Origin of the sequence: Ruegeria sp. HKCCE3926 (genome assembly GCF_017872515.1) — a bacterium.
Taxonomy (GTDB): domain Bacteria; phylum Pseudomonadota; class Alphaproteobacteria; order Rhodobacterales; family Rhodobacteraceae; genus Ruegeria.
Genome location: NZ_JAEDOU010000004.1, coordinates 171165 through 225813, shown reverse-complemented (window position 1 = coordinate 225813; position 54649 = coordinate 171165). Strand labels below are relative to the sequence as shown.

Sequence of the window (54649 nt, the reverse complement as noted above, 5' to 3'; positions counted from 1 at the left end):
GAGCGGCCGCAGATTGTTTTCTGCCCCTGTTCAAACGCACGATCCGCGAAGGCGAATATGGGCTTGCGCTGGTTGAGGCGGTTGCGCATGTGAATCATCTCTACCACATTGGTGCAGTAACTCGGACGCAACGCGCTGACGGGGCATGGCTGTATCAGCGCAAAGGGTAGAAGAATGCAGGACCAGATCGAAACCTCGGCCGAGGCCGCCGAAGCCGCCGCTTTGCCGCGGTGTCACGAGGTGCACGCGGATCCCAATGCCGAATCCGGGGCCAAGGACCTGCCCGAGGGGTTGAAGAAGCCTGTTGCCAACAAAAGCCCGGCGCAATGGGCTTACGAGCGTCTGATCATGTATATCCAGAACTTTGAAAAGACGCTGGACGGCGATCACGAAGTCGCCATGGGCTTTACCGGGGGCGATGCCGGCGTCATGCGGATCGAAGGGATGGGGTATTTCGACCCCGACATGATCACCTTTTACGGATCCGACGGAACCGGGGCCCGCACGCAATTGGTGCAGCATGTCAGCCAGTTGAACGTGATGCTGCGCGCCCTGCCCAAATCGGTCGAGGACAAACCCGCCAACCGCATCGGTTTCCGTCTGGCGGCGGATCTGGAAGACAGCTGACTTGCAATTCACGCTTGCGCGCCTTTGAATGACTGCATCAGTCCGGAGGCGCCCACGTGACAAGATTTTTTCAAGCAGTAACACATGCCTATGCAGGTGCCTGGGAACGGCGCCGGGTCTTTGTGCCAATTTATGTCGCTGTGCGCTTGCTGCTGGTGGCGCTGATCGCGCCGGGTGTGGCTGTGGCTGTCAATCTGGCGGTCTCTCTGTCAAATCAGACCGCTCTGACCGATCAGGACATTGCGATGTTCCTGCTGTCTCCGGCAGGGTTCATTGCGGGTGTTGCGGTGCTCAGTCTGTTTTTGCTGGCTGAGGTTATTGTGTTCGCGGTCATGGCCGGGTCCTTGCGTATGGGAGAAAATGACCCTTGGCGCGCAGGCAGTGCGGCACTGGCACTGAACCTGTCCCGCTTTCCGGCGCTGTTCGGATTTGCCGTTCGGTTCATCCTGCGCGTCCTGCTGCTTGCCCTGCCGTTTGTGGCCGTCGCGGGGTTGATCGCATGGTGGACGCTGACGGAATATGACATCAACTATTACCTGACATTCCACCCTCCGGCCTTTCAGGTGGCCGTGGTACTGATCGGGCTTGTCGTTCTTGCGTTGGCATGGGTGTTGATCCGCCGTCTGTCGGGATGGGCGCTGGCGTTGCATCTGGTCCTGTTCGAGGGGGCCTCACCACGCGGAGCATTTGCGAAAAGCGAACAAAAGATGGAAGGCAAGCGCGGGCGTTTGAAGATCGAGCTTGCCCTTTGGCTGGGACTGCGGCTTGTGATTGCAGCTTTGATTGCGGCGGTGGCCAGTCTGTTGTTTGCAGTTGTGCCCTTGCAGGAAGGCGGCAGCCTCAGACTGGCGTTGATCCTCAGCCTGATCATTGCGGGGCTTTGGTCCCTGGCGGGGTTGGTTCTGGCGGCGACGGCGCTGGGCGCATTGGCGGTCTTGCTGGACGGCTTCTTTGAAGCTGAGACCAAGGACGTTCCCCATCCCGAACCCCGAAGGATTCGCGTGCCGGTTCTTGTCACTGTCGCGACGGCCTTGGCCGCATTGGGCGTGGGCTTCTGGCTTGGGCAAAGCTTGCTGGAACGCGTGCAGGCGCCGGATCAAGCCGAGGTCATCGGCCATCGGGGCGCTGCGGCTTTGCGACCTGAAAACACAATGGCCTCGGTCCTGAAAGCGATTGAGGATGGTGCGGACTGGGTTGAGATTGACGTTCAGGAAACGGCGGATGATGTGGTTGTCGTGGCCCATGACAGCGATTTCATGAAGTTGGCCGGCGTCAACCTGAAGGTCTGGGATGCGACGATGCAGGATGTTGCTGATATCGACATTGGCAGCTGGTTCGGACCGGAATACGCCGCAGAGCGGACCCCGACCCTGCGAGAGGTTCTGGAAGCGGCCAAGGGCAAGTCGAAGGTTCTTATCGAGCTGAAATATTATGGTCACGACGTCGATCTGGAAAATCGGGTGATCGGCCTTGTCGAAGAGCTAGGGATGCAGAACGAAGTTGCCACCATGTCGCTGAAATACCCGGCCGTGCAAAAGATGGAAAAGTTGCGGCCCGACTGGCGCTCTGGTGTGCTGGCGGCCACGGCCATTGGGGATCTGTCGGGGCTGGAAGGTGAATTTGTCGCCGTCAATGCAGGCATGGTTACACCTGGGCTGATCCGCAAAGTGCAGGACGCTGGTAAGGATATCTATGTCTGGACGGTGAATGATCCGTTGCAGATGTCCAGGATGGCCTCGATGGGTGTGGATGGTTTGATTACCGACCGCCCGGCCATGGCCAATGAGGTTTTGCGCGTCCGCGCTGAAATGGGGCCGGGCGAGCGGCTGTTGCTGTGGCTGGCAACCACCTTTGGATTGCAGGTCGATACAGAGGCAATGCGCGATGAAAGTCCTTAACATGGCGCTGTTTCTGTCTCTGCTGCCACTGTCGGCATGGGCACAAGATCTGATGCGCGGATTTGAGATGCCGGGCCACCGCGCCCTGATCGAGCAAAGCAAGGACGCCGAACTGACGCCGTTTGAAACCGATGGCTGTTCAGGCGGGTTGTCAGCCAGTTGGCGCTGGGTGGCAAAGCAATTCCCACAGGTTGGCGCGCTATATCAAGAGCACCCGCCGTGGGAGTACTGCTGCGTCATCCACGACCGGGCATATCACAATGCTGGCGGTGCAGAGACAGCCAGCGAAAGCTATGAGGCACGTCTGGCAGCGGATGACGCCTTGCACGCCTGTGTGGTGCAGCACGGAGACAACCATGCCGAGGACTATGCCGACCAGTACGACATGTCGCCTGAACAGATTCGCAGCGTGCACGCGATCACTGCGGATGCAATGTACGGGGCGGTGCGATTCGGTGGCGGGCCGTGCAGCGGCCTGCCCTGGCGGTGGGGGTTCGGGTATCCCGGTTGTTCGGTTCTCAAGTAACAGCGTCCTGCGCGCGAATGACGTGGTGACAGGCGTTCTGTTTTCTATTATCCAACAGATCAAACACGCGAATTGGGAATCTGAGACTCATGGCTGAACACAAGCACGGCGAAATGGACATCACGGTCCAAACCAAGACATTCAACGGTTTCATCAAAGCCACCACGTGGTGTGTGGTCGCCATTGCCTTCCTGTGCCTGTTCCTGGCGGTTTTCGCCTCCTAATTGTTTCGGGGGCTGACTTGCTCAGGATATTGATTGCCTGCTTGCTGGCAGCGACAGTGGCGGGCTGCGCCAATTCGAACCGTCCACAGGCGGATCGGAACGAGATCGTGTCCCGGTCCTACCGTGATCCGGGGCCAGCGACCCTGACGCTGTACACAATGATCAACACACGCACCGGATCGGGCGCGCATACGTCGTTGATGATCTCGGGCAGCGAGCGGGTGATCTTTGACCCTGCCGGTTCGTTCCGGGCGGATGTGGTTCCGGTGAAGGATGATGTGCTTTACGGCATTACCCCGGCGGTCGAACGAGCTTATCGCAGCTCGCACGCGCGCGAGACACATTATGCCCGCATACAGACCATTCAGGTGAGCCCGCAACAGGCTGAAATCGCCTTGCAACTGGCAAAGCAATCCGGTCCGGTCGCTGGCGCTTTCTGCACCAACTCGACTTCCCAACTGTTGAAGCAGGTACCGGGGTTCGAGCAGATTGATGTGACGTTCTATCCGGTGAACCTGTCGGAACAGTTCGCGCAGATTCCGGGCGTCGTGACCGAAGAATATCGGGAAAATGACGATGCGGATCTGCAAAAAGGTTTGGCGGCAAACAATGCGCGTCTCAACCAGCTCGACGCTGTCTCAACTCAGTAGATAAAGCAGACCATAGAGCGTGGCGGCCCCGGAAAAGATGGCCGCTATCACGTTTTTGCTGATCACTCCCACCGCCAGGGCAACGGCTGCCGCCGACATTCGTGGCAGATCAGGTTGCCCTTCGGTGGCAGAGGGCCAAACGACCAGCGGTGCGATCAATGCAGGAAGGATGGCCACTGCTGTATATCGCAGGTGACGCAGCAGCCAAGGCGGCATCGGGCGATCACCCACAAAACCGATAAAGACAAAGCGCAGCGCATAGCTGCCTATGGCAAGCCCGATGATAATGGCCCAGATGGTGACGGAATCGGGCTGAGTCATAACTGCGCCTTTCTACGTTCGAGGATCAGTTCCGCCTGTGCTCCGGCAATCATTCCAGCGCATCCGGCGATCAGCAGGCCCAGATTGAACGGGATTACGACGGTCAGCAAAGATACCGCAATGGCCACAAGGGCCGCGACCACATGTGCAAAGGTCCGCATCATCGGCCCTATCATGGCCAGAAAGGTGATCGGCAGGGCAAAATCCAGTGCCCAGCTTTCCGGTATTTGCGCACCCAGCACTGCGCCCAGATAAGTGCCCAGAATCCAGAGCGGTGTGATCGGCGTGACAGAGCCCACGAAATAAGCCATCCGTTGCGGCACTGACAGGTCGGGCTCTTTCTCGAACCGCACGATCGAGCAGGCATAAGATTGATCCACGGTCAGGTATGCCGCAAAGGCACGCTGCCACATGGGCGCGGAACCCAGGTAAGGTGTCAGTGATGCGGAATACATCGCCATACGCAGATTCACAGCCAGCGCCGAGACTATGATGATCACGGTCGGGGTGTTGTCCTGCAACAATTGCAACGCCGCGAATTGCGCGGCACCTGCAAAAACGGTCGATGTAAAAGCCATCGTCTGGACAAGGGTCAACCCGGCTTCGGTCGCAAAAACACCGAACAGAAGGCCAAAGGGCACGGCGACGAAGACAAACGGCGTCCCATCCCGAAAACCTTTCCAGAAGTATGACTTGGATGTGGCAGAGGCCATGGCTAAATCCTATGGTGATTCATGCAGCAGTAACTGTCTTGGGAAGGGGTTGCAATTGGCCACGGAATTCGATCTGTCGGACTATCTTATCGCCCCTGATCCGGCTGCGATGCGCCTGACCCGAGCGGTCGAGGGTGTGGATCAGAACGGTGAAATCAGCCAGATATCTGTGGTCGAGGAACGCCCGCTTACGATCTTTCTCAATTCGCAGGAAATCGTGACGGCGATGACGATTGGCGATTATCCCGAATATCTTGCGCTGGGCTTTCTGCGCAATCAGGGGATGCTGCTTTCGGATGATGAAATCACGCGCGTGGAATATGACGACGACCTTGAAACCGTGATCGTCCGAACCGCGCGCGAAACATCTTATGAAGACAAACTGAAGAAAAAGACCCGCACCAGTGGGTGTGCCGTGGGTACTGTGTTTGGCGACATGATGGAGGGCCTGGAAGACGTACAACTGCCACAGGTTCAGGTGCGAACTTCCTGGCTGTATGATCTGGCCTCGAAGATCAACCGCACTCCGTCGCTGTACCTCGAAGCCGGAGCGATTCACGGCACGGTCCTGTGCCGTGAAAACCGCCCGCTGGTCTATATGGAGGACGTGGGCCGCCACAACGCCGTCGACAAGATCGCAGGCTGGATGCTGTCAGAAGGAGAAAGTGCCGAGGACAAGATCCTCTATACCACTGGTCGCCTGACATCCGAAATGGTGATCAAATCGGCGATGATGGGGATTCCGGTACTGGCGTCCCGCTCGGGCTTCACCGCCTGGGGCGTCGAGATCGCGCGCGAGGTCGGGCTGACGCTGATCGGGCGGATGCGCGGCCAGCGCTTTGTGTGCCTGTCGGGTGAGGATCGCCTGCTGCGCGACGTGGACCCGTCAACCGTTGCTGTCGAAGACAGGAAACACCGCCGGAAAAGTGCAGGATGATTTTGGAAACCCTTAGACTTTTTTTCTTGTTTGTTGTTGCAGTCAGTATCTTGCCGCTGAGCATTCTTGCTGCACGAAACTACGCACGCAGCAAACGGGCAATCGTAGAGGGCATGGCACGGTTGGACGAAGAAACTTTGGATCGATTGGGGTGGGAGGCAAGAGAATACATCGGCACATTCGACCTGTTTGCCCCATTCCGGATGGGATGGGCAGCTTGGGGATTGGCGGTGCAAAAACAACGCGCCGTATTGCAACGTATCCTTCTTCAAAGTTTGCCAGACTCAGTCGTTTTGCCAGGCGAAATCAGTCGATCACTTCGCAGGTATCGGTGCTTGTTCTGGGCGTTTTTCGCGCCTGTGACGGTTTTGGTGCTCTTTTCCGCTTTCATTCGCTTGAGCCATGTTTTGGCCGGCTTTTCCGGACTTCCTGTGAGCCTGTGTTTCATTTTGCTGGGTGCGGGCAACGGGGTTTGGATTTTCACACCGCTGGAGAAATTCCGAAAATGGCCGGAAATCGAGGATTTATCATGACGAAACCGCTCGGAATCATTCTTGCAGGCGGGCAGGCCACACGTATGGGCGGCGGCGACAAAGGTTTGCTGCAGATCGGGGGGCAGAGCCTGCTATCCCATGTGATTGACCGTCTGTCCCCACAGGTAAGTGGGTTGGCGTTGAACGCGAATGGCGACCCTGAGCGCTTCGCTGATCTGGGCCTGCCCGTCCTGCCTGACACGATCGAAGGGTTCGCCGGGCCTTTGGCCGGTGTGCTGGCCGGGCTCGACTGGGCAGCAGAGCAGGGGGCGGACAGCATCGTGACAGCTGCTGCGGATACGCCGTTTTTCCCGCGCGATCTGGTGGCGCGACTGACGCAGGCTGCGGAAGGGCAGGTACACCCGTTGGTCTTGGCCACCACGCCGCGTTCGGGCGACGAGGCGCTCAAATCCGGCGGTGGCAAGCGGGTTAACCGGCATCCGACCTTTGGCCTCTGGCCGGTAGCGCTGCGCGACGATCTGCGGGTGGCGCTGACGGACGGGCTGCGCAAGGTGGTGCTGTGGACCGATAAACATGATGGGCGCGAGGCTTTGTTCGACGCCGACCCGTTTGACCCGTTCTTCAACGTCAACACGCCGGAAGATCTGGTTCACGCCCGAACATTGTTGGAGCAGGCATGAGGGTCTTTGGCGTCACCGGCTGGAAGAATGCTGGCAAAACCGGACTGATGGAACGGCTGGTGGCCGAGATCACAGGCCGGGGCTTTACGGTGTCGACTGTCAAACATGCGCATCACAGTGTCGATGTGGATCAACCCGGCACCGACAGTCACCGCCACCGCATGGCAGGGGCTAGTGAAGTTCTGCTTGCCTCAGGTCAGCGCATTGCCGTGATGCAAGAGCTGCGCGGCACGCCAGAGCCCCCTTTGGCCGATCTGTTGGCCCGGCTTTCACCGGTTGATCTGGTGCTGATTGAAGGGTTCAAGCGCGAAGACCATCCCAAGATCGAAGCTTTCCGCGCTGAGGCGGGCCATGCGCTGATGGCCCCAAAGAACACGACCATTCGGGCCGTGGCCAGCGACACTCCGCTGGATTTGGACCGCCCGGTCTATGATCTGGACGATACTGCCGGGATTGCTGACTTCATCCTGAAAGAGGTTGGTTTGTGAGCCTGTTCCAGACCTTTGCAATGGTGGATTGGTCTGGCGGAAACGACACCGGGCCGACCCCGCGCAAGGATGCGATCTGGGCCTGCATTGCACGAAACGGAAAAGCGTTTGACCCCGAATACCTGCGCAACAGGCGGATAGCCGAGCAGAGGTTGGATGCTCTGATCCGGGCCGAGCTTAAGGCCGGTCGCCGTCTGCTTCTTGGGTTCGATTTTCCTTTTGGATATCCTTGCGGCTTCGCACGGGCGATGACCGGAACGGACGATCCGCTGGTGTTGTGGGATTGGTTCGACCAACAAGTCGAGGATTCTCCGAAGGCCAACAACCGCTTTGATCTGGCGGGTCGGATCAACCTTCAGTTTGGCGGCCGTGGTCCGTACTGGATGAATGGATTGCGCCGAGATATTAACGGCCTGCCGCGTACCAAATCGGACTATTCCAACCCGTTCCCGAACCGTCGTGTCGTTGAGACTTTGGCAAAAGGAAGCTTCACCTGCTGGCAGATGGCAGGGGCAGGCGCGGTTGGTGGCCAAGTCATGATGGGGCTGCCGATTCTGAACCGGCTTCGCCACCGGTTTGCCGGGCAAATCTCGGTCTGGCCATTCGAGCCGCTGGATAAACCTGTTGCCTTCGTGGAAATCTGGCCGTCTTTGACCCTTGGCGCTGCACCGGATGGGCGGATCAAGGATGCCTGGCAGGTTGAACAGGTCGCCTTGACTCTGTCGCGTTTGACAGAGCAGGAGTTGGATGCGCAATTGAACGTCTCAGCGGCAGAGGAAGGTTGGATATTGGGTGTACCTCAGGACAAGCCGAACATAGCCCCGCCCCCGTTGCGGAACGATTGCTTCGCGTTGCCCGCCGGGGTCAACTGGACACCGGTGGATGAGGCGCTGGCCTGTTTGCGTGACAGGCTGCACCCGATTACCGCGTCTGAGACGATGGCGCTGACCCTGGCATGCGGGCGCGTTCTGACCGGGGATGTGGTCGCCCGACGCTCGAATCCGCCGCAACCGAATTCGGCCGTGGATGGGTACGGGTTTGCCGGTCCCGCCCCTGATGGCCCACAGATCATGCCATTGGTTGACGGGCGCGCGGCGGCAGGGATCCCGTTCGACGGTGACGTGCCTGAAGGCCGGGCCTTGCGCGTGCTGACGGGGGCGGCGCTGCCCGCCGGTGTCGACACGGTCATTCTGGAAGAGGATGTCACGGTCAAGGACGGCCACATAGCCTTCCACGGCCCGCTGAAAAAAGGCGCCAACACACGGCGCGCGGGAGAAGATGTGGCCGCAGGCGATATCGCCCTTCCTGCCGGGCGCAGGCTGACCCCTGCCGATCTTGCGCTGCTGTCTGCCGTGGGGATTGCCGAAGTCAACGTGCGCAAACCGCTTCGCGTGGCCGTGGTCTCTACGGGCGATGAATTGGTCGAAGCCGGAGAGAACGCTGGTCCGGGTCAGATTTTCGACGCCAATCGCCCGATGCTGCTGTCCTTGATCGATCGTATGGGGTTCGTACCCGTGGATATGGGGCGTGTTTCGGATGATCGGGACGCCTTGCGGGATCGATTGGATCAGGCCGCAGAGCAGGCGGATGTGATTTTGACCAGTGGCGGCGCGTCAGCGGGTGACGAAGACCATGTTTCGGCCCTTTTGCGTCAGGCCGGAGCGATGCAGCACTGGCGCATTGCGTTGAAACCCGGGCGGCCGCTGGCTTTGGGTTTGTGGTCTGGCGTGCCGGTGTTTGGCCTGCCCGGAAATCCGGTTGCCGCCATGGTCTGTACGTTGATCTTCGCGCGTCCGGCCTTGGGGCTGATGTCCGGCGAAGGCTGGGCTGAACCGCAAGGTTTCGAAGTGCCTGCCGCCTTTGAAAAGCGCAAGAAGCCCGGTCGCCGGGAATATCTGCGCGCCCGAATGCGGGACGGGCGGGCCGAGGTCTTCCACTCGGAAGGATCAGGCCGGATCAGTGGCCTCAGCTGGGCTGAAGGGTTGGTTGAAATCGAGGACGGTGCGCGCCATGTCCAACCGGGCGATATGGTCCGGTTCCTTCCGTATGGAAGTTTCGGGTTGTGACGGTCACGATTTCCAGAGGGTTCGCCGATCAGGAACGCGCGCAAGCGGCGGCACTGTTCTGGCAGGCATTTGCGGCAAAGCTGGGCAAAGTCATGGGGCCGGACGAAAAAGGACTGGCTTTCTTTGAAATCGCATTGAACCCGGATTTCGCGCTGGTTGCACGGGATGAAGCGGGCCAATTGCTGGGGCTGGCAGGTTTCAAGACACGCGACGGCTCTTTTGCGGGGGGCAATATGTCTGATCTGGCGCGGGTCTATGGCTGGTTCGGGGCGACCTGGCGCGCCTTGGTTCTGAGCGTGCTGGAGCGCGAACTGAAACCGGGCGTGTTCCAGATGGATGGTATTTTTGTCGCTGCCGAGGCGCGCGGCAAAGGAGTGGGCACGGCATTGCTGAATGCCATCAAGTCCGAGGCCCGCAACCGAGACATCTCAGAGGTTCAGCTTGATGTCATCGACACGAACCCCCGCGCCCGCAGCCTTTACGAGCGCGAGGGATTCCAGCCCCGGGGTCAAGAAAAAACCGGACCGCTGAAGTATCTGTTCAATTTCAGCAGCGCGACCAAAATGTCGTGGATTGTCGGGGCGGATTAATCAAACGTGCCCGCCACGCGACCCAGCAACATGAATGCGCGGGCCGTTCGGGTTTCACCCAGTTCACTCAGTTCCGCGTCGCTTGCCGTGGGTTCGAACTCGGCCATCATCTTGTCAAACCGGCGCAGGAAATGGTGCGCGGCGTCGCGGAAAATCGGATCCTGTTTCATCCGGGCTGCCGTCAGCGCAAGTGAGGATCTGTCGCGTACCCCCCCCAGCGCCGCCACGGCGCGCCCGCGTGTGCCCTGGGCGAACTGGCGCCAGATTTCTGGCCGGGCCTTGTCGGGCCGCAGGTCATCCATGTAGATGCCTTCCTGGCTGAGCAGCGTCAGAACATCCTGCGAAGCTTGCACAAGCTGTGCCGTCTTGCGGTCCTTCAATGCAACACGCAGCGCATTGAACCCCTCGGTGTCATCCTGCGTTTCGGGGAAGTTCAGGGCGCGGATGAAAACCTCGGTACTCAGCGGCGGTGTGATCTCTTCCGCAGGTGTGCCCAGCTCCAACGAGGTCTGGTCGCCCTGAGCGGAACTCTGCGCGGCCGTTGCAGAGCGCGCTGTGCGTTTGGTCGAGAACGTTGCCAAGGCGTCTTCGGTTTTCCGTGTGGCCGCAGCAATTTCATCCAGCTTTTTTGTCACCGCAGGTTCATAGGTGCTGGAGGCGCGCTGCTGCTGCGCCACATAGGCCTGCCGGATCGCGTCGATTGCCGTTTGCAACCGCGCACTTTCCTCTCGCATCACACGGCTGGCGCGCATCGCGGTGACCGCAACCCAGATCATCGCCACGGGCATGAACACGGCCAGAAAGGCGACGACAAAGCCGCCGTTCTGCCCCTGACCGGGCAGCACGAGAAAGACGACCGACACCACCAGCCAGATCAGGCTGAGTACCAGTGCGGCAATCTCGATTTCGGTGACAGCCGGAGTCTTCGGGCGATCATAGATGCCCAGCGACGTCGGCTTTTCGGTTTCCGGGTCAGGTTTTGGCCCCGACATTACATGCGCTCCGGTCAGACGTACTCGATACTCAGGATTTCGTAAGAGCGCACGCCTCCGGGGGTGCGCACTTCGACACTGTCCCCTTCATCTTTGCCGATCAGGGCGCGGGCGATGGGGGATTTGACGTTCAGCAGGCCGTTTTCGATATTGGCCTCGTATTCACCAACGATCTGCCAGGTCTTTTCTTCATCGGTATCTTCGTCGACCAATGTGACTTTTGCGCCAAACTTGACCGCACCCGACAATTTTGCCGGATCGATGACATCGGCCAGCGACAGAATACCTTCCAGTTCCTTGATGCGACCTTCGATGAAACCCTGTTTTTCGCGGGCTGAATGATATTCGGCGTTTTCCTTCAGGTCGCCCAGCTCGCGCGCCGAGGCGATGGCTTCGATGATCGCCGGGCGTTCAACGGATTTGAGGTTCTTCAGCTCAGCCTCGAGCGCGGCATTGCCCGCAGGCGTCATCGGGATCTTTTCCATACTCTCTACGTCCACGCATAAATTGAGTCGCCCCGCCGCACAGGAGCGTCGGGGCGAATGTTAGATTGGCAGTTACCTGACCCAAATGCCACGTGAATTGCAAGAGGTGACAGCGTCAGCAGTGGTCAATTCGCGACTTCGCGCCGTTTTGATTTGGGGTGGGGCCTGTGCCGATGATCCGGATGCCGCGACCTGCGCCAACGCTGCGATGGGGTGCAAAGCCAAATCATCTCAATCATATTGCACCACTTCGAACTCGATCCCGTTGTCATCGCGAAAATAGAACCGGCGCCCTGGTTCGTAATCGGCATGGTTGTGGGGCTCGAATCCTGCCTTGCGAACCTTGTCTTCGGTGGCATCGATGTCTTCGACCAGAACACCCACGTGGTTCAGCCCGCCGATCACATCATAGCTGCTTTCATCCGACTGTTTCGGGTCATCAGGTTTGTAAAGCGCCAGATACGTATGGGCCGAGCCGACATGCACGGTGTATCCGCCGGCAATTGCGGGGCCTTCCCAACGGGTCTTCCAGCCAAAGACCTTTTGCATCCAATCGGCCGAGGCTTTCGGGTCGCGGACAGTAAAGTTGGTGTGTTCAAGCGTCGCCATCATGGGATCTCCTGTGTTTTTTGGCTTGTCCCGACTCAGCGTAATTTCTAAACCTAACTTTAGGTCAAGGAATTTTTCATGAGGGTTTGATGGCGGTATCAGAGGGGCTGGCGATTGGCGCATTAGCCCGGCGCACAGGTCTGGCCGTGTCGGCCATCCGGTATTACGAAGCGCAGGGTCTGATTTCGCCCTGGCGCAACGCGGGCGGACAGCGGCGCTATCAGCGGGCCGATATTCGGCGACTGAGCTTTGTCATGATTGCGCAGCAGTTCGGTCTGACCCTGCCTGAAATCCGTCAGGTGCTGTCGGGCCTGCCAGGAAACCGCACGCCGACGCCCCAGGACTGGAAGGCAATCAGTGTACAGCTGAGGGCCCATCTGGATCAGCGAATCGACACCCTGATGCGGTTGCGCGACAATCTGGATGGCTGCATCGGATGCGGGTGTCTGAGCCTGCCGAAATGCGCGCTCTACAACCCCGATGACCGGGCAAAATCGCATGGTAGCGGTCCCAGGTACCTGATGGGGGATGCACCAGAGGGGTGATGTGTCGAATAGCGCCCTTGTTACGCCGTGTTTCGATTGACCAATGTCTTTCCGACCATGTAATCAGCCGTGAAACAAAATTGCGCAGATCATGCGGTGACAGCGCCAATTCGGAAAGTTAGCTAGGGAGCCCGCGATGGCCGAGATTGAACGCGAAGCGATGGAATACGATGTGGTGATCGTGGGTGCAGGACCTGCGGGCCTGTCGGCGGCCATCCGTCTGAAACAGCTGGATGCCGACCTGAACGTTGTCGTTCTGGAAAAGGGTTCCGAGGTTGGCGCGCATATCCTGTCGGGCGCGGTTCTTGATCCCTGTGGTCTGGACGCGCTGATCCCGGATTGGAAGGAAAAAGGCGCGCCGCTGAATGTGCCCGTGAAGGACGACAAGTTCTACATGCTGGGTGAAGCAGGCCAGGTCCGCATCCCGAACTTCCCGATGCCGCCGCTGATGCACAACCACGGCAACTACATCGTTTCGATGGGCAATGTGTGCCGCTGGATGGCGGAACAGGCTGAAGAACTGGGTGTCGAGATCTTTCCGGGCATGGCGTGCTCGGAAATGGTCTATGGCGACAATGGCGAAGTCAAAGGCGTGGTAGCAGGCGTTTTTGGTCTGGAGGCAGATGGTTCCTACGGCCCCAACACCGAACCGGGGATGGAGCTGCACGGCAAATATGTCTTCCTGTCAGAAGGTGTGCGCGGGTCGCTGTCCAAGGAAGTGATCGCCAAATACGACCTGTCTGCGGGCAAAGAGCCGCAGAAATACGGTGTCGGCATGAAAGAGATCTGGGAGATCGACCCTGCCAAGCACAAGGAAGGCAGCGTGACGCACACGATGGGCTGGCCTTTGGGCAGCAACGCAGGCGGCGGATCCTTCATCTATCATCTTGAAAATAATCAGGTCTATGTCGGCTTCGTGGTGCACCTGAATTACAAGAACCCGCATCTGTACCCCTATATGGAGTTCCAGCGTTTCAAGCACCATCCGATGGTGGCCGATCTGCTGAAAGGCGGCAAGCGGGTCGCTTACGGCGCCCGTGCGATTACGGAAGGCGGCTATCAGTCGATGCCGAAACTGGTCGCGCCGGGCGTGGCGCTGTTGGGCTGTTCGGCGGGCATGGTCAACGTGCCGCGCATCAAAGGCAACCACAACGCGATGCTGTCGGGCAAAGCTGCGGCCGAGGCTGCTTTCGAAGCGATCAAGGCCGAGCGTTCAGGCGATGAGCTGACGGCTTACGAGACCGAAGTTCGCAATGGCGCGATTGGTTCCGACCTGAAAAAGGTACGCAATGTCAAGCCGATGTGGTCGAAATGGGGTCTGACCGCCAGCCTGATGCTGGGTGGTCTGGACATGTGGACCAACACGTTTGGCTTTTCGCTGTTCGGCACGTTGGGCCATGGCAAGAACGACGCGGAATCGACCGAGGATGCCAGCAAGCACCAGCCAATCGATTACCCAAAGCCCGACGGAACGCTGTCCTTCGATCGTCTGACGAATGTCTCGTTCGCAGCGACAAACCACGAGGAAAGCCAGCCCTGCCATCTGCGCCTGGCCGATCCCGAGATCCCCGTGAAGGTCAACCTGCCCAAGTACGACGAGCCGGCGCAGCGGTATTGCCCGGCGGGTGTGTATGAAGTGGTCGAGGATGAGAGCGGCCCACGATTCGTCATCAACTTCCAGAACTGCGTTCACTGCAAAACCTGCGACATCAAGGACCCCAGCCAGAACATCACCTGGACCACACCGCAGGGCGGCGACGGTCCAAACTATCCGAACATGTAAGCAAAAAACGGGCAATGGCGGCGCTGTGAAGGCTCTGCCATTGCCTCTTGCCTGCCGAAGCCCTAGCTTACCCCTCAGTCAACGATAGCAAGGCAGGATTTCGGTGTTTTCCCTGGTTCGTCGCGCGGCTTTGTCCGTGCTGTTCATGTCGTCGGTCGCAGTTCCGGCCTATTCGGAGACGGGTGCCGGATCGTATCTGGCCGGGCGGCAGGCGATTTACGAAAACGACTATTCTGCCGCAGAAAGATATTATGCTCAGGCCCTCAGGTTTGATCCCCAAAATGCGCTGTTGCAGGAAAGCGTTGTCGTTGCACGCATCGCTTTGGGGGAAGTGGTGCGCGCGCTGCCGATCGCCCAGCAGATCGAGGAAGCAAACCTGCCCAGCCAGGCTGCGCGTATGGTGATTTCGGCCCATCTGATCACCGATGGGAAATTTGACGACCTGCTGGCCCGTGACCCTGAAACACAGGGTGTTGGCCCCCTTGTTGACGGCCTGATGATCGCCTGGGCCCATCTGGGGCAGGGTGAGATGACCAAGGCGATGGAACAGTTCGATTCTGTCGCGACACAGGATGGTCTCAGGGAGTTCGCGCTTTACCACAAGGCGATGGCATTGGCGTCTATCGGTGATTTCGAAGGCGCCGAGGCGATACTTGCCGACAATGATGGAACGGTTGCCCGGTTCTCTCGTCGTGCTGCTTTGGCCCGCACCGAGATTCTTTCGCAGCTGGATCGCAACGAAGACGCCGTTCAGTTTCTGGACGATGTGTTTGTGGCGGGCAGTGACCCGACCATCGAGTCGTATTTGAGCCAGTTGGCGGCGGGTGAAACATTGCCGTTCACCCATGTCCGATCCGCTCAGGACGGCATGGCCGAGATTTTTTTCACCGTCGGTGCCGCATTGAACAGCGAAGCATCAGCCGATTACGTTCTGCTGTACGCACGCTTGGCCAGTTTCCTGCGCCCCGATCATGTGGATGCCATTTTGCTGAGCGCGGATCTGCTGGACAACTTGCAGCAATATGATCTGGCGGTTGAGGCATACCGCCAAGTCCCGGCGGACAGCAACGATCACCATGCGGCCGAATTGGGCCGCGCCGAAGTTCTGGACCGTTCGGGAAAAACCGATGCGGCCGTCGAGGTGTTGCAGAACCTGGCTGCGCAGGACCCTGATTTTCCGGGTGTGCATGTCGCTTTGGCAGATTTGCAGCGCCGACAGGAAAACTATGCCGCTGCCGTGGCCTCTTATGACACTGCGATCGCGCTGACGGATAGCGCGGCGGGTGGGAATTGGTTCCTGCATTACGCACGTGGCATCAGTCATGAAAGGCTGAAGCACTGGGATCAGGCCGAAGCTGATTTCCGCCGGGCGCTGGAACTAAACCCGGATCAACCTCAGGTTCTGAATTACCTTGGGTATTCTCTGGTTGAGCGCAAAGAAAAGCTGGATGAAGCATTGGATATGATCGAGCGCGCAGTAGCTGCGCGTCCGGACAGTGGCTATATCGTGGACAGTCTGGGCTGGGTACTGTTCCGTCTGGGGCGTTACGACGAGGCCGTCGAACACATGGAACGTGCGGTTGAGCTGATGCCGGTGGATCCGGTGGTCAACGATCATCTGGGTGACGTCTATTGGGCTGTCGGGCGCGCGCGCGAGGCCGAGTTCCAGTGGAGCCGCGCCTTGTCCTTCATCGACCCGGAAGACACCGACGGCGAAGCCGATCCGGATCGAATCCGGCGCAAGATCGAAGTCGGGCTGGATGCCGTTCTGGCCGAAGAAGGTTCGGAGCCATTGAAAGTCGCCAATGGAAATTAAGGCGTTTGCGCCCGCCAAAATCAACCTGACCCTTCATGTGACTGGCCGTCGAGACGACGGCTATCACCTGTTGGATTCGCTGGTTGTATTCGCCGATCTGGGTGATCGGCTGACATTCACCCCCGGCCCCGAATTGTCCATGGACGTGCGCGGCGAGTTTGCCGGCGGAGTCCCCACGGACAGCCGAAATCTGGTCTGGAAGGCGGCAGAAGCTGTCGGTTGGACCGGTCATATTCAACTGACCAAGTCCTTGCCCCATGGGGCGGGCATTGGCGGAGGGTCGTCTGATGCCGCGGCCACGCTTGGGGCCCTGGCAGATCAGGGCCACGACCTTCCGCGGGGCCTGCCGTTGTCATTGGGGGCGGATGTCCCCGTCTGCCTAGAAGGTCGGGCGATCAGAATGCAGGGCATTGGCGATCGTTTGACGGCGGTGAACCTTCCGCACCTGCCCGCCCTTTTGGTCAACCCAAATGTCCAGGTGCCCACCGGTGCCGTTTTCAACGCGCTGGCGTCCAGAGACAACCCGCTAATGCCTGAAAGCATGCCTGAGTTTGACAATGCTGATGAGTGCGCCCAGTGGCTGCGCAATCAACGCAACGATCTGCAGGTGCCCGCCATGAACATCGCACCTGAGATCGAGCAGGTGTTGGACGAGTTGCAGATGACCAATCGCGCGCTCATGGTGCGCATGTCAGGGTCAGGATCAACCTGTTTTGCGTTGTATCCGACGATGAAAGACGCGCATTTTGCGGCCTATGAGATCGGCGCAGCCCATCCTGATTGGTGGTGCCGCGCCACGCAGCTCAGTTGAGACGTGAAACCACGTAATCGGCCAATTCGCGCAGCAGACTGCGAATATCGTGGTCAGGCAATACATCCAAAGCGGCTTTGGCCTTGTTTGCCCAACCCAAAGCGTCTTGCCGGGTTTCTTCCAGCGTGGCGTATTTGTTCATCAGACCCAGCGCCTGATCCAGATCCCCGTCCTGTTGGCGGCCCTTTTCGATCGTACGTTCCCAGAAGGCGTGTTCTTCCGGCGTGGATTGCGCCACGGCTTTGATGACGGGCAGGGTCAGTTTCCGTTCACGGAAGTCATCGCCAACATTCTTCCCGGTCGCCTTGCTGTCGCCCTGATAATCCAGCAGGTCATCGGCAATCTGGAACGCGATGCCCAGTGAATCACCATAGTCGAAAAGCGCTTTGACCTGCTCTTCCGAGGCACCTGCGATCACGCCGCCCACTTCGGTCGCGGCTGAAAACAATGCCGCCGTCTTGCCGCGCACGACCTGAAGGTAAACGCTTTCATCCGTACGCAGATCGGTTGCAGCCGTCATTTGCAGCACTTCGCCTTCGGCAATGGTTGCAGAGGCATTGGCCAGAATATCCAGAACGCGCAGCGAGCCCGTTTCCACCATCAGCTGGAAACTGCGTGAAAACAGGTAATCGCCAACCAGAACACTGGATTTGTTGTCCCAAAGCAGATTGGCGGTCGGGCGGCCCCGTCGCTGTGCGCTTTCATCCACGACGTCGTCATGCAGCAGGGTGGCGGTGTGAATGAACTCGACCGTCGCGGCAAGGCGCACGTGATGGTCGCCGGAATAGCCAAACAGGCGTGCTGCGGCCAGTGTCAGCATCGGGCGCAGGCGTTTTCCACCTGCTTCGACCAGATGCCGCGTCACTTCCGGGATGCGTGGCGCATGGTCCGATGCCATCCGCGTGCGGATCAGTCCGTTCACGGCCTCCATCTCGCCCGCCAGAATTTCAGCGAGACGCTCATGCGGTTTTGAGATCATGTCGACGGTCATCACACTCCTGATACAAGGCTCGACTTTCGCCTCGCCTTGCCCTTACATCCATCCCCATGAAAGAACTGTTGCGCAGTACCGATCCGACAATCCTGGCCTTTGCATCCGCTCTCCTTGAGGGCGAGGATATAGACTGCTTTCAGATGGACGTAAATATGAGCATCCTCGAAGGTGGTATCGGGATTTTCCCTCGTCGGCTGATGGTTCGGTCCGAAGACCTGACCCGGGCCGAGCGTGTGATGCGCGACAACGAGATCCCGCTGGGCCGATGATGCGCTTCGACGACAATGAATTGACGTGCAACGATTTCCTTGGTGGCCGGGTGCGATTGCTGCAACCTGCGTCAGGTTACCGCGCCGGGGTAGACCCTGTTCTGCTTGCCGCATCGGTCCCTGCAAAGGCCGGGCAATCCGTGCTTGAACTGGGATGTGGCGCGGGGGCTGCCATTTTATGCCTGTCCGCGCGGGTGGCGGGGCTGCAAATGGTTGGGATCGAATTGCAACCGGCCTATGCGGATTTGGCCCGCCGCAATTCGGAAATCAACGGCTGTGATCTGGACGTGATCGAGGCTGACCTGAACGCTTTGCCTGATGACCTCCGACAGCGGCACTTTGATCACGTAATCGCGAACCCGCCCTATTACCGTTCTGGGGCGCATAGCCCCGCCAGCGACACAGGGCGAAGCATTGCACTGGGCGAAAATACGCCTCTGATCGACTGGATCACCGTTGCGGCCAAACGCCTTGCCCCTCGGGGGTTCCTGCACGTGATCCAGAAAGCCGACCGTCTTCCCGATATGCTGACGGCTTGTGAGGGGAAACTGGGTTCAATCGAGGTGCTGCCGCTCAGCGCGCGGGTGGGCCGCGAGACCGAACTGGTCATCCTGAGCGCCCGCAAAGGGGGACGCGCGGCATTTCGCCTCCATGCGCCGTTGATTCTGCACGCCGGTGAGCGCCACGAAAAAGACGGTGAAAGCTATACCGAGGCGGTCTCAGCCGTGCTTCGACAGGCCGCTCCGTTGCCTCGGAACTTGTGCCATCGGCAATGACCAGCCGAATTTGTCGGATTTGTTACAGATTCTGTGCGTCTGCAGCGTGACAGGGTGGAAACGATGTGGTCAAATTCTTACGTGACGTACAGACACATAAACAAGGAGGATCGCAATGAGCGTGAGCGCACATCTGACGGAACTGAAGAAAAAGCACGAATCTCTCGGTCTAGAAGTGGAACAAGCCCAACGCTCGCCAGGTATCGATGATCTCCATATTGCTCAGTTGAAAAAGCAGAAGCTCAAGCTGAAAGAAGAGATCGAACGCCTGTCCGCTTAAGTTTTCAGGCTGGCGCGGGCCGCTATCAAGGCCCCGCCGGTGATCAGAAAGGCCGCGATCGCAAGCCCCCAGGACGGGGTCGCGATCCCGGCCACTACCAAAGCAAGGGTCGACAGTAACGGGGCCGCATAGGATGAGGTTCCGAGGATTTGGATGTCGCCTTGCTTGACGCCTATGTCCCAGACGTAGAACGCCAGCCCGACGGGCCCAAGGCCGAGTGCCAGCACCGACGCCCAGCCCAGTGCCGTATCGGGCAGTACAGTGTCTTCCACCGCCAGATGAAGCAGTCCCGAAGCCGATGCAGCCGCAAGGCAGAAAATTGCGACGGAACTGGTCGGCGTGCCCTCCAGTTTGCGTGATAGAACGGAATAGCCCGACCATGTCAGTGCGCACAGCAAGGCCAATGCGTATCCGGGCAGGTATTGGGCCTGAAAGCCCGCGCCGCCACCCCCGGCAATGATTACAGCGGCCCCTGCGAATCCAAGGCATGCCCCGATCAGGTGGCCGATACGCAGATGCTCACCCGGAAGCAGGCCCGACAGAAGCACAATGAGCAGAGGCCAGAGATAAGCGATCAGCCCGGCCTCGGCAGCTGGCGCCATGCGCAGGGCCGAAAAATACAGCGCGTGATAGCCAAATAGGCCCAATGCGCCAAACAGGTAGGTCGTCCAGGGAACTTGCTTTAGATCGCTCAAACCACCTGTCGCCGTTGCCCAGACAAGCCCAAGCGCACCACCAATCGAAAAGCAGATCGTGTTCAGCAGCAGGGGCGGCGTGGGCACCGACCCGACAGTGAACAACGCCAGCAAGGCCCATAGCAAGACGGCCACGAAGCCGATGGCCGTTGCGCGCATTTTGGTCATGGGCGGGAAACCTCTTCAATCGGTACAATTTTGAACTCATCCGATATATGCGCGGTTTTTTCAATCTCGGTCAGGAACCAATCGCGAAACGCCGCGATCTGAGGTTTCTTTTCAGCCCCCGGCAGGCACAAAAACCGGAACCGGCCTTGTGTTTCCAGGGCCACCTTGAACGGTGCAACCAGGCGGCCTTCGGTCAGGTCCTTGAGAATCATGGCGCGTCGCCCCAGTGCCACGCCGACACCGGCAACAGCGGCATCAATCGCGTGATCGGCATTGGAAAAATGCGCGCCATGGGTCGGAGTAAAATCCACCCCCACGGCACGGAACCAAGCGGGCCAATCGCAAGGCGGGGTCAGAAAGCTGATCGAATCGTCATGGATCAGCGGGGCGTCGCGCAGGCTGTCTGGCGTGGTGAATTGTTCTGCAAGTTCCGGTGTCATGACCGGGGTCAGCCATTCCTTTCTGACGGGAACGGAATACAGCCCGTCATCGGCCGAATTCCCGAACCGGATGGCGACGTCCACGTCGTCCCGCTCCAGATCCATGTTGCGCAGCGTGGCCGAGAATTTCAGATCGATCTCGGGATGCGCCCGAGCAAATTCGTAAAGCCGCGGCGCTAACCACTTGGCGGTCAAAGCTGGGCCCGCGGTGACGGTCAGGCTTGTGTCATCTTCCTGTCTGCGCACCGCACGCCATGCGGCTTGCAAGGTGGCAAACCCTTCTGCCGCACCAGGCGCAAGGGCACGGCCCGCCTCGGTCAGTTCTACGGCGCGGTTCAGACGACGAAACAGCGGCCGCCCAAGGTGTTCTTCAAGCGACTTGATCTGAAAGGACAGGGCGGCTGGCGTCACATGCAGCTCTTCCGCCGCCTTCGAAAAAGACATGTGCCGGGCTGCGGCGTCAAAAGCACGCAACGCGGTCAGCGGAGGCAGATAGTCACTCATAGTGAAGGAAAACTTAACTGAAGTCTCAAGAAAGCTCGTTTGTCGTGTTTGTTTTTAGCCTCTATATTCACATCAGGTCAAATAAAACTGATTTGAAAAGGAGGCTGTCATGATCGAGATGACAACAAATCCCGCCGCCCAGATGGCGATCCTGCGTGCCCACCAAGAGCGCAGCAGGGTGATCTGGCAGTTTTGGGGATGGATATTCGGTTCCCGCTGATCGCAGCGCGCGCGTTCTTACGGGATCAGAAAGGGCCGGCCCAAAGGGACCGGCCCGTTTTTAGTTCACAACTCTGGATCAGACGAAGAACTGCGCACCGTTGGCCGAGATCGTCGAACCGTTGATGAACTGCGAATCGTCCGATGCCAGGAAGACCACGCAGCGCGCGATTTCCTCTGGCTCACCCAGGCGGCCGGCCGGGATTTGGCCAATGATGGACTCGCGCACCTTCTCGGGCACAGCCATGACCATTTCGGTTGCGATATAGCCGGGGCAGATCGCGTTGGCAGTGATCCCCGCCCGCGCGCCTTCCTGCGCCAGGGATTTTACGATGCCCAGGTCACCTGCTTTGGTCGCTGCATAGTTCACCTGAGCGAACTGGCCTTTCTGACCGTTGATCGAGCTGATGACGATGACACGACCGAACTTGCGCTCTCGCATGCCGGGCCAGACAGGGTGCACCGTGTTGAACACGCCGGTCAGGTTGGTGTCGATCACGTCTTTCCACTGATCAGGTGTCATTTTGTGGAATGGTGCATCGCGGGTGATGCCGGCGTTGGCGACGACCACATCGATGGGGCCAACCTCGGCCTCAACCTTTTCAATACCTGCTTTGGATTCGTCATAATCGGCGACGTTCCACTTGTAGGTCTTGATCCCGGTTTCTTCAGTGAAATTTGCGGCGGCTTCGTCATTTCCCGCATAGGTGGCCGCAACGTTGTATCCTTCGGCTTTGAGCGCCTTGGAAATTGCTGCGCCAATGCCGCGGGAACCGCCGGTAACGAGTGCTGTTCGTGCCATTTATGACTCCTTCAATTTTAGTCGTCTTAGTAATGCTGTTACTCTGAGAGATGGTTGTGCGCAATATTGTTTCGTCTTGAATCTTGGTTTCCGGGCGGCAATATCGTCGCATCCAACGGTTGGAACCTCAATGTAACAAAAAAAGGCGCCCACCGGGCGCCTAATTCTATTTGATTGCCAACGCGCTTAGTCGCGCTCCACACAAAGGGCAACGCCCATGCCGCCGCCGATGCACAAGGTCGCCAAACCCTTTTTTGCATCGCGACGCTTCATTTCGAATAGCAGGGTGTTCAAAACACGGCACCCCGAAGCACCGATCGGATGGCCGATGGCAATGGCGCCGCCGTTTACGTTCACGATCGACGGATCCCAGCCCATATCCTTGTTAACGGCGCAGGCCTGTGCGGCAAAGGCTTCGTTGGCTTCGACCAGGTCCAGATCGTCTACCGACCAGCCTGCTTTTTCCAGTGCTTTGCGCGATGCATAGATCGGGCCGACGCCCATGATTGACGGGTCCAGACCGGCGGTCGCATAGGACGCGATGCGCGCCAGAGGTTCGATTCCCCGCTTTTCGGCGTTTTCGGCTGACATCAACAGTGTCGCGGCCGCGCCGTCGTTCAATCCCGAAGCGTTGGCAGCGGTGACCGAACCGTCCTTGGTGAAGGCCGGACGCAGTTTGGCCATGGCTTCCATGGTTGCGCCATGACGGATGTATTCGTCCTTGTCCATCACGATGTCGCCCTTGCGGGTCTTGATGGTGAAGGGCACGATTTCGTCTGCGAACTTGCCGGCCTTTTGTGCTGCTTCGGCCTTGTTCTGCGAAGCAACGGCGAATTCATCCTGCATCTCGCGGCTGATCTGCCATTTCTCTGCAACATTCTCGGCAGTCTGACCCATGTGATAGCCGTTGAAAGCATCCCACAAGCCATCGCGGATCATTGTGTCGATATACTTCATGTCGCCCATCTTGTGACCGGCGCGCAGCGCGGCGGCGTGGGGCGACAGCGTCATGTTTTCCTGACCACCAGCAGCGACGATTTCCGCGTCTCCCAGCTGAATATGCTGGGCGCCCAAAGCAACGGCGCGCAGGCCCGAGCCACAAACCTGGTTGATTCCCCAGGCCGCGCTTTCCTGCGGCAGACCGGCGTTGATGTGGGCCTGACGTGCGGGGTTCTGCCCCTGGGCGGCTGTCAGAACCTGCCCCATGATGGTTTCGCTGACTTCGCCTTTTTCCACTCCGGCGCGCTCGACAACTGCTTCCAGAACGGCAGCGCCCAGATCATGGGCAGGTGTGTTCGCAAACGAACCACTGAAGCTGCCAACACCTGTTCGTGCGGCGGATGCGATTACTACGTTGGTCATATGATCAGTCCTTTACCGTCATGGGACAGCGGAATTTCTGACGGCGCAGGTCGAAAGATGTCCTCTCGAAACAAGAGCGCCCCGTGATCCCCCGCTCAAGTACTCTTGCAATAGCGTAACGCTGCACATGCAGCAACGGGCAGCTTGTCTCAGTGTCGGAAATGGTAGGAAAATGTCGATGAACAGGCAATCAACTGCCTGTTTTTGATCTGTTTTCCTGCTTCCAGGGTTCCGCAACACTGGGTGCGCCATACAAGAATCCTTGCAGGCAATCCACGCCAGTTGCCACCAAGAAAGCGGCATCCTCCTGCGTTTCAACCGATTCGGCCGTGACCAGAATTTCGAATTCACGGGCCACCGCGATCAGGGCCCGCACCAAAGTCTGGTTGTCGGGATCGTTGCTGATGCCCCGCACGAACTGGCCATCGATTTTGGCTGCGTCGAACAGAAACTCGCGAAAATGGCGAAAGCTGAAATTGCTGGCGCCAAAGTCATCCAGCGCAAAAGCGATGCCGCGATCCTGCAAGCGGTCCATGAAGTCGACAACCAGCTCAGGCACCTGCATGGCCGAGCTTTCGGAGATTTCGAGGATCAAGCGTTCGCCCAATTCGGCATCTCGTTTCAGGAATCTGTCCAGTATTCTGGACCAGTTGGAATAACCGATCGAGCGCGCAGACATGTTGATCGACAGGCGTATTTCCGGGTTCCTCGCCAATGTGCGCAACCCAAGCTCCAACGCGACGCAGTCCAGATCGCGGCCGATAGGAGTGTTTTCGACCTGAGGCATGAATTCTCGCGCCGGGATGACGCGGCCGGTTTCGTCCAGAACCCGAATGAACCCTTCGTAAAACGCGACTCGGTACGGGGCGTGCGCCTGTATCACCGGCTGAAAAGCCAGTTTGCACTGCTTATGCTTCACTGCATCGGTTGCCATCTGCACAACCGAACGATCCCGCGTCGAAACGGCCGCATTCAACGGACTTTCCGACCCCTCAGGCAGATGTGCCAGTTTTTTATTTCCCATAAGCGCGGATTCCCATGTGTCCGGGACAGGTGTCCGGTCACAGTCTCGGGGCAAAGAGATGAATCTGCGGTTAAGGGTTCGGAAAAATTTCCGTCTCGCGGGCTCAGCGGGTGGATTGCCACGCGCGTGTCAAAGAAGCTGCCGCGCCAAGTATCGCGCCCATCGCACCTAGGGCCATCATTGCAAAACCCAATGCGATCAGGGCTGCAACGGCGCCCCCAAGGGCTGCGAGCATGGCCATCAACAGGCCGAACAGGCCGAAAAAGGTTGAAATGGTTGCCAAACGATTCATACCGACCCTCGCTCACTCACACACGGCGCCTGTCGTCTGATATGGCGCTCAATGGCCGAGATTCAAGGCACAATCAGGGTGCAGCCGGCCGTTTCAGGCCTGTTCTGCTTGTCCGCTGGGCAGCTTTTTGTCCAGATGCTCAAAACCGGGCGTTCCGCGGTCTTCCGGGTGGCGCGCCAGATGCTTGGCCTTGATCTGTTCCGAACTGTCCCGGCTGCCGTCATGGCTGTACCCAGGTGGGGCAAAGCAGTAGGCCAGCCGCTGTTTCAGGGTCAAACCCGGCTGGGTCGCGTCGCGCCAGATGGCCACCCATTCGTGAAAGGCCACCCGCAGGGGATTGAAAGTGCCGATATTGTGCACCAGGCCATAGTCCACCCGGTCGTCCTCCTGCTCGGGGACGAAGGTGCCGAACAGCTTGTCCCAGATGATGAACACCCCGGCATAATTGCAATCCAGATAGCGTGCGTTGCGGCCGTGATGGGCGCGGTGGTGACTGGGGGTGTTCATTACCGCCTCGAACCAGCGGGGCATCTTGCCGATGGCCTCGGTGTGAATCCAGAACTGATAGATAAGATTGAGGCCACCGACGAACAAAACCATCGCAGGATGGAACCCAAGCAGGATCAGTGGGGCGCGTACGACCATCATGAAAGTAAACGTATAAGTCCAGGTCTGCCGCAGCGCGGTCGTCAGGTTGTAGTGCTGCGAGCTGTGATGGTTTACGTGGCTGGCCCAGACCCAGCGGATGCGATGGCCAAAGCGGTGGACCCAGTAGTAACGCAGATCGTCCAGGACAAAGCACAGGATGATAACCGAAATTGACGTACCCAGGTTCATCGGCGTGATCTGCCAAAGCCACATGAAAAACGCATAGGCGATAAAGCCAAGCAAAAAGCCCGATGCGATGTTGCCGGCCCCCATGATCAAAGAGGTCACCGCGTCGCGTGTTTCATAACGCCCGCCTTTGCCTTTGACTGCGATCCACAGAAACTCGGCCAGAATTGCTGCGATGAAAAAGGGAACGGCCCATTGCACCGCATCAGGAAAATTAATTTGGTCTGTCATGCGGGCTCCATCAGGTCACGCCAGTGATGGCATTCGAATTCGTCCAGTCGGATAAGTGTTTTGGGCACCGAGAATTCGTGAAACAGAATCTCAAAGCCTTCCGGATGATCCAGAAGATCATAGTCCAGCAGATGCCGGGCCACGGTGTCGGCCCCGAAGGACCAAAGCAACCCATTGCCTGAACTGGTGCGCACCATCGCGGCGTGGCCATCATGGGAAACCGTGACGTCGACCACATCATCGTCCGGAAAGTGACGTGCCCATTGTGATCGTGCAATGTCGGGCGTCAGCATCACTTGCTGCGATTTGCCGGTGAGATGCAATAACAGGGTGACACCAGCTATGCCGCCGACGACCAGCGTCAGTAGAATTTCAAGTGGCATTCCATCCTCCTGAGCGCAGAGTGCAAAGGAGTTGAAACTCTGTCAAAGGTGGCGTTGCGTCAGCTGTTTTCCAGCCGTTCCAGTATCTCGTGTTGCACCACACGTTCGACGAAGGGCACCAGCCCCTCGGGGCCGGATGTACGATCCTTCAGATGGATGCAGATATCCGGGCGCCGGGCGGCAATTATGCCCACCATTTCACCACGGATCGTGTCGTCAAGCCCCGCGCCCAAGATGGCGCAGGCAATTCGGGGCTCGGCATCCAGCTGTTTCCGGACCTCGTCCGTGTCATGTGCGCCCAGCCACTGAATCGGCAGATGATCCAGTTGCCGTGCCACATCACCGATCACATTTGGCAACCGTCCGATCAAAAGAACCACCGGCTTCATCGTCGCCTCCTTCCTATAAGGTCACAAACGAAAACCGGCCCAATTGGGCCGGTTCGAGTGTATCACAAACAGGCGGACGCTGCGCCATTCGTCAGCTATTGGATTCCACAAGCGTCGAGATAATCGCCTTCGCACTGTCCGAGTTCCACTCGGCGTCGCCGATCAGCCGGGCGATTTCCTGCCCTTCGGGGTTCAGGATGACCGTGATCGGCAAGGCGATGACGCCGAACTCACGGGCAGCGGCTGAACTGGGGTCCTGGTGACGGGGCAGGTTGGCGATGCCGTTCTCTGCAAAGAACTTTTTGATGCCGGCAGGCGAGTTGCGGCCCGTGGCCAGTGTCAGAACCTGAAACTTGTCGCCGCCGAACTCTTCCTGAAGTTCAGCGATCTGAGGCATCTCTTTGCGGCAGGGCGCACACCAGGTGGCCCAGAAATTCAGCAGCACATACTTGCCCTCATAATCGGCAAGCGTGCCGACACCGCCGTCATCTTCCAGCTGGAATTCGATTGATTTGGCGGGTTTCGGTTCCTTGTGCAGGATCAGACGTTTCAGGCTCTCTTCCCGCAGAGGGGCCAGCGTCTCGGCATCGGTCGCCAAGGCGGCATTTGCACCCAGCGCAAGGGCCATATAAAGGGGGATCAGACGAAATAGGCGCATATCAACTCCGGGTTTTCTTACATGACCGATCAATCCTCGAACCAGATGTGGGGCGGCCGCTTTGCCGCCGGTCCAGACGCGATCATGGAGGCAATCAACGCCTCGATCGGGTTCGATCAGCGGATGGCAGCCCAGGACATCGCAGGCTCGCGCGCCCATGCGGCCATGCTGGCAGCCACAGGCGTCATAAGTGATAGTGACGCCGAAGCCATTCGGGAAGGGCTGCTCACCGTTTTGTCAGAAATCCAGAACGGAGAGTTCCAGTTCTCGACCGCGCTGGAAGACATTCACATGAATGTCGAGGCACGTCTGAAAGAGATCATCGGAGAGCCCGCAGGCCGTTTGCACACAGGCCGGTCACGCAATGACCAGGTCGCAACCGATTTCAAGCTCTGGGTTCGTGATCAGCTGGACGCTGCTGAGAGCGGCTTGCTGGCCCTGATCCGCGCGCTTTTGGCGCAGGCCGAGGCCGGGGCTGATTGGGTCATGCCGGGCTTTACCCACCTGCAAACGGCGCAGCCGGTGACATGGGGCCATCACATGATGGCCTATGTCGAGATGTTTGGCCGTGATCTGTCCCGCGTTCGTGACGCCCGCGCCCGGATGAACGAATCGCCACTGGGTGCTGCGGCGCTGGCCGGGACATCGTTCCCCATCGACCGCCATATGACGGCCGAGGCGCTGGGCTTTGACCGGCCTGCCGCCAACTCGCTGGACGCCGTCAGCGATCGTGACTTCGCGCTGGAGTTCCTGTCCGTGGCCTCGATCTGCGCCGTGCATCTGTCGCGGTTTGCCGAGGAACTGGTGATCTGGTCTTCGGCGCAGTTCCGTTTCGTTACCCTGTCGGATCGGTTCTCAACCGGATCGTCGATCATGCCGCAGAAGAAAAACCCCGATGCGGCAGAGCTGATCCGCGCCAAGGTGGGTCGGATCTTTGGCGCCAACACGGCGCTGATGATGGTGATGAAGGGCCTGCCGCTGGCCTATTCCAAGGACATGCAGGAAGACAAGGAACAGGTCTTTGACGCCGCCGACAACTGGATGCTGGCGCTGGCCGCGATGGAAGGCATGGTCAAGGACATGACCGCCAACCGCGACAGCCTGGCCGCCGCCGCCGGCTCGGGCTTTTCCACCGCGACCGATCTGGCCGACTGGCTGGTTCGGGTGCTGGGCCTGCCCTTCCGCGACGCGCATCATGTTACCGGATCGCTGGTGGCCATGGCCGAGAAGAAGGGCTGCGACCTGCCCGATCTGACGCTGGACGACATGCAATCGGTCCATGCCGAGATCACAAATGACGTCTACTCTGTCCTTGGAGTCGAAAATTCTGTAAACTCACGCCAGTCCTATGGTGGCACAGCTCCTGATCAGGTGCGTGCTCAGGTTGAACGATGGAAGGCAATGGTGTGATGACCGTGCTGCGCGCGATTCTGATTGCAGGGTCCGGCCTGATGCTGGCCGGATGCGGAGCCGATGGTGAGCCCGTTCAGCCAGCGCCCGCTCAGCCAACTGTCAGTGCAACCGTCGGTGTCGGCTCTGGCGGAGCGTATGTAGGCGGTGGCGTAGGTCTGAGCCGTGGCCCGCTGGGGATCTACCTGGGATTCTAAGCCACTTTCATATTGCGCATCGGTTTTATATCCACCAACGTGAGGTGGCATGTCGGTGCGCATGTCATCCAAAGAAAAGATACTGAAATGAGAACACTAGGACTGTTTCTGGTATTTGCGGCTTTGACGGCTTGCGAACCTACATCGGCAAGACGCCCGGAACCTGCGGCAGAGCCCAAACAATCGGGCACCGGAGTTTCGATCTCGGGCTATGGCCGGGTTGGAGTTTCGACCCGAAATTAAACTTGGTCGATGGGTTCGGAATCCATTGATCCGAAGCTATCTTCTGGTCTAAGCGCGCAGACATGGATCATTTTCTCTACCGCGACGGCGCGCTATTCGCCGAGGATGTCCCTGTCTCCGAAATCGCTGCCGCGGTCGGAACGCCGTTCTACGTCTACTCCACAGCAACCTTGCTGCGGCATTTTCAGCTGTTTGACGATGCGCTTGACGGCACGGACCACCTTGTCTGCTATGCGATGAAAGCGGCCAGCAATCAGGCGATCCTGAAAACTCTGGCAAAGGCGGGCGCAGGGATGGACGTGGTTTCGGGCGGGGAATACCTGCGCGCCAAGGCGGCGGGCGTTCCGGGCGACAAAATCGTGTTCTCTGGAGTGGGTAAAACGGCGGATGAGATTCGTACCGCACTGACCGGCGGCATCCGTCAGTTCAACGTCGAATCCGAGCCCGAGATGGAAGTGATCAACGCCGTTGCACTGGAATTGGGTGTGGTTGCGCCGATTACTGTAAGGGTGAACCCGGATGTCGATGCCAAGACCCATGCCAAGATTGCCACGGGCAAGTCCGAGAACAAGTTTGGCATTCCGATTGCCCGTGCCTCGGAAGTTTACGCCCACGCTGCCAGCTTGCCGGGGTTGGAGGTGATCGGCATCGACGTCCATATCGGCTCGCAACTGACCGAACTTGAACCGTATGAGCTGGCCTACACAAAAGTAGCCGAGCTGACCGAACGCCTCCGTTCTGAAGGTCACAACATTCGGCGTCTCGATCTGGGTGGCGGTCTGGGCATTCCTTACACCCGGTCGAACAACGCACCCCCCTTGCCGATTGAATATGGTGCGCTGGTCAAGAAAACATTGGGGCATCTTGGCTGTGAGATCGAGATCGAGCCGGGCCGCCTGATCGCGGGCAACGCCGGGATCATGGTTAGCAAGGTCATCTACGTGAAATCAGGCGAAGGTCGCGATTTTTTGATCCTTGATGGGGCGATGAATGACCTGATCCGCCCGGCAATGTACGAAGCTTACCACGATATCGTCGCGGTGCAGGAACCTGTCGCCGGTGTGGAACAGCGCCCTTATGACATCGTGGGCCCGGTCTGCGAATCCGGTGACACTTTTGCCAAACAACGCAACATGCCGCCGCTCAAATCGGGTGACCTGATCGCCTTCCGCAGCGCGGGTGCCTATGGCGCGGTGATGGCCAGCGAGTACAATACCCGCCCGCTGATCCCCGAGGTTCTGGTCAATGGTGATCAATTTGCAGTCATTCGTGAACGACCAAGCTTTGACGAAATCATAAACCGCGATACCATACCTTCATGGCTTTGACGCGATGATCGCGCGGGCCTAACCCCGGAGGCCCGTCTTGTCCGACCGTTCAAACCTGCCCATTCCGCGCCTGTCCGTGTGGCTGACTCATGTCGGCATGGTGGCAGAACAGGTGTTGCGCGCGTTCTGGCCGGCGTTCTCGATTGTACTTGTTCTGCTTGCGGCTTTGATGCTGGGGCTTCAAGATGTTGTTTCCGTGGAAATTGTCTGGGCGGTCGGCGCGCTGTCCTTGGGGTCGTTTTTGACGGCTGCGGTGCTTGGCCTGAGGGGTCTCAAGTTGCCTTCGCGCGCCGAGGTTTTGATGCGGCTGGATGAGACCTTGCCGGGACGCCCAATTCAGGCCTTGATGGATGATCAGGCAATCGGTGCGGCCGATCGGGATTCCGTGGCGCTGTGGCAAGCCCACAAAGCCCGGATGGCGCAACGGGTCGCGACGGCCGAGGCCGTGAAACCAGACCTTCGGCTGGCATCGCGAGATCCTTATGCACTGCGCTACGCGGCGTTGCTGGCTTTTGTCGTAGCGCTGGTTTTCGGCTCTTTGTGGCGCGTGGGGTCTGTGGCGGACATGGCCCCGGGCACTGCCGCCGCCGGGCAGGGGCCGACTTGGGAAGGATGGGTCGAACCCCCGCGCTATACGGGCCTTCCAACGCTGTATCTTGCGGACCAAACGGATGCAGAGCTTTCCGTTCCCAAGGGCAGCCGCGTTACCTTGCGGCTTTATGGGGAGGTTGGCGCACATAGCCTGACGGAAAACAGCTCGGCCCTGGGGGCCGAGGCGGCGACCGACCCCGAGCAGGAGTTCGTGGCAGAACGCTCTGGCCAGTTGCGCATCGACGGGCCCACGGGGCGCGAATGGGCCGTTGAGATCATTGACGACACGGCACCTCAGATAGCCGTGGCCGGATCGGCTGAGGCCGAGGCGGGCGGGCAGATGAAGCTGCCATTCGTCGCAGGAGATGACTATGGTGTGGTTGCAGGCTCTGCCCTGATCGAACTGGATCTGGCTGCCGTTGATCGCCGCTATGGTCTGGCGGCAGAGCCCGAACCACGCGAAGCGATCGCAGTTGAACTGCCTATGCCGATCACCGGCGACCGGGTGGATTTTGCAGAAGATCTGATCGAGGATTTCTCGCAACACCCATGGGCGCATTTGCCGGTTCGGATCACCTTGATGGCCACGGACGCGGCGGATCAGCAATCGTCTTCCGAACCTTATGTGACCGATCTTCCGGCCCGTCGGTTCTTTGATCCGCTGGCCGCTGCGGTGATCGAACAACGGCGCGATCTGCTGTGGTCGCGGTCCAATGCGCCTCGGATCGCGCAACTGCTGCGGGCTGTATCTCATCTGCCAGAGGACCTGTTTCGCTCGGAAACTGCCTATTTGCGTCTGAGGGTCGTGCTGCGGCGGCTTGAGACCTTTGATCAATACGGGCTGAAACCCGAACAGCAGGCAGAGATCGCCCAGGCGCTCTGGGATCTTGCCGTGTTGATTGAGGACGGCACGCTTGCGGATGCGCTGGAACGGATGCGGCGCGCGCAGGAACGTCTGACCGAAGCAATGAAGAACGGCGCCAGCGACGAGGAAATCGCGGAACTGATGCAGGAATTGCGCGAAGCGACGCAGGATTACCTCCAACAACTGCAACGGTTGGCCCAGCCGAACGGCGAAGATGGTGAGCGTCAGCAGGGCCAGAACGGCGAGTCCCTGCAAATGACGCAGGATGATCTGCAACGCATGATGGACCGCATTCAGGAGCTCATGGAACAGGGCCGGATGGCCGAAGCCCAGCAGGCACTGGAAGAGTTCCAGCAGATGATGGAAAACATGCGTGTGACTCAGGGCCAGGGCGGAGGGCAGCAGTCCGAAGGTCAGCAGGCCATGGAAGGTCTTGCGGAAACCCTGCGCGAGCAACAAGGTCTGAGCGATCAGGCCTTCCGTGATTTGCAGGAACAGTTTAATCCAGGTGCTCAATCCGGTGAAAGCCAGGGCAATGAGGGACGCAATGGCGGGCAAGGCCGGGGGCAAAGCCACGAAGGTCAGGGCGGTCAGGGGGAAGGCTCGGATCAGGCTGGCGAAGGCCAGCAGGGTCAAGGCTCACTTGCGGATCGGCAGCAAGCGCTAAGAGATGAGCTGAGCCGCCAGCAACAGGGTTTGCCCGGCGCCGGTACGCCCGAAGGTGACGCCGCGCGCGAGGCGCTGGACCGGGCCGGGCGCGCCATGGACGAGGCGGAACAGGCCCTGCGTGGGGATGATCTGGCCGAAGCCATCGACCGGCAATCCGAGGCGATGGAAGCCCTGCGCGAAGGGATGCGTTCGTTGGGTGAGGCGATGGCGCAGAACCAGCAGAACCAACCGGGGCAAGGAACGCAGGATGGCGACATGCAAGCCAACAATCGCGATCCGCTGGGTCGAAATCCGGGTGCCGCCGGTTCGATTTCAACAGATGAGAATTTGCTGCAAGGCGAAGACGTGTATCGCCGGGCGCGGGAACTGCTGGATGAAATCCGGCGCAGAACCGGGGAATCGGACCGCCCCCAGATCGAATTGGAATACCTGAAACGTTTGTTGGAGAGGTTCTAGACCTCAGTTCTGGGCACCGGATCCAGCCTGTGCTTCCAGCCAGATACGCGCCTGATCCACAAGCGACACGTATGAGCTGAGCAACGGGTCGGCCTGAGGGACCGCTTCGCTGATCTGTTGGGCATTTCCATAGATCAGATACAGAACCACGCCGATGATCAGCATCAACGCAAAACCGCGCAGGAAACCGCCCGATTTGCGGGGTGGCTGCGGGACTTCTTCCGACTCGTCAGATCGCATTGTCGAATTGATGGCTTCAACATCCGGCAGCGCGTCTTTCTGTCCGGCATCGACAGCGGTTTCCGAAGCCGAAGGCCGCTTGGGGCGCACCTTGGGTTCTGGTGGCGTATCCAGCCCGAGATCGGGCTGGCTCTCAAGGCTGCTGCCTTCCTGCGCCCGCAAATCCGCTTCGCGGGCAGCTTCCTCTTTCAGAATGCTGGCGACGGACGGATCGACATTCCCTGTAGGCGCAGCGGGTTTTTCAACTTCTGGCTTGCCTTCGGATACCGCTTCTTCAACAGGACCCGGTTCGGCGTCCTGCGGAGCGTCGACCACGTCGGGCGATGTGTCATCCTGTTCGGGGGTTTCCGCTTTTTTGTCCGGTGCGCCTGCGGCTTCGGCAGGGTGCTTCGCTTGAAACCAGGTCTGATCACAGTTGGAACACTGTACGTCGCGGCCTTCCTCGGGGATGACCTCGTCAGGAACCTCGTACTGCGCGCTGCAATTCGGACATGTAAGACGCATGCTGCCTCCTCGGCCGGGCGAAGGGCCGATAATAGTTTTTTCAGGAATGATATTCGGTTAAGACCCAACAGCAAAGAGCGTTTTCGGTTTCGCGGGTCAAGTGTCACCAATTGGACCCGGTAGAGCCATTGAAACCATCACCATGCTCGGGCAAGAAGAGCGGCAAAATAACGGGGGCACGTGTGATCGAGCTGGAAAATGTCAGCTACACCTACGGTGGCGGCGAGTTGCTGAGTGATGTCTCGGTACAATTGCAGCCGGGTTCGTTTCACTTTCTGACCGGGCCTTCCGGGGCGGGCAAGACCACGTTGCTCAAGCTGTGCTATGGTGCCCTGCTGCCGAGCTCGGGGCGGTTGAGCGTGTTTGACCAGGATATTTCAACCCTTGATCGCGACCAGCTGGCAGTATTGCGTCGCCGCGTTGGTGTCGTGCATCAGGATTGTCAGTTCCTTGACCACATGACGCTTGCCGAAAACGTCGCGTTGCCGCTGATGGTGTCCGGGCGTTCGGAAACATCCGAGCAGGAAAACCTGACCGAGCTGCTCAGCTGGGTGGGTCTTGGCGCCAGGCTCGAAGCGCTCCCGCCTGAACTGTCCGGCGGCGAGCGGCAAAGGGCCGCTCTGGCGCGTGCCGTCATATTGTCGCCTGACGTGGTTTTGGCGGATGAGCCGACGGGCAATGTTGACTGGGAAATGTCGCAACGGCTGCTGCGTCTTCTGATCGAACTGAACCGGATGGGCAAAACCGTCCTGATCGCCACCCATGATCTGAGCCTGATCCGCGCGGCCAAAAGCCAGGTACAGGCCCGTGTCCTGCGTATTTCGCAGCGCAAACTGCAACTGGCGGGGGCGGATCTATGATCAGTCCTGATCTCAAAAATCTGTTGCGCGGTGACAAACGGGCAGACCGGGTTGTTCCCCCAACGGGATATACGGCACACCTGACTCTGTTTGTCGCGGGTGCGATGGCGTTTCTTGCAGTATTCGCACTGGCCCTGTCTCTGGCTTCGGGGCGCATTGCGGATCGCTGGGCCTCGGAACTGGCCGGAGCTGCAACCCTGCGCATCAACGCGCCAGCGGAACAGCGTGCGGCCCAGACCGAGGCCGCGCTGACCGTTCTGAGCCAGACGCCTGGCGTGGCCTCGGCCCGTGCTTTGACGCAGGAAGAGCAGGCGGCGTTGCTTGCCCCTTGGTTCGGGCCGGATCTACCGCTGGATACGCTGCCCGTGCCGCAGCTTATCGAGATCATTGAAACCGAACCGGGCATCGATGTGGCCGGGTTGCGTTTGCGATTGGGGGCCGAGGTGCCGGGCGCCGTGCTGGATGATCATACGCGGTGGCGGGAACCTCTGGTCGATGCGGCGATGTCCCTGCGTCGACTGGGGTGGATTTCAATCCTGCTGATCGGTGGTGCGACCGCGGCCATGATTACTCTTGCCGCCAATGCGTCGCTTGCCGCAAATGCCCAGATTATCGAAGTGCTGCGCCTGGTCGGTGCACGCGATGGGTTCATAGCGGGCGCATTCGTAAGGCGGTTTACATATCGCGCATTCTTTGGGGCATCAGTCGGTACATTGCTGGGCATGACCGGTGTTCTGATGCTGCCCGAAGCCTCGGAATCGGGTGGTTTTCTGGCTGGCGTCGGCTTTCAGGGCAAAGACTGGGCGTTGCCGGTTCTTATCCCGATCCTTGGTGCCATGGTCGCGTTTTTTGCCACCTGGGCTGCGGCCCGACGCAAATTGAAGGAGCTTTCCTGATGTTGATGGCTGTTCAATGGGTTCGGTCATTGATCTTCATGATCATGATCTACGCCTGGATGCTGATCCTTGGCATTGTCTTTCTGCCCTATGCACTGTTTTCCAAGGCTGGCGCCCTGAGGGCGTGCAAGACCTACGCGCGCAGCACCATGTGGCTGGCTCGTTGGATGGTTGGCATTCGGTGTGAAGTGCGGGGTACGGTTCCAACGAATGAAGTGGTCATAGCCGCAAAACACCAGTCGTTTCTTGATATCATCATAATTTTTGATGCCATTCCGCACGGCAAGTTCATCATGAAGCGCGAGCTTTTGTTTACACCCGTCATTGGAATGTATGCGCGGCGACTTGGCTGTATTCCGGTCAATCGCGGCAAGCGCGGTGCTGCCGTGACCAAGATGGTCAAGGATGTATCGAAAGAGTTTTCGGAACCCGGGCAGCTAGTGATTTACCCGCAAGGGACACGTGTGGCGCCCGGTGCGAAGAAACCTTACAAGGTTGGAACAGCCGTTCTTTACGAAGGGCTCGGCTTTCCCTGCGTTCCGGTCGCGACGAATGCCGGCGTCTTCTGGCCCCGAACGGGTGTCATGCGCAAACCGGGCCTTGCGATCGTCGATTTCCTCGACCCAATCGAGCCGGGTGTTGGTCGGGACGAATTCCTTGCCCGGCTGGAAGATGTGATAGAAACGCGTTCCAACGAGTTGATGCGGGAAGTGGGGTTTGATCCGGATGGAGCACATTCGTGACATCGAAACGCTTGAATCTTTGTATGGTCGGCCCGGTGCTCCGTCCTTGCGAAAGGTCGTTCATCAACTGACGCCCCTCTATCGCAAGTGGATCCTTGCATCGCGCCTGTGTGTGCTCAGCACAGTTGGCCCTGAAGGTGTGGATGGTAGCCCTCGGGGCGATGATGGCCCGGTGGTGAAAGAGCTGGATGCGAATACGCTGGCTCTGCCGGACTGGCGCGGCAACAACCGTCTGGACAGTTTGCGCAATATCGTGCGCGATCCACGTGTTTCGCTGATGTTTCTTGTTCGGGGGGCCAACAACGTCGTTCGGGTGAACGGGTTGGCGCGGGTAACGGCGGATGAGACCCTGCGGCATCAATTCGAGAAGGTCGGCAAACGCCCGGCGACCGTTATCGTCGTTGAAATCGCCGAGATATACAGCCAATGTGCCCGTGCTTTGATCCGGGCGCGCATCTGGTCAAGCGGTGATGACAGCGGCGATCTTCCCACGATAGGTCAGCTTCTGTCCGAGGCATCAGACGGCGCGGAAGGCGGCGCGCAATATGACGAGGAATGGCCTGCACGCGCCGCAAAAACGATGTGGTAGATGTGGGTGTCGGCTGTGGTTCAAACCGCAGCGGCCCCGATCCTTGATACTTTTTCCACCCAGCGATCTACGCTGCCGGGCTTGGGATAGCTTGCGCCGGAAAAATAGGTGAAACGGGTTGGTTTGAAGCCGACGAACCCAAGAATCTGGTCCCGTACCTGACGGATTAGCGCCTGCCGGTATATCAGGCGCATGAACCATCCCGGGGTGTCTGACGTCAGGATGACGCGTGCAGTACGCCCAGTCAGCATGGGCGCCGGAAATCCGATCTTGGTGGTGTTCCGTGTGTCAAAGGTTCGTCCCGGAATGAACATTCGGTCGATCAGTCCTTTGAGTTTGGCTGGAAGGCCGCCCCACCACATCGGGGTGGTCAGGACCAGGTGGTCGCTCCACTCAAAGTCCTGAAGCACTTGTTCCAGAACCGGCTCAAGTGGTTTGAAGTCGTGATAATTGCCCTGACCGAAATCAAAATCGAATTGCAGATCGCTCAGATGAACCAACCGTACATCGTGCCCGTTTTTGCGGGCCGCGTCTCTGTATGTTTCGGCAAATGTGCGTGACAGGCTGCTTTCTGCGGGGTGTCCGTCAAGGATGAGAATCTTTTTCGGTTGCATCGGGTATCTCCTGAAAAAATGACCGTGGTCAATTTGTAGAATCAAAAAATGACTGCGGTCAATAAAAATTTGACCACGGTCAGAAATTATGCGATTGAGCCGTATGCAAAAGACAATTCAGAAACGTACGATCAAGACCCGCGCCAAGCTTCTCTCGGCCGCTGAAGAGGTCATCCGCAATGGCGGATATGAAGCGTTACGGGTGGAAGAGGTCGTGAAGGCCGCTGGGGTCGCGAAGGGCACCTTTTTCGCGCATTTTTACGACAAGGATGCGCTGATGGAAATTCTGATCGCAGACAAGCTGAACGCCTGTCTGGATCAGGCCGAGGCCGGAACGCCGCCCAAAACTGTTGCAGAAATCGTCACTGCGCTGGAACCGGTTCACAGTTTCATGACGTCCGAGCGATATGTATTCGATTTGTTGATCAGGTATTCCGGTGCTACGGCTGTCGCCGAAATAGGACCGGTGGCCTATTGTTTTGAGCGATATTTCCGCATCGTGATGCTGTGGCTCGAAGATGCAGAGGTGCGCAAGGATGTGCCACCCGAGTTGTTGGCCGAAGGTGTGCAGGCCTTTGCCATTCAGGCCATGTCACTAAGATTCTGCGCATTGCATTCCGCGACGACATTCACCGACAGGTTGGAGACCTATCTGGATGCCTGGTTGACCCCGACAGGCTGATCGCTGCCGGGGTCAAGGTTGTCAGCTGTGGATCGGACCGTCGCCGCAGGCCAGTGCGGCCTCGCGCACGGCCTCGGAATAGGTCGGGTGCGCGTGGCAGGTCAGGGCCAGATCTTCGGCGGATGCGCCGAATTCCATCGCCACGCAGACCTCATGGATCAGGTCGCCTGCGCCGGGGCCGATGATGTGGCAGCCCAGGATACGGTCGGTTTCCTTGTCGGCCAGGATCTTGACGAACCCGTCAGAGGCAAAGTTGGCTTTGGCGCGGCCGTTGCCCATGAACATGAACTTGCCGACCTTGTAGGCACGGCCTTGTTCTTTGAGCGTCGCCTCGGTTTCACCAACATTGGCGACCTCGGGCCACGTATAGATCACACCCGGAATGACACCATAGTTCACATGCCCATGCTTGCCCGCAACCTGTTCCGCCGCGGCCATACCTTCATCTTCGGCCTTGTGCGCCAGCATCGGGCCTTCGATCACGTCGCCGATGGCGTAGATGCCCGGTACGTTGGTCTGCCAGTCCGCACCCACCTTGATCTGGCTGCGCGGGGTCATCTCGACGCCCAGAGCGTCCAGCCCCAGACCATCGGAATAAGGCTTGCGCCCGGTGGCCACCAGCACGGTATCGGCGTCGATCACATGCTCGCTGTCGTCCTTGAGCAGCTTGTATGTCACTTTGGCCTTGGTCTTGGTTGCTTCGGTTTTCTGCACCGCTGCACCCATGATGAAGTTCAACCCCTGTTTCTTGAGGATACGCTGGAATGTCTTCTGCACCTCAGGGTCCATGCCCGGCGTAATGTCCTTGAGGAATTCGATCACCGTTACATCTGCGCCCAGGCGGCTGTACACCGAACCCAGTTCCAACCCGATCACACCCGCGCCGATCACCACCATTTTCTTCGGGATCTTGCCCAGAGACAGCGCTCCGGTTGAGGTCACAACGACTTTCTCATCGACTTCGACACCGGGCAGCGAGGACGGTTCGGAGCCTGACGCAATGATAATGTTCTTGGTTTCATGGATTTCATCGCCAACCTGAACTTTGCCGGCCGCAGGGATCGAGCCCCAGCCTTTCAGCCAGTCGATCTTGTTCTTCTTGAACAGAAACTCGATGCCCTTGGTGTTGCCCTCGATCACCTCATCCTTGTAGGCCTGCATCTGTTTCCAATCGACCGAAGGCGATTTGCCCTTCAGGCCCATCTTGGCAAAGTTGTGTTCGGCTTCATGAAGCTGATGGCTGGCATGCAGCAGAGCTTTTGACGGGATGCAGCCCACGTTCAGACAAGTGCCACCCAGCGTTTCGCGCCCCTCGACCACAGCGGTTTTCAAGCCCAGTTGAGCGCAGCGGATCGCGCAGACATAGCCGCCGGGTCCGGCGCCGATTACGATGACGTCATAGTTTGCCATTACATTCTCCTAAACCGACCGGACGATCCGGCGCTTTCCCGACCCGATCTGGCGGGTCGGGAATATCTTTGTCAAACGGGTTCCAGCAGCTTGATCGAGATATGCGCAATGCCGCCTCGTTCATGGTGCATTGCCAATTCTTCGGATCCGAAAAATGCCTTGGCCTTGTCCAGGTTGATCACCTCGAACATCGCGATCGCATGGTCCTTCTGATCGGGGTCGCGCCAGACATGCAGGTCGCGGATACCCGCGGCCTTGCGCATCGGCTTGTCCTCGCGGAACACTTTCAGCCAGGCGTCGAAATCGGCCACATCGGCCTGCCAGAGTACATGTGTCGCCATGGTTACAGATCCATCAGCAGGCGGCGCGGATCTTCAAGCGCCTCTTTCACGCGAACCAGGAAGGTTACCGCGCCCTTGCCGTCAACAATGCGGTGGTCATAGGACAGGGCCAGATACATCATCGGACGGATCTTGATCTCGCCATTGATGACCATCGGTCGTTCCTGAATCTTGTGCATGCCCAGAATGCCCGACTGCGGGGGGTTCAGGATCGGCGAGGACATCAGCGAGCCGTAGACGCCACCGTTCGAGATTGTGAAGGTACCGCCCTGCATCTCGGCCATCGAAAGCTTGCCATCGCGGGCGCGCTTGCCCTTTTCGGCGATGGCTTTTTCAATGGCTGCAAAGGACATGCTGTCCGCGTCGCGAATGACCGGAACCACCAGACCCTGCGGCGTGCCGGCCGCAACGCCCATGTGAACGAAGTTCTTGTAGACGATGTCGGTGCCATCGATCTCGGCATTGACCTCGGGCACTTCTTTCAGGGCATGGCAGCAGGCCTTGGTGAAGAAGGACATGAAGCCCAGGCGCACACCGTGCTTCTTCTCGAACTGGTCTTTGTACTGATTGCGCAGGGCCATGACTTCGGTCATGTCCACCTCGTTATAGGTGGTCAGGATCGCGGCGGTGTTCTGCGCATCCTTCAGGCGCTTGGCGATGGTCTGACGCAGACGGGTCATCCGTACACGCTCTTCGCGAGCCTCATCTTCGGCAGCAACCGGTGCGCGCGGAACCTGAGCAACGGGCGCCGGCGCAGCCGCCGCAGGTGCGGGGGCCGAAGCAGCCGCGACCGCCTTGGCGACATCTTCCTTCATGATGCGACCATCGCGACCGGTGCCGGTGACCTGATCGGCTGACAACCCGGCTTCGGCCATCGCCTTTTCGGCAGACGGCGCATTTGCAACATCCTTGCCGGTGCTTGCCGCAGCAGGAGCCGCAGCAGCAGCTGCCGGTGCAGGGGCTGCGCCTGCGGTCGCGCCCGAGATGACTGCCAGCTTTGCGGTTGCATCAACGGTTGCACCTTCCGGCGCGACGATTTCCGCCAGAACACCCGCAGCCGGGGCGGGTACCTCGACCGAGACTTTGTCGGTTTCCAACTCACACAGCATCTCGTCCTGCGCGACGCTGTCGCCGACTTGCTTGAACCAGGTCGAAACAGTCGCCTCAGTCACAGATTCGCCAAGCGTGGGCACCATCACGTCAACCGACCCGCCCAATGCAGAGGGTGCGGCCTCGGGGGGTGCTGCGGCTGTTGCCGGGGCAGGCGCGGCTGCACCTTCACCGGCAGCAATCGTCGCCAGCAGAGCATCGACACCAACCGTGTCGCCTTCGGCGGCCACAATCTCACCCATCACGCCAGCTGAGGGAGAGGGCACTTCGACCGTCACCTTGTCAGTCTCCAGCTCACACAGCATCTCATCCATGGCGACCGCATCACCGGGCTTTTTGAACCATGTTGCAACAGTGGCTTCGGTGACCGACTCGCCAAGCGTGGGAACACGAACTTCAATCGTCATCGCTTATTTTCCTTCGAGGCTCAGCGCTTCGTTAACCAGCGCTTCTTGTTGGGCTTTGTGTTGGCTGGCCAGGCCCGTCGCGGGCGAGGCCGAGGTTGCGCGACCGACATAAGCCGGACGGGTATGTTTCGCGCCGATCCGGGACAGAACCCATTCGATATTGGGTTCGATAAAGGTCCACGCACCTTGGTTTTTGGGCTCTTCCTGACACCAGACCATTTCGGCATTCTTGAACCGTTCAAGCTCGTTGATCAGAGAATGCGCCGGGAAAGGATAGAACTGTTCGATCCGCATCAGATAAATGTCGTCGATGCCGCGAGCATCGCGTTCCTCCAGCAGGTCGAAATAGACTTTTCCGGAACACATCACCACACGTTTGATCTTGTCATCCGCCACCAGTTTGGTGTCGGAATTGCCCTTCTGTGCATCATCCCACAGTACCCGGTGGAAGCTGGATCCGGTGGTGAAATCATCGGCGGTGCTGACGGCCAGTTTGTGACGCAGCAGTGATTTCGGTGTCACCAGGATCAACGGCTTGCGGAATGTCCGGTGCAGTTGGCGGCGCAGGATGTGGAAATAGTTCGCAGGCGTCGTGCAGTTCGCCACAATCCAGTTGTCCTGACCGCACATTTGCAGGAACCGCTCCAGCCTTGCCGACGAGTGTTCGGGGCCTTGCCCCTCGAACCCGTGCGGCAGCAGACAGACCAGGCCGGACATCCGCAGCCATTTCGATTCACCCGAACTGATGAATTGGTCGAACATGATCTGCGCGCCGTTGGCGAAGTCCCCGAACTGGGCTTCCCACAGGACCAGCGCATTTGGTTCGGCCAACGAGTATCCGTATTCGAAGCCGAGCACTGCATATTCGGACAGCATCGAGTCGATCACTTCGTAATGCGATTGACCTGCGCGAATGTTGTTCAGCGGGTAATACCGTTCTTCAGTTTCCTGATGAACGAATCCGGAATGGCGTTGGCTGAAGGTGCCGCGCGTGGCGTCCTGCCCTGCAAGGCGTACCGGGTAGCCCTCGGTCAGCAAGGATCCGAAAGCCAACGCCTCACCAGTGGCCCAGTCAAAGCCTTTACCGGTTTCAAACATCTGTTTCTTGTGCTCAAGCAGACGACCAACCGTCTTGTGCATGGCAAATCCGCTTGGTGCGCGGGTAAGGGCATCCCCGATTTCGGCCATGGTTTCCGGCGTGATCGCCGTCTCGCCGCGCATGTATTCGTCTTTGTTCTTGTCAAGATGCGACCAGCGCCCATCCAGCCAATCGGCCTTGTTGGGTTTATAGTCCTTACCGGCCTCGAATTCGTCGTTCAGATGAGCCTGGAAGGCCGCTTTCATATCCTCGATCTCACCCTCGGGGATCAGGCCATCCTTGACGAGGCGCTCAGTGTACAAAGACAGCGTGGTCTTATGCGTCTTGATCTTCTTATACATGATCGGGTTGGTGAACATGGGCTCGTCGCCCTCGTTGTGACCAAACCGGCGATAACAGAAGATATCCAGAACCACGTCCTTGTGGAATTTCTGGCGGAACTCGGTCGCCACCTTGGCTGCATGAACAACTGCCTCGGGGTCATCCCCGTTCACGTGGAAGATCGGCGCCTCGACCATCAGCGCGATATCCGTCGGATATGGGCTGGAGCGTGAAAAATGCGGCGCGGTGGTAAAGCCGATCTGGTTGTTCACCACGATATGCATTGTCCCGCCGGTGCGATGCCCGCGCAGACCGCTCAGGCCAAAGCCTTCGGCCACGACGCCCTGACCGGCAAAGGCTGCATCGCCGTGCAGCAGAATGGCCATGACCTTGGTGCGGTCCGTGTCGCCCAACTGATCCTGCTTGGCGCGGACCTTGCCCAGAACCACAGGGTTCACCGCCTCAAGGTGCGACGGGTTCGCCGTCAGCGACAGGTGCACGCTGTTGCCGTCGAACTCGCGATCGCTTGAAGCACCGAGGTGGTATTTCACGTCGCCCGAACCATCCACGTCTTCGGGTTTGAAACTGCCGCCCTGGAATTCGTTGAAAATGGCGCGGTACGGTTTGCCCATCACATTGGCCAGAATGTTCAATCGGCCCCGGTGCGGCATCCCGATCACGATATCACTGAGCCCGAGCGCGCCACCACGTTTGATGATCTGCTCCATCGCCGGAATAAGCGCCTCACCGCCATCGAGACCAAAGCGCTTGGTGCCCATGTACTTGACGTGCAGGAATTTCTCAAAGCCTTCGGCCTCGACCATCTTGTTCAGGATAGCTTTGCGGCCTTCCTTGGTGAACTGGATTTCCTTGCCATAGCCCTCAATGCGCTCTTTCAGCCATGCAGCCTCTTCCGGGTTCGAGATATGCATGTATTGCAGCGCAAAAGTACCGCAATAGGTCCGCTTCACGATCTCGACGATCTGCCGCATCGAGGCAACCTGAAGGCCCAGAACGTTGTCGATGAAGATCGGGCGATCCATGTCGGCGTCGGTGAAGCCGTAGGTCTTGGGGTCGAGCTCTGGGTGATTGGTTGCCGCGCGCATGCCCAGCGGATCCAGATCGGCGGCCAGATGACCCCGGATGCGGTAGGCCCGGATCAGCATCAGGGCGCGCAGGCTGTCCAACACCGCACGCTTGATCTGGTCATCGCTGACTTCGACACCTTTGTCGGCGGCCTTTTCCTTGATCTTCTTGCCTGCGGCCTTGGCGTCTATCTCGGCCCACTCGCCGGTCAACGCACCGGTCAGATCATCCGCTGGCATGGGCGGCCAGTCGGTTCGCGCCCACGAAGGCCCTTCGGCCTCACGCTGCACATCAGGCGCGGCGTCGCCCATGGCCTTGAAGAACTCGACCCAGGCAGCGTCTACCGCACCGGGGTTCTTGGTGTACTGCGCATAAAGCTGTTCCAGGTATTCGGCGTTGTGCCCCTGCATGAAGCTGGAGGCATGAAAGGCAGTATTGGGCGAGTGTTCGGTCATTGGGCTACCTCATGTGGGTTGGGACCGTATTGATTGGTGCCTGGCTGGCTGGGGCGGGTCAGCCACCACAGCACCAGGAGGGGCGACACCACCAGAACGATAAGTGTCGGGATGACGATCAGCAATGTTGCGCGGGTGAACAAAATGTCCAGAGTGCCACCATGCTGGAAATGAGAGGCGAGGCCGATGCCGAAGATCAGAACCGCAAAGGCCCCAAGGATCAGCAGGATCGGCAGCAAAGCATAAAGCCCGCTGCGCCCGGTATCATGCATCCGTCGCCACGCGACAGCCAGATGCGGGAAGAAAACGATCAGGCCGACGATGCTCTGCACCGGTTGCGAAGAAGTGGCGGTGATGGATTTGGACGTATCCGTCTCAGTCACAGTGACCTGAGTGAAGAACTGCCAGTCAATGATCCCGGCGATGATGTTCCAGATCACGATGAACAGAAAGAAGAACCAGTATTCGGTCCGCGAGGCACGGCCTGAGAAGGTGAAGAACTTGGCGAAACAGGTGCGGATGGCGTCGGAGAAGGTCATCTTCATAACCCGCAAACTATGCTGGCGCGGTGATAGTCGCGCAGCCTGTCAACAAATGTCGGTTCCAAATCTGATACAACCGGCGTGTCTCCACAAAGCTGCCTGCCAAATGTAAACAATGCGCCCGAGGAAATTAGACTGGGGTCATAGGACACGATGTTCGGATCGCTTGGAAAATCGACCAAGACCACTCTGATCCCATCTGGTGCTTTTTCCTGAGCCAAGCGCTCTGGATATGACGCTGCCCATAAGAAAAGGGCCAAAATCCCACCCAGAAGGCAGCAGAAAAAACCTATGATCTTGAGAAATCTCATTTCGGATGTCCCGCCCGGCGGCAACGCCGGGCAGCGCCCGACCCTCCCCCCGGGAGGGCGCTTGCAGCACCCACCCAGGGTCGGGCGTTGTCCTCAGCGCCTTTGGAGGGCCGGATTTCCATTACCCAATCGCTTCCAGCACGGCCTCACCCAGCTGCGCCGGGCTTTCGGCCACGACGATACCGGCCGCGCGCATGGCTTCGATCTTGTCTTCGGCACCGCCCTTGCCACCAGCGACAATCGCGCCCGCGTGGCCCATACGGCGGCCCGGAGGGGCTGTGCGGCCAGCGATGAAACCGGCGGTCGGCTTTTTGCGGCCCTTCTTGGCTTCATCCGCCAGGAATTGCGCGGCTTCTTCTTCGGCCGAGCCGCCGATCTCACCGATCATGATGATCGACTCGGTCTCGTCATCGGCCAGGAACCATTCCAGAACGTCGATATGCTCGGTACCTTTGATCGGGTCACCGCCGATGCCCACGCAGGTAGACTGGCCCAGACCAACATCGGTGGTCTGCTTGACGGCCTCATAGGTCAGGGTGCCCGAGCGGGACACAACGCCGACCGAACCGCGCTTGTGGATGTGGCCGGGCATGATCCCGATCTTGCAGGCGTCGGGCGTGATGACACCGGGGCAGTTCGGGCCGATCAGACGCGACTTGCTGCCTTCCAGCGCGCGCTTCACCTTCATCATGTCCAGAACCGGGATGCCTTCGGTGATGCAGACGATCACTTCCATCTCGGCATCAATCGCTTCGAGGATCGAGTCAGCCGCAAAAGGCGGCGGCACGTAGATCACGCTGGCGTTGGCTTCGGTCACGTGCTTGGCCTCGTGGACCGAGTTGAACACGGGCAGGCCCAGATGCTCCATCCCGCCTTTGCCGGGGGTGACGCCGCCGACCATCTTGGTGCCATAGGCAATGGCCTGTTCGCTGTGGAATGTACCCTGCGAGCCGGTAAAGCCCTGACAGATCACTTTGGTGTTTTCGTCGATGAGGACTGCCATTTTGTCCCTTTCTCTAGGCGGTGTTGGATTGATTGGGTTCAGTCGCCGGCAGAACCTGCGGCGCATAGGTAATTTTCTCGAGCGTGGCACGTCCCAGGGCCAGGTTGGCCGTGGTACGCAGGCCGCTGCTGATTTCAGCGATGCCACGCCTTACTTTTTGCCGGATCAGAGGCCAGCCTGTTGGCCGCGCGCGCGGTGCACCCATATTGTATTCGCCGGGCGCTTCGTTGCCCTGTTCGACCATGGCCGGGATCACCTGATAGATGTTGATCTGACGCGCCGCCGGCGAGGCGGACGGGTTGAACAACAAACCATCCAGCGTGATGTCAAAGGGTTTCTGGGCCAGAAAGTGCCGGGCCGCTTCGCGTGTCAGCGCATAAGCTGCACCACCGGGATGGCGCGAGCGCATCAGGCGCAGTTCCCGCCCCAAATGGGACAACCGCTTGCGTCCAAGTGCCACGTAAAGCTTCGTGCTGCGCCAGCGTTCGAACCGGACGATATCGGCATCTGCGGGCCACCATGACGCATCATTCAACCAGTCGGCCAATTCCGGTGTCAGAAACACATCATCTTCGAGGATCAAGGCCTGTTCCGCGCCCGAGGCGATCAGCGCCTCCCATGCTTTGGCATGGCTGAGGGTGCAAGCCATGTCCTTGGTATGGAAATAGCCCCACGGCCCCTCGGCCTTGCATTCGCGCAGGAAATCCTCACGGGTGGCGGCATCGCAGTCAACAGCGTTGACGCGCGTCGCCGACAGGCCTGCCTTTTGCAGCTCCTGCTCCATCAAACGCGCCCGCCCTGTGGCGCGTTCCAAGCCTATGAGGAAGATTGGGATGGTCATCAGATCGATTGCTTCTTTCAGCCTTGCGCGGCAATGTTTTTCAGCTTGGTTTTAACCGCGATGGGGCGGGCCCGAGGCCAGCCCCACTTGAACAAGCTTAACCCTTAACCGCCTTCACGATCTTTTCGGCGCCGTCCTTCAGGTTGTCCGCCGCGATCACGTCCAGGCCAGAGGTGTTGATGATCTCTTTGCCCTTCTCGACATTCGTACCTTCCAGACGCACAACCAGGGGAACCTTCAGGCCGACCTCTTTCACCGCGGCGACAACGCCCTCGGCGATCACGTCACAGCGCATGATGCCGCCGAAGATGTTGACCAGAATGCCTTTGACCTGCGGGTCCGAGGTGATGATCTTGAACGCCTCGGTGACCTTCTCTTTGGTGGCGCCGCCACCCACGTCGAGGAAGTTGGCAGGCTCAGCCCCGTACAGCTTGATGATGTCCATCGTCGCCATCGCCAGACCGGCACCGTTGACCATGCAGCCGATCTCACCATCCAGTGCGATGTAGTTCAGGTCGTACTTGGAGGCTTCCAGTTCCTTGGGGTCTTCCTCGGTCGTGTCGCGCAGTTCGGCGATGTCCGGGTGGCGGTAGACCGCGTTGCCGTCAAAGCCGACCTTGGCGTCCAGCACCTTGAGATCGCCGCTGTCCGAGACGATCAGCGGGTTGATTTCCAGCATCTCCATGTCCTTCTCGACGAAGGCTTGATAGAGCTGACCCATCAGTTTGACGCATTGCTTGACTTGCGGGCCTTCCAGACCCAGCGAGAAGGCGATGCGGCGACCGTGATACGGCATGTAACCGGTGGCCGGATCGACCGAGAAGGACAGGATTTTCTCGGGCGTCGCTGCGGCCACTTCTTCGATGTCCATGCCGCCCTCGGTCGAACAGACGAAGGAAATGCGGCTGGTCTGGCGGTCCACCAGCAGGGCCAGGTACAGTTCACGCTCGATGCCCGAGCCTGCTTCGATATAGATGCGGTTGACCTGCTTGCCTGCCGGACCGGTCTGATGCGTGACCAGTGTACGGCCCAGCATCTTTTTGGCTTCTTCAGCGGCTTCTTCAACCGATTTGGTCAGACGAACACCGCCTTTTTCACCGGCGTCGGCCTCTTTGAACGAACCCTTGCCGCGACCACCTGCGTGGATCTGTGCTTTGACAACCCAAAGCGGGCCGTCCAGCTCACCTGCTGCGGTTTTGGCTTCTTCGGCGCGCAACACGGCGCGACCATCGGACACCGGTGCGCCATAGCTGCGAAGGAGGGCTTTGGCCTGATATTCGTGAATGTTCATCGAAACTGTCCCGTCTGACTGCGTTTAATCGTTATAGGGGTGTCTAGCGGGCAAGTTTAAAGGGTTTTTTGATGCTCGATGGGTTTTTAGCGAAGATTTTCAACATTTGTGATCACGGGTTTTTAGGGTGTGATCACAAAATTTCTGATACGGCAAAACGATTCGAAAAAACTGCGCCGCGTCAGAAAATCACATTCGAAAAAAGGGATTTGCGGCGTTTGCGCCAACATTTGCGACCGGGACATGCGCGGACCAAAAGAAAACCGGCCCTGAAACGGGCCGGTCTGTTATTCGGACTTCAGAGCTGTTTTACGCCAGCGAGCTGTCAATGCCCTTGCATGCGTCGATCAGACCCTTCACGGCGTTCACCGAGTTGTCGAACCCTGCCTGCTCGTCTTCGTTCAGCTTGATGTCAACGATACGCTCGACGCCGCCTGCGCCGATCACGGTCGGAACACCGACATAGAGCCCGTCTACACCCAGTTCGCCGTTGCAGTAGGCCGCGCATGGCAGAACGCGCTTCTGGTCTTTCAGATAGGCTTCGGCCATTTCGATCGCCGACGTTGCAGGCGCGTAGTAGGCCGAACCGGTTTTCAGCAGGCCAACGATTTCGGCGCCGCCGTCACGGGTGCGCTGCACGATGGCGTCCAGTTTCTCTTGCGTGGTCCAGCCCATCTCGACCAGATCAGGCAGCGGAATACCGGCAACGGTCGAGTAACGGACCGAAGGCACCATGGTATCGCCGTGGCCGCCCAAAACGAAGGCGGTGACGTCGCGCATCGAGACGTTGAACTCTTCCGACAGGAAATGTGCAAAGCGTGCCGAGTCAAGCACCCCTGCCATGCCGCAGACCTTGTTGTGCGGCAGGCCCGAGAATTCGCGCAAAGCCCAGACCATCGCGTCCAGCGGGTTGGTGATGCAGATCACGAACGCATCGGGTGCGTGGGCTGCGATGCCTTCACCGACCGACTTCATGACTTTCAGGTTGATGCCCAGCAGATCATCGCGGCTCATGCCCGGTTTGCGGGCCACGCCTGCGGTCACGATGCACACATCCGCGCCAGCGATATCGGCATAGTCGCTGGTGCCTTTCATCGAGGCGTCGAACCCTTCCGAAGGGCCGGATTCAGCGATGTCGAGCGCCTTGCCCTGAGGCAGCCCGTCTGCGATGTCAAACAGGACAACGTCACCCAGTTCTTTGACAGCTGCGAGATGTGCGAGCGTGCCACCGATGTTCCCCGCGCCGATCAGCGCAATCTTGGGTCTGGCCATTTGGAATTTCTCCATATCCGGTCGGTATTGAAATCGCGGTCGTGCTAGTCGTTAAAACGTCAATAGGCAAGAGTTCTGCGACGTGGCATACAACCGCATACTGTTTGCAGGCCCCGCTTTGATTGCGCTAAACGGCCTTTGAGACAAGCCAAAACCGGGACTGTCACATGTTCGAATTGAACTTGATGTTTTTTGCCGTGGCGATCCCTGCCGTGATCTTTGCCGGTATTTCAAAGGGCGGTTTCGGTTCCGGCGTGGCATTTGCCTCGTCGTCGATTCTGGCCTTGATCCTGACGCCCGGGCAGGCTTTGGCCTTGATGCTGCCAATCTTGATGGTGATCGACGTGGCCACGTTGGGTCCCTATTGGAGGCGGTGGAGCTGGCCGGATTCCCGTCTGCTGATCCTTGGCGCGCTGCCCGGTGTGGCGGTGGGTGCGTGGCTTTACCGTGCAACGGATGATGATCTGTTGCGTCTGCTGATCGGTGGCATCTCGGTCGGGTTCGTAATCTGGCACATCGCGCAGTCGAAAGGGTGGGTGCGCGGGTTTGCCAGGCGATTGCCGCCGTCTTCCGGTTTGTTTGCCGGGCTGGTCGCGGGTTTCACAAGTTTCGTCAGCCATGCCGGCGGTCCTCCGGCAGCGGTCTATCTTTTGTCGCAACGCCTGACGAAAACCGAATTTCAAGCCAGTACGGTACTGGTTTTCTGGGTGATCAATATCGCGAAATTCATACCCTATGCGTATCTGGGTATGTTCACATGGCAGACGTTATGGGCGGATTTGCTGCTGACACCCTTTGCGATCCTGGGGGCATGGCTGGGCGTCCGGGCACATTTCATGTTGTCCGAACGCCTGTTCTTCGGGCTTGCCTATGTGCTGTTGACGCTCACCGGCAGCAAGCTGATCTGGGACGCGCTTACCTGATCAGGCATTGAGTGGCAGCGCCTCGACCACCTCTTCAAAAGCCTGACCCGAAGCCACAAGGCAGGTGATCCCGTTTGGCAAAGTCACCGTGATCGTCCAACTGCCGGTTTCGTCCGAGGCAAAAAGCTCCATGACGGCGCCTTTTCGGGCCAGTCCCAAACCCCTGCGCGTTTCACCATAGGCCTCGTGCAACCGTTCCAGCACAGCCTCTCTGGGCGCACAGTTTTGACCCTGAGCGTGCACATGTTGCGCGGCCAGGACCATGATCCCAAGCCCCATCGTCATCTTGAACACCGTCTTTTGCATGCCGCACCCTTTTTGATTCCAACTGCCGATCAGGGTGCGTGGCAAGGGACGAAATCCGGTTAAGGGAACGCACGTTGCGCAGGGTTTGCTGCGGTGCGGCGATTTTGTGCTTGAACTTTCCTGCAAAAAATGCCCCATTCCGCGCAACTTTATTTCAATGGGAGTGGTCCATGGATCCTCGTCTGCGCCCCTATCGTTCGGTTCTCTACATTCCTGGTTCGAGGGACCGGGCCCTGGACAAGGCCCGATCTTTGCCTGTGGATGCGATCATCTTCGACCTGGAAGATGCAGTTGCAGCGGACGAAAAAGAAAACGCTCGCGAAACGCTGAAAGGGGCCTTGGCCGCTGGGGGCTATGGTGCGCGGGTCAAGATCGTCCGGATCAATGGGCTGGACACCGAATGGGGGCGTGCCGATGCCGAGGCGGTGCGCGACATGGATGCCGATGTAGTCCTGTTGCCCAAGGTGAATTCGGCGGCTGACGTGGATGCTCTGGCGGCGATCACCGGAGAATTGCCGATTTGGGCCATGATGGAAACGCCGCGCGGAATGCTGAACGCTGCCGAGATCGCCGCGCATCCGCTGATGGCCGGATTCGTGATGGGCACAAACGATCTGGCCAAAGAGCTGCAAACCCGCTTTCGCCCCGATCGCCTGCCGATGATGACTTCGCTGGGTCTGTGCCTGTTGGCCGCCAAGGCCGAAGGGCTGATCATCATTGATGGCGTTTACAACGCTTTCAAGGATGCCGAGGGTCTGGCCGCCGAGTGTGCGCAGGGCCGCGACATGGGCTTTGATGGCAAAACACTGATCCATCCGGCCCAGGTCAATGTGGCCAACACGGCCTTCGCACCATCGGATGACGAGATCGATCTGGCCCGCCGCCAAATTTCGGCATTCGAAGAGACCGAAGCGCAAGGGCAGGGTGTTGCCGTCGTGGATGGCAAGATCGTTGAAAACCTGCACGTTGCAACGGCCCGTGAAATTCTGGCAAAAGCAGAGGCGATTTCAGCTTTGCAAGCGGGGTAAGCCAGCATGGGCTTTGTTCTTCTGATCTTGGGCGTGGCACTGTGGTGGGCCGCGCATCTGTTCAAACGTGTGGCGCCTGAACGCCGTGCCGCGATGGGCGACGGGGGCAAGGGTGCAGTAGCCCTGGCGCTGGTAGCGTCGATCCTGCTGATGGTGTTCGGCTATCGCATGACCGACTTCATTTATGTCTGGGCGCCGCCGACCTTCCTGATTCACGTCAATAATCTGTTGGTTCTGATCGCGATCTTCATGATGAGCCCCGCGGACACCAAAGGCCGGGTGCTGAACAAGTTTCGCCATCCGATGCTGGGTGGTTTCAAGCTGTGGGCCTTTGCGCATTTGCTGGTGAACGGAGATCTGGCCTCGATCATCCTGTTCGGCGGTCTTCTGGCATGGGCCGTGGTCGAAGTTGTTGTGATCAACAAGACCGAACCCGACTGGACGCCCAGTGAGCCGGGAACCTATGGCAAGGATGCCATGTTCTTTGTGGCGTCGATCGTGCTGCTGGGGATTATCGGATATATCCACGGCCTGGTCGGTCCGTCTCCGTTTGGCTCATGAGGACCTGACCCCATGGCGAAACTCTATCGTTTGTTGACCGAAGAAGACACGTCAGCCTTCTGCCACAAAGTGTCAGATGCGCTGGCGAAGGGATGGGAGCTGTACGGCGACCCGTCCTATGCCTTTGACTCAGCTAACAATGTAATGCGGTGTGCGCAGGCTGTGACCAAAGAGGTCGACGCCGACTATTCCCCCGACATGAAACTGGGACAGCAGTAATGGTAAAAACAAATCCGGGCCGATTCTTCGAGGATTATTCTGTGGGGCAGGTGTTGCATCACGCCGTGCCGCGCACAGTGACCGAGGGCGAACGCGGTTTGTATCACGCGCTTTATCCCGCGCGTCACGCGCTGTATTCTTCGGACGAATTTGCCCGGGATTGCGGTTTGCCGGAAAGTCCGCTTGATGATCTGGCGGCGTTTCATCTGGTGTTCGGCAAAACGGTTCCGGATGTCTCGTTGAACGCGGTTGCCAATCTTGGCTATGGCGAAGGCCGCTGGCTGAAACCCGTCTATGCCGGTGATACCCTGCGATCTGTGTCCGAGGTGATTGGCGTCAAACAGAATTCCAACGGGAAAACAGGTGTCGTCTGGGTCCGCACCCGTGGATTGAACCAATTGGACGAAGTCGTCATCGAATATGTCCGTTGGGTGATGGTGCGCAAGGCAGACGTGAATGCGCCAGCGCCCGAAACGGTTGTTCCCGAATTGAAGAAGGCCTTGACGCCCCAGGATCTGATCGTGCCCGAAGGTCTGGATTTCTCGAATTACGATTTCGCTTTGGCCGGTGAAGCGCATCGATGGGGCGACTATGAAATCGGAGAGAAAATCGACCACGTGGACGGCGTCACCGTGGAAGAGGCCGAACACATGCTGGCCACGCGATTGTGGCAGAACACCGCCAAGGTGCATTTCGATCTGACGTTCCGCCCGGAAGGCAGGTTGATCTATGGCGGGCACGTGATCTCGATGGCGCGGACATTGTCGTTCAATGGGCTTGCGAACGCGCAGATGATTGTCGGCCTGAATGGCGGCGCGCATGCCAACCCATGTTTCGCGGGCGACACGATCAAGGCCTGGTCCGAAGTTCTGGATAAGGCGGAAACCGGTGTTCCCGGCGTGGGTGCGATCCGCCTGCGTCTGGTGGCGACAAAGGGTGGTGATCCGTTCGTGTTGAAGAATGACGAGGGCCGGTATTTGCCGGATGTGCTTCTGGATCTCGATTATTGGGCGCTCATGCCGCAATAGGCCTGCTGACGGTAATGTGAGCCATTTGCGTGCAAGCCGTGTTAGGCTTGCACCATGCATATTCTGCGCGCGATATTGACCAGCGTTTGTCTGGCGCCGACGGCTCAGGCCTGCGATCTGGCGCTGGCCTTGGCGGTTGATGTTTCCGGCTCGGTCGACGCCAGCGAGTTTCGTATCCAGATGGACGGGTTGGCCGCTGGTCTGCGCGACCCGATCGTGTCCGAGGCATTGGTTCGTGGTCAGGCTCAGTTGATGCTGGTGCAATGGACCGGGTCGTCGCGCCAGCAGGTCACAATCCCCTGGACTCGAGTCGACAGTTTCGCGGCGCTGGATCGTTTCGCCGATCAGGTTGCCGAAGATCCACGCATCTGGCGGAACTTCTCGACCGCGATTGGCGAGGCGCTGCACACGACGCTGGACGCGTTTGAGTCCGTATCCGATTGCAAACGGAGACTGATCGATCTGTCTGGGGACGGCGTATCCAATGAAGGCGTCGAACCGACGCAAGTTCACGCGGCTTTGCGGGACCGAGGCATTGTCGTCAATGCGTTGGCCATTGAAGAAAGTGAACCGGACCTGACGGCCTATTTCTTTGAGAATGTCATCGTGGGCGAAGGCGCTTTTGTCGTTTCG

The 54649-nt window shown here is 58.9% G+C and carries 64 protein-coding genes (2 of these 64 only partly in view); 35 read left to right on the top strand and 29 right to left on the bottom strand.

Annotated elements, in window-relative coordinates:
• The 6 genes from I9184_RS12925 to I9184_RS12900 all read left to right on the top strand — a co-directional run.
• On the top strand, positions 1 to 170 hold the 3' end of the coding sequence (locus I9184_RS12925; RefSeq protein ID WP_209834702.1) for an MBL fold metallo-hydrolase. 877 nt of this gene lie to the left of the window's left edge; the window shows 170 of its 1047 coding nt (coding positions 878–1047); its start codon lies beyond the left edge, outside the window; it ends in the stop codon at positions 168 to 170.
• A 4-nt stretch (positions 171 to 174) separates the two neighbouring features.
• Positions 175 to 627: a DUF6173 family protein gene (locus tag I9184_RS12920; protein WP_170346311.1), complete on the top strand. Its 453-nt coding sequence runs from the start codon at positions 175 to 177 to the stop codon at positions 625 to 627.
• A 56-nt stretch (positions 628 to 683) separates the two neighbouring features.
• Positions 684 to 2525, top strand: a complete 1842-nt coding sequence (locus I9184_RS12915) for a glycerophosphodiester phosphodiesterase (protein ID WP_209834700.1) — start codon at positions 684 to 686, stop codon at positions 2523 to 2525.
• Complete coding sequence (locus I9184_RS12910; protein ID WP_171206075.1) at positions 2512 to 3051, top strand: hypothetical protein; 540 nt, start codon at positions 2512 to 2514, stop codon at positions 3049 to 3051. The genes I9184_RS12915 and I9184_RS12910 overlap by 14 nt, the downstream gene beginning before the upstream one ends.
• Before the next feature lie 89 nt (positions 3052 to 3140).
• A complete protein-coding gene (locus I9184_RS12905; RefSeq protein ID WP_050604020.1) occupies positions 3141 to 3275 on the top strand; it encodes an aa3-type cytochrome c oxidase subunit IV in 135 nt (44 codons plus the stop codon).
• A 17-nt stretch (positions 3276 to 3292) separates the two neighbouring features.
• A complete protein-coding gene (locus I9184_RS12900; protein ID WP_171206074.1) occupies positions 3293 to 3925 on the top strand; it encodes a hypothetical protein in 633 nt (210 codons plus the stop codon).
• On the opposite strand, the gene I9184_RS12895 is transcribed toward I9184_RS12900, so the two are convergent.
• Both I9184_RS12895 and I9184_RS12890 read right to left on the bottom strand, forming a co-directional pair.
• Complete coding sequence (locus I9184_RS12895) at positions 3914 to 4246, bottom strand: AzlD domain-containing protein (protein WP_171634997.1); 333 nt, start codon at positions 4244 to 4246, stop codon at positions 3914 to 3916. The two genes, I9184_RS12900 and I9184_RS12895, sit on opposite strands and share 12 nt — an antisense overlap.
• Positions 4243 to 4959, bottom strand: a complete 717-nt coding sequence (locus tag I9184_RS12890; RefSeq protein WP_171634995.1) for an AzlC family ABC transporter permease — start codon at positions 4957 to 4959, stop codon at positions 4243 to 4245. Before I9184_RS12890 ends, I9184_RS12895 begins: the two co-directional genes overlap by 4 nt.
• Before the next feature lie 49 nt (positions 4960 to 5008).
• Here I9184_RS12890 and fdhD point away from each other — a divergent pair, with 49 nt between their 5' ends.
• The 6 genes from fdhD to I9184_RS12860 are packed head-to-tail and all read left to right on the top strand — an operon-like array spanning position 5009 to position 10214.
• Positions 5009 to 5896, top strand: coding sequence for a formate dehydrogenase accessory sulfurtransferase FdhD (fdhD, locus tag I9184_RS12885; protein WP_171635177.1), 888 nt, complete (start codon positions 5009 to 5011; stop codon positions 5894 to 5896).
• Positions 5893 to 6429 carry a hypothetical protein gene (locus I9184_RS12880; RefSeq protein ID WP_209834698.1) on the top strand — a complete coding sequence of 179 codons (537 nt, stop codon included), beginning with the start codon at positions 5893 to 5895 and terminating at the stop codon, positions 6427 to 6429. Before fdhD ends, I9184_RS12880 begins: the two co-directional genes overlap by 4 nt.
• The gene (gene mobA / locus I9184_RS12875; RefSeq protein WP_209834696.1) at positions 6426 to 7070 is read left to right on the top strand and encodes a molybdenum cofactor guanylyltransferase MobA; all 645 of its coding nucleotides are present in this window, start codon (positions 6426 to 6428) and stop codon (positions 7068 to 7070) included. The genes I9184_RS12880 and mobA overlap by 4 nt, the downstream gene beginning before the upstream one ends.
• Positions 7067 to 7558, top strand: coding sequence for a molybdopterin-guanine dinucleotide biosynthesis protein B (gene mobB, locus I9184_RS12870; protein WP_209834694.1), 492 nt, complete (start codon positions 7067 to 7069; stop codon positions 7556 to 7558). The genes mobA and mobB overlap by 4 nt, the downstream gene beginning before the upstream one ends.
• A 20-nt stretch (positions 7559 to 7578) precedes the next feature.
• Positions 7579 to 9624, top strand: a complete 2046-nt coding sequence (gene glp, locus I9184_RS12865; RefSeq protein WP_209834823.1) for a gephyrin-like molybdotransferase Glp — start codon at positions 7579 to 7581, stop codon at positions 9622 to 9624.
• Positions 9621 to 10214, top strand: coding sequence for a GNAT family N-acetyltransferase (locus I9184_RS12860; RefSeq protein ID WP_348539532.1), 594 nt, complete (start codon positions 9621 to 9623; stop codon positions 10212 to 10214). Before glp ends, I9184_RS12860 begins: the two co-directional genes overlap by 4 nt.
• Here I9184_RS12860 and I9184_RS12855 read toward each other — a convergent pair.
• From I9184_RS12855 to I9184_RS12845, 3 genes are all read right to left on the bottom strand, one after another.
• Positions 10211 to 11206: a hypothetical protein gene (locus tag I9184_RS12855; protein ID WP_209834692.1), complete on the bottom strand. Its 996-nt coding sequence runs from the start codon at positions 11204 to 11206 to the stop codon at positions 10211 to 10213. The two genes, I9184_RS12860 and I9184_RS12855, sit on opposite strands and share 4 nt — an antisense overlap.
• 14 nt (positions 11207 to 11220) lie before the next feature.
• On the bottom strand, positions 11221 to 11691 hold the full coding sequence (gene greA / locus I9184_RS12850; RefSeq protein WP_209834690.1) for a transcription elongation factor GreA: 471 nt from the start codon (positions 11689 to 11691) through the stop codon (positions 11221 to 11223).
• Positions 11692 to 11922: 231 nt separating this feature from the next.
• Complete coding sequence (locus I9184_RS12845; RefSeq protein ID WP_171206067.1) at positions 11923 to 12303, bottom strand: VOC family protein; 381 nt, start codon at positions 12301 to 12303, stop codon at positions 11923 to 11925.
• Positions 12304 to 12389: 86 nt separating this feature from the next.
• On the opposite strand from I9184_RS12845, the gene soxR reads away from it, so the two are divergent.
• From soxR to I9184_RS12825, 4 genes are all read left to right on the top strand, one after another.
• Positions 12390 to 12845 carry a redox-sensitive transcriptional activator SoxR gene (gene soxR / locus I9184_RS12840; protein WP_171724285.1) on the top strand — a complete coding sequence of 152 codons (456 nt, stop codon included), beginning with the start codon at positions 12390 to 12392 and terminating at the stop codon, positions 12843 to 12845.
• A gap of 136 nt (positions 12846 to 12981) precedes the next feature.
• Positions 12982 to 14628 (top strand): electron transfer flavoprotein-ubiquinone oxidoreductase, encoded by a 1647-nt coding sequence (locus I9184_RS12835; protein ID WP_171233135.1) that lies wholly within the window; start codon positions 12982 to 12984, stop codon positions 14626 to 14628.
• Positions 14629 to 14773: 145 nt separating this feature from the next.
• On the top strand, positions 14774 to 16444 hold the full coding sequence (locus tag I9184_RS12830; protein WP_209834819.1) for a tetratricopeptide repeat protein: 1671 nt from the start codon (positions 14774 to 14776) through the stop codon (positions 16442 to 16444).
• Complete coding sequence (locus I9184_RS12825; RefSeq protein ID WP_171634980.1) at positions 16434 to 17255, top strand: 4-(cytidine 5'-diphospho)-2-C-methyl-D-erythritol kinase; 822 nt, start codon at positions 16434 to 16436, stop codon at positions 17253 to 17255. Before I9184_RS12830 ends, I9184_RS12825 begins: the two co-directional genes overlap by 11 nt.
• On the opposite strand, the gene I9184_RS12820 is transcribed toward I9184_RS12825, so the two are convergent.
• A complete protein-coding gene (locus I9184_RS12820; RefSeq protein ID WP_209834688.1) occupies positions 17248 to 18246 on the bottom strand; it encodes a polyprenyl synthetase family protein in 999 nt (332 codons plus the stop codon). The genes I9184_RS12825 and I9184_RS12820 overlap by 8 nt on opposite strands.
• A gap of 56 nt (positions 18247 to 18302) precedes the next feature.
• Between I9184_RS12820 and I9184_RS12815 the strand changes: the two genes are divergently transcribed.
• The 3 genes from I9184_RS12815 (at position 18303) to I9184_RS12805 (ending at position 19574) form a co-directional block, all read left to right on the top strand.
• Entirely contained in the window at positions 18303 to 18518 is a 216-nt protein-coding gene (locus I9184_RS12815; protein WP_152456800.1) for a DUF2007 domain-containing protein, read from the top strand.
• Positions 18515 to 19294: a methyltransferase domain-containing protein gene (locus I9184_RS12810; RefSeq protein ID WP_171634976.1), complete on the top strand. Its 780-nt coding sequence runs from the start codon at positions 18515 to 18517 to the stop codon at positions 19292 to 19294. The genes I9184_RS12815 and I9184_RS12810 overlap by 4 nt, the downstream gene beginning before the upstream one ends.
• 115 nt (positions 19295 to 19409) lie before the next feature.
• A complete protein-coding gene (locus tag I9184_RS12805; protein WP_083445267.1) occupies positions 19410 to 19574 on the top strand; it encodes a DUF465 domain-containing protein in 165 nt (54 codons plus the stop codon).
• On the opposite strand, the gene I9184_RS12800 is transcribed toward I9184_RS12805, so the two are convergent.
• The 10 genes from I9184_RS12800 to I9184_RS12755 form a co-directional block, all read right to left on the bottom strand.
• Entirely contained in the window at positions 19571 to 20437 is an 867-nt protein-coding gene (locus I9184_RS12800; RefSeq protein ID WP_209834686.1) for a DMT family transporter, read from the bottom strand. The genes I9184_RS12805 and I9184_RS12800 overlap by 4 nt on opposite strands.
• Positions 20434 to 21381 carry a transcriptional regulator GcvA gene (locus I9184_RS12795; protein ID WP_171634972.1) on the bottom strand — a complete coding sequence of 316 codons (948 nt, stop codon included), beginning with the start codon at positions 21379 to 21381 and terminating at the stop codon, positions 20434 to 20436. Before I9184_RS12795 ends, I9184_RS12800 begins: the two co-directional genes overlap by 4 nt.
• 298 nt (positions 21382 to 21679) lie before the next feature.
• Positions 21680 to 22402 carry an acetoacetyl-CoA reductase gene (gene phbB, locus I9184_RS12790; protein ID WP_171634971.1) on the bottom strand — a complete coding sequence of 241 codons (723 nt, stop codon included), beginning with the start codon at positions 22400 to 22402 and terminating at the stop codon, positions 21680 to 21682.
• A gap of 186 nt (positions 22403 to 22588) precedes the next feature.
• Positions 22589 to 23764 carry an acetyl-CoA C-acetyltransferase gene (locus tag I9184_RS12785; protein ID WP_170346332.1) on the bottom strand — a complete coding sequence of 392 codons (1176 nt, stop codon included), beginning with the start codon at positions 23762 to 23764 and terminating at the stop codon, positions 22589 to 22591.
• 190 nt (positions 23765 to 23954) lie between these two features.
• Positions 23955 to 24788, bottom strand: a complete 834-nt coding sequence (locus I9184_RS12780; protein WP_209834684.1) for an EAL domain-containing protein — start codon at positions 24786 to 24788, stop codon at positions 23955 to 23957.
• Positions 24789 to 24891: 103 nt separating this feature from the next.
• Complete coding sequence (locus I9184_RS12775; protein ID WP_171641607.1) at positions 24892 to 25080, bottom strand: hypothetical protein; 189 nt, start codon at positions 25078 to 25080, stop codon at positions 24892 to 24894.
• A gap of 93 nt (positions 25081 to 25173) precedes the next feature.
• Positions 25174 to 26145: a sterol desaturase family protein gene (locus I9184_RS12770; protein ID WP_209834682.1), complete on the bottom strand. Its 972-nt coding sequence runs from the start codon at positions 26143 to 26145 to the stop codon at positions 25174 to 25176.
• A complete protein-coding gene (locus I9184_RS12765) occupies positions 26142 to 26528 on the bottom strand; it encodes a hypothetical protein (RefSeq protein WP_209834681.1) in 387 nt (128 codons plus the stop codon). Before I9184_RS12765 ends, I9184_RS12770 begins: the two co-directional genes overlap by 4 nt.
• A gap of 59 nt (positions 26529 to 26587) precedes the next feature.
• A complete protein-coding gene (locus I9184_RS12760; RefSeq protein ID WP_152456810.1) occupies positions 26588 to 26917 on the bottom strand; it encodes a hypothetical protein in 330 nt (109 codons plus the stop codon).
• A gap of 91 nt (positions 26918 to 27008) precedes the next feature.
• Entirely contained in the window at positions 27009 to 27575 is a 567-nt protein-coding gene (locus tag I9184_RS12755) for a TlpA disulfide reductase family protein (protein WP_209834679.1), read from the bottom strand.
• Positions 27576 to 27596: 21 nt separating this feature from the next.
• Between I9184_RS12755 and argH the strand changes: the two genes are divergently transcribed.
• From argH to I9184_RS12730, 5 genes are all read left to right on the top strand, one after another.
• Complete coding sequence (argH, locus tag I9184_RS12750; protein ID WP_209834677.1) at positions 27597 to 28985, top strand: argininosuccinate lyase; 1389 nt, start codon at positions 27597 to 27599, stop codon at positions 28983 to 28985.
• The gene (locus I9184_RS12745; RefSeq protein ID WP_224854660.1) at positions 28967 to 29182 is read left to right on the top strand and encodes a hypothetical protein; all 216 of its coding nucleotides are present in this window, start codon (positions 28967 to 28969) and stop codon (positions 29180 to 29182) included. Before argH ends, I9184_RS12745 begins: the two co-directional genes overlap by 19 nt.
• Positions 29183 to 29269: 87 nt before the next feature.
• The gene (locus tag I9184_RS12740; protein WP_171229797.1) at positions 29270 to 29425 is read left to right on the top strand and encodes a hypothetical protein; all 156 of its coding nucleotides are present in this window, start codon (positions 29270 to 29272) and stop codon (positions 29423 to 29425) included.
• A gap of 62 nt (positions 29426 to 29487) precedes the next feature.
• Entirely contained in the window at positions 29488 to 30753 is a 1266-nt protein-coding gene (lysA, locus tag I9184_RS12735; protein ID WP_171634961.1) for a diaminopimelate decarboxylase, read from the top strand.
• A 37-nt stretch (positions 30754 to 30790) separates the two neighbouring features.
• Positions 30791 to 33334, top strand: coding sequence for a TIGR02302 family protein (locus I9184_RS12730; protein ID WP_348539531.1), 2544 nt, complete (start codon positions 30791 to 30793; stop codon positions 33332 to 33334).
• A gap of 3 nt (positions 33335 to 33337) precedes the next feature.
• On the opposite strand, the gene I9184_RS12725 is transcribed toward I9184_RS12730, so the two are convergent.
• Complete coding sequence (locus tag I9184_RS12725; protein WP_209834676.1) at positions 33338 to 34078, bottom strand: zinc-ribbon domain-containing protein; 741 nt, start codon at positions 34076 to 34078, stop codon at positions 33338 to 33340.
• 182 nt (positions 34079 to 34260) lie between these two features.
• Between I9184_RS12725 and I9184_RS12720 the strand changes: the two genes are divergently transcribed.
• The 4 genes from I9184_RS12720 to I9184_RS12705 are packed head-to-tail and all read left to right on the top strand — an operon-like array spanning position 34261 to position 37166.
• Positions 34261 to 34938, top strand: coding sequence for an ATP-binding cassette domain-containing protein (locus I9184_RS12720; protein WP_152456816.1), 678 nt, complete (start codon positions 34261 to 34263; stop codon positions 34936 to 34938).
• Positions 34935 to 35834: an FtsX-like permease family protein gene (locus tag I9184_RS12715; protein WP_171634956.1), complete on the top strand. Its 900-nt coding sequence runs from the start codon at positions 34935 to 34937 to the stop codon at positions 35832 to 35834. Before I9184_RS12720 ends, I9184_RS12715 begins: the two co-directional genes overlap by 4 nt.
• Positions 35834 to 36577 (top strand): lysophospholipid acyltransferase family protein, encoded by a 744-nt coding sequence (locus tag I9184_RS12710; RefSeq protein WP_209834674.1) that lies wholly within the window; start codon positions 35834 to 35836, stop codon positions 36575 to 36577. The genes I9184_RS12715 and I9184_RS12710 overlap by 1 nt, the downstream gene beginning before the upstream one ends.
• Positions 36561 to 37166, top strand: coding sequence for a pyridoxamine 5'-phosphate oxidase family protein (locus tag I9184_RS12705; protein ID WP_171724275.1), 606 nt, complete (start codon positions 36561 to 36563; stop codon positions 37164 to 37166). The genes I9184_RS12710 and I9184_RS12705 overlap by 17 nt, the downstream gene beginning before the upstream one ends.
• A gap of 20 nt (positions 37167 to 37186) precedes the next feature.
• On the opposite strand, the gene I9184_RS12700 is transcribed toward I9184_RS12705, so the two are convergent.
• A complete protein-coding gene (locus I9184_RS12700; protein ID WP_171171173.1) occupies positions 37187 to 37780 on the bottom strand; it encodes an NAD(P)H-dependent oxidoreductase in 594 nt (197 codons plus the stop codon).
• 103 nt (positions 37781 to 37883) lie between these two features.
• Between I9184_RS12700 and I9184_RS12695 the strand changes: the two genes are divergently transcribed.
• Positions 37884 to 38462: a TetR/AcrR family transcriptional regulator gene (locus I9184_RS12695; protein ID WP_209834672.1), complete on the top strand. Its 579-nt coding sequence runs from the start codon at positions 37884 to 37886 to the stop codon at positions 38460 to 38462.
• Positions 38463 to 38483: 21 nt separating this feature from the next.
• Here the strand turns inward: I9184_RS12695 and lpdA are convergent, their stop codons facing one another.
• The 10 genes from lpdA to mdh form a co-directional block, all read right to left on the bottom strand.
• On the bottom strand, positions 38484 to 39872 hold the full coding sequence (gene lpdA, locus I9184_RS12690) for a dihydrolipoyl dehydrogenase (RefSeq protein ID WP_171634953.1): 1389 nt from the start codon (positions 39870 to 39872) through the stop codon (positions 38484 to 38486).
• A 71-nt stretch (positions 39873 to 39943) separates the two neighbouring features.
• On the bottom strand, positions 39944 to 40213 hold the full coding sequence (locus tag I9184_RS12685) for a hypothetical protein (protein ID WP_152456823.1): 270 nt from the start codon (positions 40211 to 40213) through the stop codon (positions 39944 to 39946).
• Between the two features lie 2 nt (positions 40214 to 40215).
• The gene (gene odhB, locus I9184_RS12680; protein ID WP_209834670.1) at positions 40216 to 41730 is read right to left on the bottom strand and encodes a 2-oxoglutarate dehydrogenase complex dihydrolipoyllysine-residue succinyltransferase; all 1515 of its coding nucleotides are present in this window, start codon (positions 41728 to 41730) and stop codon (positions 40216 to 40218) included.
• Between the two features lie 3 nt (positions 41731 to 41733).
• Complete coding sequence (locus tag I9184_RS12675; RefSeq protein WP_209834668.1) at positions 41734 to 44691, bottom strand: 2-oxoglutarate dehydrogenase E1 component; 2958 nt, start codon at positions 44689 to 44691, stop codon at positions 41734 to 41736.
• Complete coding sequence (locus I9184_RS12670; protein WP_170346355.1) at positions 44688 to 45230, bottom strand: DUF805 domain-containing protein; 543 nt, start codon at positions 45228 to 45230, stop codon at positions 44688 to 44690. The genes I9184_RS12675 and I9184_RS12670 overlap by 4 nt, the downstream gene beginning before the upstream one ends.
• Before the next feature lie 2 nt (positions 45231 to 45232).
• Positions 45233 to 45544, bottom strand: coding sequence for a hypothetical protein (locus tag I9184_RS12665; RefSeq protein ID WP_170346356.1), 312 nt, complete (start codon positions 45542 to 45544; stop codon positions 45233 to 45235).
• A gap of 121 nt (positions 45545 to 45665) precedes the next feature.
• Positions 45666 to 46547 carry a succinate--CoA ligase subunit alpha gene (sucD, locus tag I9184_RS12660; protein WP_170346357.1) on the bottom strand — a complete coding sequence of 294 codons (882 nt, stop codon included), beginning with the start codon at positions 46545 to 46547 and terminating at the stop codon, positions 45666 to 45668.
• Positions 46548 to 46560: 13 nt separating this feature from the next.
• Positions 46561 to 47388: a glycosyltransferase family 25 protein gene (locus I9184_RS12655; RefSeq protein WP_171634943.1), complete on the bottom strand. Its 828-nt coding sequence runs from the start codon at positions 47386 to 47388 to the stop codon at positions 46561 to 46563.
• Between the two features lie 97 nt (positions 47389 to 47485).
• Positions 47486 to 48679, bottom strand: coding sequence for an ADP-forming succinate--CoA ligase subunit beta (gene sucC, locus I9184_RS12650; protein WP_152456830.1), 1194 nt, complete (start codon positions 48677 to 48679; stop codon positions 47486 to 47488).
• 309 nt (positions 48680 to 48988) lie between these two features.
• Positions 48989 to 49951 carry a malate dehydrogenase gene (gene mdh, locus I9184_RS12645; RefSeq protein WP_117870353.1) on the bottom strand — a complete coding sequence of 321 codons (963 nt, stop codon included), beginning with the start codon at positions 49949 to 49951 and terminating at the stop codon, positions 48989 to 48991.
• Between the two features lie 167 nt (positions 49952 to 50118).
• Between mdh and I9184_RS12640 the strand changes: the two genes are divergently transcribed.
• Positions 50119 to 50874: a sulfite exporter TauE/SafE family protein gene (locus I9184_RS12640; RefSeq protein ID WP_209834667.1), complete on the top strand. Its 756-nt coding sequence runs from the start codon at positions 50119 to 50121 to the stop codon at positions 50872 to 50874.
• Here the strand turns inward: I9184_RS12640 and I9184_RS12635 are convergent, their stop codons facing one another.
• Positions 50875 to 51180 carry a hypothetical protein gene (locus I9184_RS12635; protein WP_209834665.1) on the bottom strand — a complete coding sequence of 102 codons (306 nt, stop codon included), beginning with the start codon at positions 51178 to 51180 and terminating at the stop codon, positions 50875 to 50877.
• A 170-nt stretch (positions 51181 to 51350) separates the two neighbouring features.
• Here I9184_RS12635 and I9184_RS12630 point away from each other — a divergent pair, with 170 nt between their 5' ends.
• The 5 genes in view from I9184_RS12630 to I9184_RS12610 are tightly spaced (at most 54 nt apart) and all read left to right on the top strand, a layout consistent with a single transcriptional unit that may run on beyond the window.
• Entirely contained in the window at positions 51351 to 52208 is an 858-nt protein-coding gene (locus tag I9184_RS12630) for a CoA ester lyase (protein WP_209834663.1), read from the top strand.
• A gap of 6 nt (positions 52209 to 52214) precedes the next feature.
• Entirely contained in the window at positions 52215 to 52769 is a 555-nt protein-coding gene (locus tag I9184_RS12625) for an NnrU family protein (RefSeq protein WP_209834662.1), read from the top strand.
• Positions 52770 to 52781: 12 nt separating this feature from the next.
• The gene (locus I9184_RS12620; protein ID WP_171634933.1) at positions 52782 to 52988 is read left to right on the top strand and encodes a DUF1737 domain-containing protein; all 207 of its coding nucleotides are present in this window, start codon (positions 52782 to 52784) and stop codon (positions 52986 to 52988) included.
• Positions 52988 to 54016 (top strand): MaoC family dehydratase, encoded by a 1029-nt coding sequence (locus I9184_RS12615; protein WP_171634931.1) that lies wholly within the window; start codon positions 52988 to 52990, stop codon positions 54014 to 54016. The genes I9184_RS12620 and I9184_RS12615 overlap by 1 nt, the downstream gene beginning before the upstream one ends.
• Positions 54017 to 54070: 54 nt before the next feature.
• Positions 54071 to 54649: the 5' portion of a DUF1194 domain-containing protein gene (locus I9184_RS12610; protein ID WP_209834660.1), read on the top strand. Its footprint extends 84 nt past the window's final position; 579 of the gene's 663 nt are visible here — the first part of the coding sequence; its start codon is at positions 54071 to 54073; the stop codon falls past the right edge of the window.

Bases quoted from the DNA above. Each gene is read 5' to 3' on its own strand.
- I9184_RS12920 (WP_170346311.1), top strand. From the start codon at position 175: ATGCAGGACCAGATCGAAACCTCGGCCGAGGCCGCCGAAGCCGCCGCT.
- I9184_RS12910 (WP_171206075.1), top strand. From the start codon at position 2,512: ATGAAAGTCCTTAACATGGCGCTGTTTCTGTCTCTGCTGCCACTGTCG.
- I9184_RS12905 (WP_050604020.1), top strand. From the start codon at position 3,141: ATGGCTGAACACAAGCACGGCGAAATGGACATCACGGTCCAAACCAAG.
- I9184_RS12895 (WP_171634997.1), bottom strand. From the start codon at position 4,246: ATGACTCAGCCCGATTCCGTCACCATCTGGGCCATTATCATCGGGCTT.
- I9184_RS12890 (WP_171634995.1), bottom strand. From the start codon at position 4,959: ATGGCCTCTGCCACATCCAAGTCATACTTCTGGAAAGGTTTTCGGGAT.
- I9184_RS12880 (WP_209834698.1), top strand. From the start codon at position 5,893: ATGATTTTGGAAACCCTTAGACTTTTTTTCTTGTTTGTTGTTGCAGTC.
- mobA (WP_209834696.1), top strand. From the start codon at position 6,426: ATGACGAAACCGCTCGGAATCATTCTTGCAGGCGGGCAGGCCACACGT.
- mobB (WP_209834694.1), top strand. From the start codon at position 7,067: ATGAGGGTCTTTGGCGTCACCGGCTGGAAGAATGCTGGCAAAACCGGA.
- glp (WP_209834823.1), top strand. From the start codon at position 7,579: ATGGTGGATTGGTCTGGCGGAAACGACACCGGGCCGACCCCGCGCAAG.
- I9184_RS12855 (WP_209834692.1), bottom strand. From the start codon at position 11,206: ATGTCGGGGCCAAAACCTGACCCGGAAACCGAAAAGCCGACGTCGCTG.
- greA (WP_209834690.1), bottom strand. From the start codon at position 11,691: ATGGAAAAGATCCCGATGACGCCTGCGGGCAATGCCGCGCTCGAGGCT.
- I9184_RS12845 (WP_171206067.1), bottom strand. From the start codon at position 12,303: ATGATGGCGACGCTTGAACACACCAACTTTACTGTCCGCGACCCGAAA.
- soxR (WP_171724285.1), top strand. From the start codon at position 12,390: ATGGCGGTATCAGAGGGGCTGGCGATTGGCGCATTAGCCCGGCGCACA.
- I9184_RS12835 (WP_171233135.1), top strand. From the start codon at position 12,982: ATGGCCGAGATTGAACGCGAAGCGATGGAATACGATGTGGTGATCGTG.
- I9184_RS12830 (WP_209834819.1), top strand. From the start codon at position 14,774: ATGTCGTCGGTCGCAGTTCCGGCCTATTCGGAGACGGGTGCCGGATCG.
- I9184_RS12825 (WP_171634980.1), top strand. From the start codon at position 16,434: ATGGAAATTAAGGCGTTTGCGCCCGCCAAAATCAACCTGACCCTTCAT.
- I9184_RS12820 (WP_209834688.1), bottom strand. From the start codon at position 18,246: ATGACCGTCGACATGATCTCAAAACCGCATGAGCGTCTCGCTGAAATT.
- I9184_RS12815 (WP_152456800.1), top strand. From the start codon at position 18,303: ATGAAAGAACTGTTGCGCAGTACCGATCCGACAATCCTGGCCTTTGCA.
- I9184_RS12810 (WP_171634976.1), top strand. From the start codon at position 18,515: ATGATGCGCTTCGACGACAATGAATTGACGTGCAACGATTTCCTTGGT.
- I9184_RS12805 (WP_083445267.1), top strand. From the start codon at position 19,410: ATGAGCGTGAGCGCACATCTGACGGAACTGAAGAAAAAGCACGAATCT.
- I9184_RS12800 (WP_209834686.1), bottom strand. From the start codon at position 20,437: ATGACCAAAATGCGCGCAACGGCCATCGGCTTCGTGGCCGTCTTGCTA.
- I9184_RS12795 (WP_171634972.1), bottom strand. From the start codon at position 21,381: ATGAGTGACTATCTGCCTCCGCTGACCGCGTTGCGTGCTTTTGACGCC.
- phbB (WP_171634971.1), bottom strand. From the start codon at position 22,402: ATGGCACGAACAGCACTCGTTACCGGCGGTTCCCGCGGCATTGGCGCA.
- I9184_RS12785 (WP_170346332.1), bottom strand. From the start codon at position 23,764: ATGACCAACGTAGTAATCGCATCCGCCGCACGAACAGGTGTTGGCAGC.
- I9184_RS12780 (WP_209834684.1), bottom strand. From the start codon at position 24,788: ATGGGAAATAAAAAACTGGCACATCTGCCTGAGGGGTCGGAAAGTCCG.
- I9184_RS12775 (WP_171641607.1), bottom strand. From the start codon at position 25,080: ATGAATCGTTTGGCAACCATTTCAACCTTTTTCGGCCTGTTCGGCCTG.
- I9184_RS12770 (WP_209834682.1), bottom strand. From the start codon at position 26,145: ATGACAGACCAAATTAATTTTCCTGATGCGGTGCAATGGGCCGTTCCC.
- I9184_RS12765 (WP_209834681.1), bottom strand. From the start codon at position 26,528: ATGCCACTTGAAATTCTACTGACGCTGGTCGTCGGCGGCATAGCTGGT.
- I9184_RS12760 (WP_152456810.1), bottom strand. From the start codon at position 26,917: ATGAAGCCGGTGGTTCTTTTGATCGGACGGTTGCCAAATGTGATCGGT.
- I9184_RS12755 (WP_209834679.1), bottom strand. From the start codon at position 27,575: ATGCGCCTATTTCGTCTGATCCCCCTTTATATGGCCCTTGCGCTGGGT.
- argH (WP_209834677.1), top strand. From the start codon at position 27,597: ATGACCGATCAATCCTCGAACCAGATGTGGGGCGGCCGCTTTGCCGCC.
- I9184_RS12745 (WP_224854660.1), top strand. From the start codon at position 28,967: ATGGAAGGCAATGGTGTGATGACCGTGCTGCGCGCGATTCTGATTGCA.
- I9184_RS12740 (WP_171229797.1), top strand. From the start codon at position 29,270: ATGAGAACACTAGGACTGTTTCTGGTATTTGCGGCTTTGACGGCTTGC.
- lysA (WP_171634961.1), top strand. From the start codon at position 29,488: ATGGATCATTTTCTCTACCGCGACGGCGCGCTATTCGCCGAGGATGTC.
- I9184_RS12725 (WP_209834676.1), bottom strand. From the start codon at position 34,078: ATGCGTCTTACATGTCCGAATTGCAGCGCGCAGTACGAGGTTCCTGAC.
- I9184_RS12715 (WP_171634956.1), top strand. From the start codon at position 34,935: ATGATCAGTCCTGATCTCAAAAATCTGTTGCGCGGTGACAAACGGGCA.
- I9184_RS12710 (WP_209834674.1), top strand. From the start codon at position 35,834: ATGTTGATGGCTGTTCAATGGGTTCGGTCATTGATCTTCATGATCATG.
- I9184_RS12705 (WP_171724275.1), top strand. From the start codon at position 36,561: ATGGAGCACATTCGTGACATCGAAACGCTTGAATCTTTGTATGGTCGG.
- I9184_RS12700 (WP_171171173.1), bottom strand. From the start codon at position 37,780: ATGCAACCGAAAAAGATTCTCATCCTTGACGGACACCCCGCAGAAAGC.
- I9184_RS12695 (WP_209834672.1), top strand. From the start codon at position 37,884: ATGCAAAAGACAATTCAGAAACGTACGATCAAGACCCGCGCCAAGCTT.
- lpdA (WP_171634953.1), bottom strand. From the start codon at position 39,872: ATGGCAAACTATGACGTCATCGTAATCGGCGCCGGACCCGGCGGCTAT.
- I9184_RS12685 (WP_152456823.1), bottom strand. From the start codon at position 40,213: ATGGCGACACATGTACTCTGGCAGGCCGATGTGGCCGATTTCGACGCC.
- odhB (WP_209834670.1), bottom strand. From the start codon at position 41,730: ATGACGATTGAAGTTCGTGTTCCCACGCTTGGCGAGTCGGTCACCGAA.
- I9184_RS12675 (WP_209834668.1), bottom strand. From the start codon at position 44,691: ATGACCGAACACTCGCCCAATACTGCCTTTCATGCCTCCAGCTTCATG.
- I9184_RS12670 (WP_170346355.1), bottom strand. From the start codon at position 45,230: ATGACCTTCTCCGACGCCATCCGCACCTGTTTCGCCAAGTTCTTCACC.
- I9184_RS12665 (WP_170346356.1), bottom strand. From the start codon at position 45,544: ATGAGATTTCTCAAGATCATAGGTTTTTTCTGCTGCCTTCTGGGTGGG.
- sucD (WP_170346357.1), bottom strand. From the start codon at position 46,547: ATGGCAGTCCTCATCGACGAAAACACCAAAGTGATCTGTCAGGGCTTT.
- I9184_RS12655 (WP_171634943.1), bottom strand. From the start codon at position 47,388: ATGACCATCCCAATCTTCCTCATAGGCTTGGAACGCGCCACAGGGCGG.
- sucC (WP_152456830.1), bottom strand. From the start codon at position 48,679: ATGAACATTCACGAATATCAGGCCAAAGCCCTCCTTCGCAGCTATGGC.
- mdh (WP_117870353.1), bottom strand. From the start codon at position 49,951: ATGGCCAGACCCAAGATTGCGCTGATCGGCGCGGGGAACATCGGTGGC.
- I9184_RS12640 (WP_209834667.1), top strand. From the start codon at position 50,119: ATGTTCGAATTGAACTTGATGTTTTTTGCCGTGGCGATCCCTGCCGTG.
- I9184_RS12635 (WP_209834665.1), bottom strand. From the start codon at position 51,180: ATGCAAAAGACGGTGTTCAAGATGACGATGGGGCTTGGGATCATGGTC.
- I9184_RS12630 (WP_209834663.1), top strand. From the start codon at position 51,351: ATGGATCCTCGTCTGCGCCCCTATCGTTCGGTTCTCTACATTCCTGGT.
- I9184_RS12625 (WP_209834662.1), top strand. From the start codon at position 52,215: ATGGGCTTTGTTCTTCTGATCTTGGGCGTGGCACTGTGGTGGGCCGCG.
- I9184_RS12620 (WP_171634933.1), top strand. From the start codon at position 52,782: ATGGCGAAACTCTATCGTTTGTTGACCGAAGAAGACACGTCAGCCTTC.
- I9184_RS12615 (WP_171634931.1), top strand. From the start codon at position 52,988: ATGGTAAAAACAAATCCGGGCCGATTCTTCGAGGATTATTCTGTGGGG.